A 55,241-nucleotide genomic window follows, 5' to 3' on the forward strand; every position below is an offset into this window, starting at 1 on the left:
CCAGCAACGCGTTGATGTCGCTCTCGTCCAGCTGCAGCATCCGCTCGATCATGCAGGCCGCGCGGTTGTGCGTGGCATGCGCGTCCTCGCCGGGCACGAACAGCTTGATCACGACGCGCCGGCCGTCCGGCGCCATGGTGATGTTGTGACGGGTGATGTCTTGAGCATTCACGGTTGCGGTCACGCTAGGCCGCCTGACGGTCGGGTCGCGCTCCGGTTCGCCAGCCTGCGGGCGTGCTGCAGCGTGGAGACGAGCGCGAGGGTGGATTCGGCTCCTTGGTTCAGATTAGGACCATCAACCGTCAATCCGTCATAACAACCATAAGTCTCGTTGTCCCGCATCACCGTTCCGGTGTCGTTGTCGCCGAGGAACCACGCGATCGACTGGAACAGCGGCGCGTCCCAGCGCTCGTCCCCGGTCACCGCCGCGGCGGTGGCGCAGGCGTCCGCCGTGGCCGCGGCCTCGACCGGTTGCTGGTCGAGCAGATCGGGCGCCAGGGCCGGGTCGGCGTCCCCGATCCGGTTCCGGCGCGCGCCGAGGCGCCAGCCGCAGACCGGGACGGTGGAGAGGTGCCCGTTGTGCTCCTGGGCCGCGCAGAGCCAGGCGAGCATCCGCAGCCCGTCGGTGAGCAACCCCTCGTCGCCGAGGAGGTCGCCGGCCGCGATGATCACTTCGGCGAGGGCCGGGTTCGCGTAGGTGAGCTCCCGCTCCGGCCAGACCCAGCCGGGGTCGGAGCCGGGCACGCCGATCACCGTGGCGGCGTCGCCGAGCAGCTGGGCCGCCTCCCGGTCGCGCGGATCGGCCCGGAGCACCTCGGCGGCGCCGAGCGCGGCGAACGCCATCGCTCTCGGCCAGGGAGATCTGCTGCGTACGCCGTGGCGGAACGCGGTCATGGCCTCCCGCCGCAGCCACGGGGTCTGCCCGCGAGCGGCGGCGGTGCCCAGTCCCCAGAGGCCGCGGCCCCACCAGTCGCCCAGCGAGGGCTCGTCCTGCCATCGCCGGTCGTAGCTCATCCGGTTCCGGAACCCGCCGGCGGCGCCCTGCGCGTGGGTGAGGAACGCCAGGTAGCGCTCGGCGTGCCGGATCAGCTCGGGGCTGGCCCGCGGTTCGCGCGCGGCCACGAGGAGGCCGCGCGCGACGTCGTCGACGCAGTATCCGTGCTCGCGCCGGACGATCGCGTTGCGGGCGTGCTCGAGCAGCCCGGTGTCGTCGGAGAGCCGGAAGACGTGATCCCAGCGTGGCTCGGGCGCATCGGTGAGCCGGACGGGCGGCGGCAGCAGCCGCAGGCCCGCGCTCATGCCGAGATCGTCTGCGCGGCGAGCGGGCGGCGGTCGGCGAGCAGGCGGTTGGCGAGCGACTGGTACCGCGCGGCCACGGCGGGCCAGCGCAGCGTCGGCCCGCCGGCCAGGCCGGTGAGGCGGCCGGCCAGCCCCGGCTCGGCGAGGCCGGGTTCGGCGAGGACCCGCCGGATCGCCATCGCCATCGCCTCCGGGTCCTGGTGGGGCACGAGCAGGCCGGGCCCGTCGGCGAGGAGCTCGACCGCGTGCGGGAACTCGGTCGCCACCACCGGGACGCCGGCCGCCACCGCCTCGATCAGCACGCCGGACGTGACCTGCTCGGTCGAGTCGTACGGCAGCACGACCGCGTCGGCCGAGCAGATCAGCCGGGACAGGTCGTCCGGGTCGAGGTAGACGTCCTCCCAGCGGACGCAGTCGGCGATCCCGGACTCCTCGGCGATCCTCTTCAGCGAGTCGCGGTAGACGTCGCCCTGCTGTTCGAGCACCTTCGGATGGGTGCGCCCGGCGACCGTGTAGATCGGCCGCGGGTCGATGTCGTCGAGCGAGGCGAGCGCCCGCAGCGCCCATTCGATGCCCTTGCCCGGCCCGAGCAGGCCCCAGGTCAGCAGGTGCGGCCGGCCGTGCCGCTCATCGGCGGTGAAGGAGCCGGCAGTGCCCGAGCCGCCGGTGCCCGAGCCGCCGGTGCCCGAGCCGGCGGTGCCAGGACGGGCGGTGACCGTGCCGGCGGTGAAGGAGCCGCCGGTGCCCGGGCCGGCGGTGACGGGGCCGGCGGTCACCGTGTGGCTGGCCGCTCCGTGCGGGATCACGGTGATCTTGCGTGGGTCCACGTCGTAGAACTCGGTGAGCCGGGTCCGCGCCGTGTCGGTCATCGTGACCACCGCGTCGGCGGTCGCCGCGATCTGCTCGAGGACGCTGCGCTGGAGCGGGTCGGGCTGGGTCAGCACGGTGTGCAGGACCACGATCGACGGCACCCGCAGCGCCCGCAGCACCGGCAGGACCTCCTCGCCGGCGTCGCCCGGGTAGATGCCGTACTCGTGCTGGACGACCGCCACGTCGAAGCGGTTCAGCGCGGTGGCGGCGGCGACCCAGCCGCCGGGCCGGTCGGTGTGCCAGGTGTGCACGACGCGCGGCGCGGACCGGTCGAGCGCGATCCCACCACTGGCGTTGTCACCGGCGAGCAGGCGTACGACACCCGAACCGGCCGAGCCCGTGACGAGATGGGTGGCGAGTGCCGCATTGAACGTCGCCAAACCGCATTGAGTGGGGGGATACGTGCTCAGAAACCCGTATGTCGCGGGCATGACAGGCCTTTCTCCTCGGGCCGGCTGCCTCCCCGCAGCACGGACTCACCGCACGCGGGCACGGCGCCGTACACCGCGGGAGAACTGCGCCGACGTAGATCGAGAAGTCAAAGGCGGGCCGTAAAAGGGCCCGTTTAACGCGCAATTCACAAAGCGACGTTAACAAGATCCAGCTATTCAACTGATGATTTTTCGGTAAATCGTCAGATACTCCTCCACCATGCGGTCGGCGGAGAACCGTTCCCGCGCTCGCGCCGAGCACGCGGCACGGTCGATCGCGCCGATCCGGTCCACGGCGGCCACCGCCGCGTCGGCCGAGTCCACCACGAATCCGGTGACGCCCTCGTCCACCACCTCGGGCATGGAGCCCTTGCGGAACGCGATGACGGGCGTGCCGCAGGCCATCGACTCGACGACGGAGAGGCCGAACGGCTCGGCGAACCGGATCGGATGCAGCAGCGCGGCGCCGGAGCCGAGGATCGTGCCGCGCTCGTCCGGGCCGACCGATCCGAGATAGACGACACGCTCCCCGTCGATCCGGGGTTCCACGATTTCGGTGAAGTATTCGCGGTCCTGGACGATTCCGCACATGATCAGGCGGCGGCCGGCCCGGCGGGCGATCTCGATGGCGATGTCGGTCCCTTTGTCCGGGTGGATCCGGCCGAACAGGATCAGGTCGTCGCCGCCGTCGGCGTGGAAAGGCAGACCGCTCAGATCCACGCCGTGGTGGACGGTCGCCAGATAGTCCAGATCCGGCGAGCGGTCGCTGTCGGAGATGGAGACGTAGTGCGAGCGCGACCGCACGTACGCGGGAAGGATGTTGGATCCGGAGAAGCCGTGGATCGTGGTGACCATCGGCGCCGCGCAGTGCGCCGAGAAGGCGAGCGGGAGCCAGTCGAGATGGTTGTGGACGAGGTCGAACTCGCCGGACCGGGCGAGCGCATGGCTCACGTGGATGGCCTCCCAGACCCGGCCGTCGATCGAGGCGTCCTCCTCGTATCCGGCCGGCACGACGCCGTCGAGGGCCGCCGCGGTGACCGAGTCGAGCGTGGCGAAGAGCGTGACGTCGACGCCCCGCGCGGCCAGGCCCTCGGTGAGCAGGCTGGTGATCAGCTCCCACGGGCCGTAGTGCCGCGGGGGAGTACGCCAGGCGATCGGCCCGAGCATGGCAATCTTCATGACAAATCGCTCTTTACGGTCATAACCACGTCGACAGTATGCCTGGCCGGTATCGGGCGCGTTCTCGTGTTAGAGAAGAGCCATGACGGATTCGTGGTGGAAGAAGGCGGTCGTCTACCAGATCTATCCGCGGAGCTTCGCGGATTCCGACGGCGACGGCATGGGCGACCTGCGCGGCATCATCAACCACCTCGACTACCTGGCCGAGCTCGGCGTCGACGTGCTCTGGCTCTCGCCGATCTACCCGTCGCCGCAGGACGACAACGGGTACGACATCAGCGACTACCAGGACATCGAGCCGCTCTTCGGCGACCTCGCGACCTTCGACGAGCTGCTGGCCGGGGCGCACGCCCGCGGCATCAAGCTGATCATGGACCTGGTGGTGAACCACAGCTCCGACGAGCACCGGTGGTTCCAGGAGAGCCGGTCGTCCAAGGACAACCCGAAGCGGGACTGGTACTGGTGGCGGCCGGCCCGCAAGGGCATGGAGCCGGGTACGCCGGGCGCCGAGCCGACCAACTGGGGATCGGTGTTCGGCGGACCGGCCTGGGAGTTCGACGAGAAGACCGGCGAGTACTACCTGCACCTGTTCTCGAGGAAGCAGCCCGACCTCAACTGGGAGAACCCCGAGGTCCGGCAGGCCGTCTACGCGATGATGCGCTGGTGGCTGGACCGGGGCGTGGACGGCTTCCGGATGGACGTCATCAACATGATCTCCAAGGTGATCGGCGAGGACGGAACACTGCCGGACGGGAAGCTGAGCGCCGGCAGCGCGTACGCCGACGGCTCCGACGCGTTCATCGGCGGCCCCCGCCTGCACGAGTTCCTGCAGGAGATGCACCGCGAGGTCTTCGCCGGGCGCGAGGGACTGCTCACCGTCGGCGAGACGCCGGGCGTCACCGTCGAGCAGGCCCGCCTGCACACCGACCCGGACCGGCACGAGGTCGACATGGTCTTCCAGTTCGACCACGTCTGGGTCGACCGGGGACCCGACCCGTGGCTGCTGGAGCCGTTGCAGCTCACCAAGCTCAAGGCGATCTTCGGCCGCTGGCAGGCCGGCCTCGCCGACCTCGGGTGGAACAGCCTCTACTGGAACAACCACGACCAGCCGCGCGCGGTCTCCCGCTACGGCGACGACAGCCCGCGGAACCGGGTGGCCTCGGCCAAGATGCTCGGCACCGTGCTGCACCTGCACCGCGGGACGCCCTACATCTACCAGGGCGAGGAACTCGGCATGACGAACTACCCGTTCGCCGGGATCGAGGACTTCCGGGACATCGAGGCGCTCGGGCAGTACCGCCAGGCGCTCGACATGGAGGGCCGGTCGCCCGAGGAGGTGCTGACGGTCCTGCGGGCCCGCGGGCGGGACAACGCGCGGACGCCGATGCAGTGGGACGACTCGGAGCACGCCGGGTTCACCACCGGCACCCCGTGGCTCAAGGTCAACCCGAACCACCGGGAGATCAACGCGGCGAAGCAGCAGGCCGATCCGGACTCGGTCTTCCACTGGTACCGCAGGCTCGTGGCGCTGCGGCACGCCGAGCCGGCGGTGGCCGACGGGGACTTCACCATGCTGCTGCCGCACGACGAGCGGCTCTACGCCTTCACCCGGCGGCTCGGCGGCACCGAGCTGCTGGTGATCGGCAACTTCACCGGGGAGGCGGTCCGGACCGATCTGGCCCTGGACGGCGAGCTGATCCTGAACAACCTGCCGGAGGCGCCCGCCGACTCGACGATCGCCCCCTGGCAGGCCGTGGTCTACAAACGCGCGGTCTAGCCGGCGGTGATGGTGTCCCAGGAGTAGCCGAGCAGGGCGAACGCCGCCCCGAGCAGGGCCAGGCTGATGCCGCGCGTGGAGATCGGCAGGGCCGCCAGGACCAGCAGGATCACGGCGATCAGGTAGAAGAGTCCGGGGATGGACATCTTTGCTCCTCGATGTGGGGGTATGGGGGCGGCGAACGCTTACCCCCACATCGGAGAGCGCTAAACAGCGGCCGCGTCGCGCCACTCGCCGTCGTGGAACCTGACCGGCTGGGCGGGCGCCTCGCCGCGCATGGTCCGCAGCGCCTGGCCGAACGTCTCGGCCCAGTTCGCGGCGAGCGTGCCCGGGCCGATCAGCAGCTCGATCGGCAGCCCCGTGGTGTGCCGCCGCCGGAACAGCTCGATCATCCGGGCGGCGGCGTCGTCGTGCCGGCCGGTCATCAGCGTGATCGGCACCGGGAGCAGGTCGCCGGCGCCGGCCGGGAGGCCCAGCGCCTCGCGGCGCAGCCGCCGCTGGAGGGTGAGCACCGCGTCCATGCCGGGCAGCGGGCCGGTGTCCGGGCCGAACCGGCTGAAGGTCAGGTAGCCGGGCGCGACCACGAACAGATCGCCGCCGAACCGGTCCCGCGCGCGGATCCGGGCGACCCGGGCCTCCACCGCCGCGACCTCCTCGCGCCAGCGGCCTCCCCGCACGACGGGGGCCCGGATCAGGACGACCGGGCGGGGTTCGGGGATCCTGACGGGCGAGGGCTGCGGGTGCATGGTCACCCTCCCTTTTTCGTACGGTGTACTGAAAAGCGTATCAGGAGGCTCCCCATGCCACGAGGCCGTCCGCCGGTGCACAACCGGGAGCAGGTCCTGTCGGCCGCGGTCCGGCTGGCCGACGCCGACGGGCTGGACGCCGTGACCATGCGGCGGGTCGCGTCCGAGATCGGGGCCGGCGCCATGTCGCTCTACACGTACGTGCCGGACCGGGAGCACCTGATCGACGAGATGGTGGACCGGGTGGCCGGCGAGTTGCCGCTGCCGGCGCTCACCGGCGACTGGCGGGCCGACGCGACCGCCCTGGTCGTGGCGCAGCGGGAGATGATGCTGCGGCACCCGTGGCTGCCCGGCGCGGTGACCCGCCGCCCGGTGGCCGGGGTCAACCTGCTCGGCTTCCTGGAGCACGGGCTCGGCGCGCTGGAGCCGTCCGGCCTGTCCGGCGGGACCCGGATGGCGCTGCTCGCGATGTTCACCGGGTTCGTGGCGTCCTACGTCGCGGCCGAGCACGCGGGCGACGTGACCGGCGAGGAGCAGGCCGCCCGGATCGGCGCGGCGGTGGCGAGCGGCGGGTTCCCCCGGCTCGCGGCGGCGCTCGCGGAGGGCGGTGGCACGGCCCCGGACTTCGCCCGGATCGCCGGCTGGGTGGTCAGCGGCCTGGTTCGTGAGGCCGCCGCAAATTCTTGACCATCGAGAGGTTCGTCCGTCCGGCGGCCGGGTATCTCACCGGGCATGACCAGTCATGTGATGCGCTCCGGACGGCACGTCTCACCCTGGCTCGCCCTGGCCGGCTTCGGCGCTGCCGCCGCGGCGGCAGCCCTGATCGGCGGGCTCGGCGTCTCCGGCACCGCGAGTGAGTACCAGAGCCTCGAGCAGCCGCCGTGGGCCCCGCCGTCCTGGCTGTTCGGGCCCGTCTGGACGGTCCTGTACGCGATGATCGCGGTGAGCGGCTGGCTGGTCTGGCGCCGGACCGGCTGGTCCGCGGCGCTGAACTGGTACGCCGCCCAGCTCGTGCTGAACGCGATCTGGACGCCGATCTTCTTCGGCGCCGGGCGGTACGGCCTCGCGCTGATCGACATCGTGGTGCTCTGGGTGCTGATCGGCGTGACGATCGTGAAGTTCCGGCCGGTGTCGAAGCTCGCGGCCGGCCTGCTGGTCCCGTACCTGCTGTGGGTCACCTACGCCACCGCGCTGAACGCAGCGATCTGGTCGGCGAACTGATCCGCTCACGAGGGATAAATCCGAACTTTTTTCACGAAACTCCCCACGCGTCACTCGGGGCACCGGCAAGGTGGCACATGGCCGCCGGTAAGCCCCGTACCGACTCCTTCCGCCGGTGGCCGGGGGAGTTTCCATGCGCCGTCTGCTCGCCGCCCTGGCGGCCGTCACTCCGGCGGCCGCGGTCGCCGTCGCGATCACCGATCCGGGCTCGGTCCGGACGTCCGGCCCGGTCCTGCAGACCTTCGCGTTCGCTCCGGCTCCGGCCGCGCCCCGGGACGGGATGAGGCTCGCCGCGGAGGAGACCCGTCAGGGCGAGACCCGTCATGGGTACGCGGAACTGCCGCGCCGCCGGACCGGCCCGTTCAGCATGGTCGGGGTGACGTGGCGGGACCCGGAGGCGCCGAGCGCGGGCCGGATCGAGGTGCGGACGCGGGCCGCGGCGACCGGCCGGTGGACGCCGTGGCAGCTGCTGGAGACCGACAACCCGGACGCGTCGGGCGGCGCCGAGGGGGCGCGGGGAGCCAGCGATCCGCTCTGGGTGGGACCCTCCGACGGGGTGCAGGCGCGAATGGCCGGGACGGCGCTGCCGGAGGGCCTGCGGGTCGACCTGATCAACCCGGACGGTTCGGATGACCTGGTCGACCCGGACGGTTCCGGCGATCGGATCGCACCCCGGATGGAGCCGGTGGCCGTGCAGCGGGCGCGCGGGGAGTCGGCGGCCGTGCCGAAGCGCAGCGCCAAGCTCCCGGCCCGGCCCGTACCGAGGATCGTGACCCGGGCCGGCTGGGGCGCCAACGAGAGGATCGTGAAGGAGGCCCCCTCCTACACCGGCCCGATCCAGGTCGTCTTCGTGCATCACACGGCGACCGGCAACGGCTACACCTGCGGGCAGTCCGCGAGCATCGTGCGCGGCATCGAGGCGTACCAGGTGAAGAGCAAGGGCTGGAACGACATCGGCTACAACTTCCTGGTCGACAAGTGCGGCAACGTCTTCGAGGGGCGCAAGGGCGGGGTTCACCGCTCGGTGCTCGGCGCGCACACCCTCGGGTTCAACGACAACGCCAGCGCCATCGCGGTGATCGGCGACTTCCGGTCGGTCCGGATCCCGGTGGCCGCGCGGGCGTCGGTCGCCCAGGTGGCGGCGTACAAGCTGGGCGCCTGGGGGAGCCCGCCGGCCGGGCGGGTCGCCTACGTCTCCGGCGGCAGCAACAAGTACCCGGCCGGCCGCACCGCGACCCTCAGCCGGATCTCCGGGCACCGGGACGCAGGATCCACCGAGTGCCCGGGCAACGCGCTCTATCTCCAGCTCCCGGCGATCCGGGCGATCGCGGGCGGCGCGCCGATCGGGTTGCGGTACCAGAAGCTGAGCGGCGCTGGCGCGTACGCCGGGAAGTTCTACACCCGGGGACTCCTGCAGCCGCTGTGGACGCTCTCCACCCCGACCCGGATGATGGACCGCTTCGAGGTGTGGCTCGACGGCCGGCTCTTCACCGCGGCGCCGGCCGGTCACCGGCTGGCCCGGCTCCAGCTGCCGGCCGGCGAGCACACGGTCGCCGTGAAGGCCGTGCACCTGTCCGGGCGTACCTCGATCACCAGCGCGCGGATCCTCGCCGACCCGGTGCCGCCGGAGTTCACCGCGGCCCCGCAGGTGGCGCTCCGCACCGGCTCGATGCAGTCGTCGATCCCGGTGCGGGTGAGCTGGCAGGCCGCCGACGGGAACGGCCTGCGGTCGGTGCGCGTCACCGGAACCGGGCGGGCCGTCCTCGGCGCGACAGCCCGGGCGTTCGACACGACCACGACACTGGGTGAGCCCGGCGCGTGGACGGTGACGGCCGCCGATCGTGCGGGCAACGTCCGCCACGCTTCGGTCACCCGTACCCCCGCTCTTGTCCCGGAAGCGGAAGCCCAGCGGACCGGAAGCTGGCGCACGCTGCGCAACCCCGGATTCGTCGGCAGCGAAGCGGCCGCGGCCTCGGCCCGCGGCGCGTCGCTGACCTGGACCGTCACCGGCCGCTCGGCCGCGCTCGTGGCCACCCGGACCGCCACCTCCGGACGGGTGCGGATCGTCCTGGACGGACGCGATCAGGGCGTCGTGGATCTCGCGTCGGCGTCCACGAAGTACCGGCAGGCGGTGTGGACGAGGATGTGGCCGGACAGCGGGACGCACACGATCCGGGTCCAGGTGGAGAGCGGGTCAGCGGTGCTGGACGGGCTCACCCACCTGCGGTGAACGGGTTGGCGACCGGCTGCATCGAACGGCCGGTGGGCAGGACGCGGCGCAGGCCCTGGTACCACTGGAACGCCATCTTCTGGTAGCCGGTGGTGTCCGGGTGCACGCCGTCCACGGTGTCCGACGCCGGGATCACCGACATGTCGACGAGCGTGACGTTGCGCGGGTGGCGGGCCGCGACCTTCGCCAGCTTCGCGTTGAACGAGCGGAACTCGCGGGCGTTGCGGTGCTTCACGACCAGCAGCTTCGCCAGCACGATCTCGACCTTGGGGTCGGCCGCGACGAGGCGGTCGATCAGCTGGGCGAGGCGCTGCGTGGAGCCGTTCGCCTGGTTGCGGATCAGGTCGTTGGTGCCGATGTCGAGGAGGACGACCTGCGGCTTGTAGGTCGCCATCCAGTGGTCGGCGTGCCGGGTCAGCCAGGCGATCCGCCAGCCCGGGTGTCCCTCGTGGCCGGTGTCGGCGCCGGTGCCGTCGGTCTGCGACCCGACGAAGTCGGCGTCCACCCCGGAGAGGGTGAGCCAGCTGTGCAGCCAGTTGCGGTAGCCGTTCGCGGCCCGGTCGCCCTTGCCGAAGGTGAGGCTGTCACCGAGCGGCATGATCCGGATCGCCTGCTGCTGCTGCTCCGCCGCGACCGCCGGCGTCGCGGGCAGGGCCGTCCCGCCGGTCAGGAGGACGGCGGCGAGCAGCGGGGCGGCGAGGCGGTTCAGCAGGCGCATGCCCGGCGATTCGTCCTCCGCGACCGGGCGCTGAGCGCATGATCCGGACCCGCAACCGGCCGCTACCGTGCTGCCACCTCAATCGATCGTCAGGACCACCTTGCCGCGCCCGTGCCGGGACTCCACGGCGGCGTGCGCGTCGGCCACCCGCTCCCAGGGGTAGGCCCGGATCGGCATCCGCAGGCCCGGGATCGCGATCACCTCGGCGAGCCGCTGCGGCGACCGTCCCGCGCGCACCACCCGGGCGCCGTGCTCGGCGGCCGCCTCGTCGTCGGCGATCGTGCCGATCCGCTCCGGCGCGACGCCGAGCTCCACCGACCGGGCGATCGCCTCGCCGCCTGCGGCGTCGAGGGCGACGGTGGGTTTCAGGCCGGTGGCACGCACCGCTTCGACCAGACCATCTCCGTACGCGACCGGCACCGCACCCAGCTCGCGCAGATATTCGTGGTTGCCCTCGGAGGCGGTGCCGACGACGGTGGCGCCGATCCGGCGGGCCAGCTGCGTGGCGATCGTGCCGACGCTGCCGGCCGCGGCGTGCAGCAGCAGGACGTCGTCCGGCCGGAGCTCCAGCTCGGCGAGGGCGCCGCTCGCCGTCTGCGAGGCGGCGACCAGCCCGGCGGCCGTGGCGAAGTCCAGGTGCTCCGGCTTCGCGACGACGTTCCCGGCCTCGGCGGTGAGGTATTCGGCGGTGGCGTCGAGCATGGTCGAGCCGAGGACGGGCGTGCCGGCCGGCAGATCACCGGCGACCACGACGCCGGCGTACTCCTGGCCGATCTGCTGCGGGAACCGCGCCCGCACCCACGGCATCCGCCCGGTCCGCACCGCGACGTCGAAGGGCTGCACCCCGGCGGCGTGCACCCGGACGAGGACCTCGCCCGGTCCGGGCTCGGGGTCGGGCAGATCGGCGATGCGCAGGACGCCGGGCGGGCCGTACCGGTCGAAGACGACAGCTCTCATGCGACCACCCTGCAAGCTGAACTCCAGTTGAGGTCAAGCGTTCTGCACGCGGCCTCGCCGAGGGTGTGTGCATGACTGCTGAAGCTCTGGGAGAGCGACTCTTCGGCGCCCTGATCGGCGCCCTGGAACTGTGCACCGTCGAGGTCGGCCGGGAGCTCGGCCTCTACGCCGCCCTGCGGGACGGCCCGCTCACCGCCGCCGAGCTGGCCAAGGCGGCCGGCATCGACGAACGCTACGCGCGGGAGTGGCTGGAACAGCAGGCCGCGGCCGGGTTCCTGACCGTCTCCGGGACGGCCTTCGCGCTCGTACCCGGCGCCTCCGACGTCCTGCTCGACGAGGGCGGCCCGGCGTACGCGGGTGCGGCCGGCCAGTTCGCCGTGGGCGTCGCCCTGCTCACCCCGCGCGTGATCGAGGCGTTCCGCACCGGCGAGGGCGTCCCGTACTCCGAATACGCCCACGTCCGCCACGGCATCGCCGGCTTCAACCGGCCGATGTTCGACCACCTGCTCACCACGACGTGGATCCCGGCCGTGCCCGCGATCGAGTCCGCGCTCCGCTCCGGCGGCGCCGTGCTCGACCTGGGATGCGGCATGGGCTACTCGTCGGTGGCGCTGGCTCTGGCCTATCCGGCGATCACCGTACGCGGGGCCGACCTCGACGAGCACTCGATCGTCGCGGCCCGCGAGGTGGCCGCCGCGGCCGGCGTCGCCGACCGGGTGAGCTTCACGGTGGCCGACGCCGCGTCGGTGGACGGTGATTACGACCTGATCACCGTCTTCGAGGCTCTGCACGACATGGGCGACCCGGTGGGGGTGCTGGCCAACGCGCGTACGCTGCTGCGCCCCGGCGGCAGCGTCCTCGTCGCCGACGAGCGGGTGTCCGACGAGTTCACCGCGCCGGCCGGGGAGGTGGAGCGCCTCCAGTACGCGTTCAGCGTCCTGCACTGCCTGCCGGCCACCAGGGCCGAGAACCCGGTGATCGCCAACGGCACGATCCTCCGCGCCCCGACGCTGCTCGGCTGGGCCCGCGACGCCGGCTTCCCGGCCCCCGAGGTGCTCGGCATCGACAACGAGTTCTGGCGTTTCTACCGGCTGCGGTGAGGTTCGGGGTTGCGCGGGGTGTGGTGGGGCGGCCTACCGTCGAGGCGTGTTGATCCGGGTGCTGGGCCCCTTCGAAGTGGAGGGTGCCGACGGGCCGGTCGTCCCGGCCGGCGCGTCGCAGCGTGCCGTGCTCGCGTTGCTGGCCCTGCGGGCGGGCCGCCCGGTCGGGGTGACCGAGCTGATCGACGCCCTCTGGCCGGACGACCCGCCGCCGTCCGCCCGCAACACGCTCCAGTCCCATGTGGCCCGTCTCCGCGCCCGGCTCGGCGTGCCCGGCCTGATCACCCACGAGCCGGCCGGCTACTGCCTCCACCTGCCCCGCGCCGCGGTCGACGCCCTCCACTTCGAATCCCTCCTCCGGCCTCTCCTCCGCGAACCGGCGGCCGTCTCGGTGGGGGACATTTCGGACACGGGTGTGGCGGAAGCCTTGGCGCTGTGGCGGGGGAGTCCATTGCCGGAGTTCCCCGGCGAGCCCTTCCGTGCCATGGCCGCCCGCCTGACCACCCTTCATCGCACCGCGCTGGTGCGGCACGCCCGCGCGCTCGACCCCATGGCCGCCGTCGATCTGCTGCGCGAACACGCCGGCGCCGACCCCTGCTGGGAGGAGGGAACCCTGTCCCTGGCCGGCGCCCTGGCCGCCGCCGGATGCCGCGCCGAGGCCCTCGAAGCCCTCCGCCACCACGCCGAAGCCATGGTCGATCGGCTGGGCCTGGACCCGTCCCCTCGGGTCCGCGACCTGCAGCAGTCCCTCCTCCGGTCCACGAGCGCCCCCGCCCCACCCGATATTTCTGATTCATCGGATAAGGGAAGCGATGGGGCGAGGGTCGTCGCATGGGCGCCCCGTGGTTGGGGTGAGGGGGCCGGCCGCGGGACGGACGGCGTACCGATGAGGTTCTCGTCCTTTCTGGGCAGGGAGAGTGAGCGGCGGCAGCTGGAAGGACTTCTCGCCGAGCCGGGCCTCACCACCGTCGTGGGACCCGGTGGGGTGGGGAAGACGCGGCTCGTGGCCGAGACGGTGCGGGCGGCGGCAGCGGGCGGGGTGGCCTGGATCGACGCCGCCGATGTGCGGGAAGGGGACTTCCTCGAAGCGGTGGCGGTCGGGGTGGGGGCCCGGATGGCGCCGCACGACGACCGGATGCGGGTGATCGCCTCGGCGGCGGCCCGGTATCCGATCGTGGTGCTCGACAACTGTGAGCATCTGATCGAGACGGCTACGGCGCTGGTCGGGGCGTTGCGCGGGATCCGGGTGGTGGTCACCAGCCAGGAGAGTCTGCGGGCTGACGGGGAGCGGATCCTGCGGCTCGGGCCGCTGAGCGCGGAGGCGGCGGCGCGGCTGTTCTGCGAGCGGGCGCGGGTGGGGCCGTCGCCGGTGGTCGGGGAGATCGTCGAGCGGCTGGATCTGCTGCCCCTCGCGATCGAACTGGCGGCGGTGCAGGCGGGCGCTCTCGGCGTGGAGGAACTGGCGGTACGGCTCGACGACCGGCTCGACCTGCTCGATCGCGGGGAGCGCGGCGCGGATCCGCGGCACCGGACGCTGCGGGCCGTCGTGGAGTGGTCGTTCGGGCTGCTCGATCCGGCGTCCGGCCGGCTGCTGCGGCGGCTCGCCGTGTTCGCCGGCGGGTTCACGGTGGCGGCCGCCGAGGCGGTGGCGGCCGACGAGTGGCTGCCCCGGTCGCGGGTGGCCGGGCTGCTCGCCGGGCTGGTGGACCGTTCGCTGGTGGTCCGGCACGGCCGGGGGCGGTTCCGGCTGCTGGAGACGGTTCGGGCATACGCGCTGGAACAGCCGGCCGGCGGCCGGCACGCGGCCTCCGAGGTGGCCGAGGCGGAACGGCGGCACGCGGCGGCCATGGCCGCCGCGGCCGAGGAGCTCGCCCTGCGCATGCGGGGGCCGGATCAGGCTTCTTCGGTACGGGAGACCGACGCCCTCCTGCCCGATCTCCGCCTCGCGTGGCAACGGGGTGATGCGGCCGTCCGCACCCGGCTGGCCGCGGCGATGTACCGCTACGGGTATCGGTGTCAGCAGTACGAGGTCTTGGCGTGGGGGCAGTTCGTTCCGGATATTTCCGAAATATACCCCGGGCGATCGGATGCCCTCGCCGCCGCCGCCACCCACGCCTGGGGCCGCGGCGATCTCGCCGAGGCCCGCGCCCTGGCCGGCTTGGCCGACCCGCCCGGCGCACCCGCCCACGAGGTCCTCGGCGACGTGGCCCTGGTCGAGTGCGACGCCGAGACCGCGCTGGAGCACTACCGCGCCATGACCGGCGACCCGGTGACCCGCGTCTCCGGGCTGGTCGGCGAGGCCCTGGTGCTGGCGTGGTCGGGCCGGGCGGCCGCCGGCGTGGAGGCGGCCACGGCGGCCGTCGCCCTCGCCGACAGCACCGGCAACCCGGGCGCGATGGCCGAGGCCCGGTACGGCCTGGGCGAGGCTCTCGGCGACGTCGACCCGCCGCGGGCCCTCGACCTGCTGGCCGAGGCGGCGCGGCTGGCCGCCTCGGTCGACGACCGGCTCTTCCAGGCCGCGTCCGGCTCGGCGGCGGTGGCGATCCGCAGCCGGCACGGCGATCCGGCCCTCGCGCTGGCGTCGTTCCGGGACGTGCTGCGGCTCTGGCGCCGGGCCGGCAACGACACCCTGCAGGCCGCCGCGCTGCGCAACCTCATGGTGCTGCTGGTCCGCGTCGGGCAGGACGAGGCGGCGATGCTGCTCGACGCGGCGCTGCCGGAGGCGACCGTCTACCCGGCCGAGCAGGCGCGGCTCGACCGGGCCCGCACGGCCGCCCGGGAACGGCTCGGCCCGCGGCGATCCGGTGAGATCGCCGAGCGTGGCGCCCTGATCGGCACGGCCCGCGCGACCGGGGAGGCGGCGACCGCCATCGAAGCGGCGCTGACCAAGGGCCGTGGTTGACAGACCGCCGGGCGCCGGCTCGATACGGTTATCGCGTGTCTCAGATCCCTTGGTGGGGACTCCCCCTGGTGGCCGTCGTGTTCGCCCTTGCCGGGGCCGCGGCCGCGCACCTCGCCGCCTCCCGGAACAACGCATCCCTGAGCCGGCGACGCCGGACCCGGCAGTGGTACGACGAGCGCAAGGCGGCGTACGTCCAGCTGCTCTCGGCGTTCGAGCGGGCCACCTATCGGCTGCGCGCCGCGTACGACTCGGGTGACAAGCCGCCGAGCGCGCTCACGTACATGGACGAGATCGGGCCGGCGCTCATGCCGGTCCGGCTGCTCGCGTCCGGGCCGGTCCGCTCGGCCGCGCTCGCCGTCCACCTCCAGCTGGAACGCCTGCACGGCGAGATGAACCCGGCCGCGGTGGTCGGCGTCGAGCCGCGCACCCACTTCCGGGAGCTGCTCGCCCAGGTGCCGCTCGTGATGCAGCAGTTCGAGGCGGCGATCCGGGAGGAGCTGGAGATCAAGGATGCGCCGCCGGCGGACGTGCCCGCCCTGAACGGGGTGCGGCGCAAGCAATCTTCAAGCTGAGCCCGCCGTTTGGCAGGATCGGGGGGTGACCGATCAACGCGCACCCCTCGATCCCGTGTCCGCCTCCATCGCCGACGCCGGCCTCGTCGCCATCCTGCGCGCGCCCACCGCCGCGAGCTTCGCCGCGGTGGCCGACGTGCTGGTCGCGGCGGGCGTCACCGCTCTCGAGATCACGCTCACCTCGCAGGGCGCGCTCGAGGCGATCGCCGGCCTGTGCCGCCAGCTGCCGGATACCGTACGCGTCGGCGCCGGCACGGTCCTCACCGACGACGACGCGAAGGCGGCCGTCGACGCCGGGGCCTCGTTCCTCGTCTCGCCGGCCTCGGTCCCGATCACGGCCGGCGTCCCGTTCTATCCGGGCACGTTCAGCCCGACCGAGGTCCTCACGGCGCACCGGGCCGGAGCGCCGCTGATCAAGCTGTTCCCGGCCGGCGGGCTCGGGCCCGGCTATCTGAAGGACCTGCGGGGACCGCTCCCCGGCGTCCGCATCCTCCCGACCGGCGGCATCGGCCTCGACGACATCGCGAAGTGGCTGGAGGCCGGCGCCGTGGCGGTCGGCGTCGGCGGCCCGCTGATCGGCGACGCCGCGACCGGTGGCAGCCTCACGGCGCTCGCCGCCCGCGCCCGGCACGCCGTCGACGCCGTGAAGTACGCCCGCTCATGACCGCCTCCCTGCTGACCTTCGGCGAGTCGATGGGCATCTTCGTGGCGGACGGGATCGGCACCCTCGACGCGGCCCGCGGCTTCACCCTCGGGGTGGCCGGCGCGGAGAGCAACGTGGCGATCGGCGTGGCGCGTCTCGGCGGCGACGCCACCTGGCTGGGACGCCTCGGCCAGGATGCGACGGGGTCGCTCATCGCGACCCGCTTGCGCTCCTTCGGCGTACGGGTGGTGGCCGTGCCGGACGAGTCGTTCACCGGCTTGATGATCCGTTTCCAGCGGTCCACCCAGTTCATCCACGCCGACTACCACCGGGCCGGCAGCGCGGGTTCCCGCCTCACGCCCGCCGACGTGCCGGAGGCGGAGATCCGCGCGGCCGGGGTCCTGCACGTCACCGGGATCACGCCGGCCCTGAGCGACTCCTGCCGGGCGGCCGTCTTCGCCGCCGTGGAGACGGCCCGGTCGGCCGGGGTGACCGTGTCGGTGGACGTCAACTACCGGAGCAAGCTGTGGTCCCGCTTCGACGCGGCGCCGGTGCTGCGCGACCTGGTGAGCCGGGCCGACGTGGTGTTCGCCGGCCCGGACGAGGCGGCCCTCTTCGTGGACGACACCGACCCGGTGGACGGTCTGTCCAAACTGGGCCCGGGCGAGGTCGTCGTGAAGGACGGGGCGCGCGGATGCGCCGCCCTGATCGAAGGCGCCCGCCACGCGGTGCCGGCCCTGTCCGTCACGGCCATCGACCCGGTCGGGGCCGGCGACGCGTTCGTGGCCGGCTACCTCGCGGACCGGCTGGCCGGGGCGGCCCCGCTGGACCGGCTGCGCACCGCGATCGAGGCGGGCGCGTTCGCGGTCACCGTCCCCGGCGACTGCGAGGGCCTGCCCACCCGGGCCGACCTGACGTCGCTGTCCGGAAACGACATCAACCGGTAGAGGTGTTTCGGCGGCCGGAGGCCCGGGTACCGACATGTGCAGCGGCAAATTCATCTATGTGAGGAGGCCGTGATGCAACCGACGCCGTTCACCCCGTGGACCTGGCGCGAACCGGAACCGGCGGGCAGCACCACCGACCCGGCCGTGGTGGAGAGCGCCGAAGATTTCGGGTCGGCCGGCGTGGACCTGGTCGGGTTCAAGGTCGAGGCGACCGACGGTCACATCGGCTCCATCGATCAGGCCAGCTATGACGTCGGCAGCGCGTACCTCGTGGTCGACACCGGACCGTGGATCTTCGGACGGAAGGTGCTCCTCCCGGCCGGCACGGTGCAGACCGTCGACCGCAACGAGCGGAAGGTGTACGTCGACCGTACGAAGGAGCAGATCAAGGACTCTCCGGAGTACGACAAGGACACCTTCGAGACGCCGGAGTACCGGGAGCAGGTCGGTGACTACTACACCGGCAGCTACCGCGACTACCCGCGCTGACCGCCATTGACCGCCGCCCCGCCCGTAACCCCCACGGGCGGGGCGGCGTACATCTGTGCCCCCCCTTTTCCGCCCCCTCACCTCCCGCCCCCTCCCACTCCCCGATCTTGTTGATCGGGGCGGGCCCGTTCCCGCGCAGATCATCAAGATCGCGGGAGAGCAGGGGTAGGGGGCGAGGCAGCGTTCGTCCGGCGCCCTCTCCCTCCCGATCTTGTTGATCGGGGCAGGGCCGCTCCTGTGCGGATCATCAAGATCGCGGGAAAGAGGGGGCGTCCAGGTAGTCGGCCAGGCGGGCCGCACCGGTGAGCATCAGGCGCGCCCGCTCGTTCAGGCGCTGCTGCCACTCGGCCAGCGAGGACGCCAGCGGCTCGGGACCGCCCGCCGAGCGCACCTGCCGGACCACCGCGGCTATGTGGCTGAGCGGGTAGCCGCCCCGGCGCAGCAGATGGGCCAGCTCGGCGTCGCGCACGTCGGACGGTGAGTAGACCCGGGCCGTACGGTCGCGGGCCGGCGCGAGGATCCCGACGCTCTCCCATTTGCGCAGCGTGGCCGGGGTGACCCCGAGCCGGTGGGCCAGCAGCCCGACGGTGACCGGGCCGCGGCCGGGATCGGTCGGTTCCGGTGGCGCGGCGGTCAGCATCCCGACGGCCGACGCCACCGAGGCCAGCGTCGAGCGGTCGCGGTGAAGCTGCACATGTGCTTCGTCGATCAGCACGAGCGCTGCCGGGATCTCGCCGGCGTTCACCGATCTCATGACCCCGCCGGCCGTGCGGTAGCCGTACCCCTGGACAAGCGCGACATAAGCGCCCAGCGCGCCCACATGATGGTCGGTGTAGCGCCGATAGCCGGTGGCCGAGCGCGCGGCGGGCGGCAGGAAACCGTCGCGCTCGTAGTTGCGCACCGCCTGCGCGGAGAGGCCGTGGGCCTTACCCAGATCTGCCGGCCTGTAGACCCGCGTTTGAGACTTCACCCGGACCTCCTCGGCTCAACTCTCCCAAGGTGATTCAACGATACGGTTGAAGTCATGGATGTGCTCACCCTCCTCGCGTCGCGGACGCCGCGGCTGCTGGCGCTGGGCGAACCCGCCCACGTCGAGCCCGCGTTCCCGCGCCTGCGCAACGAGATCTTCGACGTCCTGGCCGGCCACGGATTCCGCTCCATCGCGATCGAGTCGGACCGGGTGGCCGGTCTGGCGGTCGACGACTACGTGCGGGGGCGCACCGACGAGGTCGACTTCGCGACCGGTTTCAGCCATGGCCTGGGATACCTCGCCGGCAACCGGGAGCTGGTCGCGTGGATGCGCGCCCGCGGCGATCTCGCCTTCCACGGCTTCGACGCGCCGATCGAGATGATCTCGGCGGCGAGCCCCGGCCCCTATCTGCGGCAGGTCCGCGACTACCTCGGTGTTCCCGCCGATGACCTGGACCGGCTGGTGGGTGACGACGCCCGCTGGAGCGACACGGCGTCCATCATGGACCCGGCGCGATCGCCCGGCCGGTCACCCTCGGCTGCCGCGCTGCGAGCGCTTGCCGACGATTTCAACACCGCCCTGTACGCCGGCGCGCCCGAGTTGATCGCGCACACGTCGACGACCGATTGGTATCAGGCCAGGACTCGGCTTGTGGCCGCCCTGGGCCTGCTGCGGTACCACGCGGCGGCCGCCGATCCACTGCCCGAGGAGCAGCGGGTCGCCCGCCTCCTCGGCGTCCGTGATGCGCTCATGGCCCAGAACCTCCTGGAGATCGTCGAGCAGAGTCCCGGCCCGGTGCTCGTCTTCGCCCACAACCGTCACCTGCAACGTCATCCGAGCCGCTGGCGGCTGGCCGGCATGGACCTCGAGTGGCGCAGCGCCGGCTCGATCGTGGATTCGCTGCTCGGGGACGGCTACCTCTTCGTGGCCGGCAGCCTCGGCGAGAGCCCGGCCCTCGGCCTCGCCCGTCCGGAACCGGGCTCGTTCGAGGAGTCCCTGCCCGGCGGCCTGGCCTCTCCTTGCGGCGTGCGTGGCAGCGAGAGGGTGACGGACGAGCCGCGGTACTTCCCGCTCGACGCCGGTACGGTCGCCGGCGCCGACGCGATCCTGCACGTCGCGGTCGGCGACGACCCGGCCGGAGAACTCGCGGCGCGGATCCTCGCACTGCCGGGCGTCGCCATGACCCGGATCGAGCCGGACTCCGGGATGCCCGACTACACCTGGGGCGACCGGTTCTTCTTCGCCGGGGAGGACCGGATGCGGCCGTTCGCCACGATCGTCGGCCACGACGTGCCCGGCTTCGACGAGGAGTCGCGGCTCGATCGGCCCTACGCCTATCGTCTCAACGTCGAGCTGGGCCGCTCGGAATTCCGGCGGATGTTCGGCTACGGCCCGGAAGGCCTGGCCGAGCGGCGTTCCGGCATCGACTTCACCGCGAGCGACACGTTCATGCCGCACCCGGCCTACGGCGTCCAGGGCTGGGGTTGCGTCGTCAACCCCGGCCCCGCCACGGCCCCGGAGATCGAGCGCCTCCTGGCCCACGCCCGAGCCCGTTCAGCCGCCCGCGCGCGCTGACCCCTCATCCCCTTCTCGATCTTGTTGATGCGGCCCGCCCTGTTCCCGCACGAATCAACAAGATCGAGCTGCTCGCCCTCCCCCTCGCTCTTCCTCCCCGCGATCTTGTGGATGTGGCCGGCTCCGTTCCCGCACGAATCAACAAGATCGAGCTGTTCGCCCTCCCCTCGCTCGCCCTCCCCGCGATCTTGTGAATGTGGCCGGGCCCGTTCCTGCGCGGATCAACAAGATCGAGGAGGCGGAGGGAGCGAGGTCAAGGGTGGGCGTGACCGGATCGGTCCGGGGTGGGGCTTGATGGTGTCTTCTCGCGCGGCGTGGAGCGGCGTTGGATTGGGGCATGACCAAGGCGCTCATCGTGATCGACGTGCAGGAATCGTTCCGGGCTCGGCCGCTGTGGCGGACCACCGACAACCAGGATGTGGCGGAGCAGGCCGGCCGTCTGGTGGACCACGCGCGGGCCGCCGGTGACCTGGTGATCTGGGTGGTGCACGAGGAGCCGGGCACCGGCAACACCTTCGACCCGGTGAACGGATTCGTCCGGGTGATGGACGAGCTGAAGCCGGCCGCCGACGAGCCGTTGCTGGTGAAGAGGGTGCACAACGCGTTCACCGGCACCGATCTGCAGCACCGTCTCACGGTCGCCGGTGTTCGCTCGGTGACCGTGTGCGGCCTGCGCACCGAGCAGTGCGTGGAGACGACCGCGCGGGTGGCGTCCGACCTCGGCTACGACGTCACGTTCGCGATCGACGCGACCGCTACCAACCCGATCCCGCACCCGGACGCCCCGGCCGGCCAGACCGTCGAGGAGTTGCTGGCCGACCCGCGTACGCTGTCCGCAGCGGACGTGTCGGCCCGGACCGTGTACGCGCTGGCGGGCCGGTTCGCCACCGTCAAGACCGTCGCGGAGATCATCGGTGAGTGACCGGATCGTGAGCCCAAAAGAGTGAGCCCAAAAGAGTGATCCCAAATTAGTGAGCTCAAAAAAGTGAGCCCAGAGAAGTGAGCAGAGTGGTTTTCGTGCTCACCCCTCAGGTGCACCTGCTCGACCTGGCGGGCCCGGCGCAGGTCTTCTCGACCACGCCGGGCTACGAGCTGTTCTACGTGGCCGAGGCGTCGCCGGTGCCGACCTGGCAGGGGGTCGCGCTGCACGCCGCGACGGAGTGGCCCAACCTGGGCCCCGACGATCTCGTTCTGGTGCCGGGCTGGCGGGACGGATACGGATATTTCAGCGAAAATGCCCTCAAGAAGATAAGCGCCCACCACGCCGACGGCGGAACCGTCGCCAGCGTCTGCTCCGGCGCTGACGCCCTCGGCCGCGCCGGACTCCTAACCGGCCGCCGCTGCACCACCCACCACGATCTCCAGGAGAGGCTGGCCGCCGCCTACCCGCGGGCGACCGTGCTGCGGGACGTCCTCTACGTCGCCGACGACCGCGTGGTCACCTCGGCCGGCATCGCGAGCGGCATCGACCTGGCGCTGCACCTGGTGGCGCTGCGGCACGGCCCGGCCGTCGCGGCCCGGACCGCCCGGGAGATGGTCGTCTATGCCCGGCGCAACGGCGACGACCAGCAGGAGAGCGCGATGCTGCGGCACCGGGCGCACCTGAGTGACGTGGTGCACCGGGTGCAGGACCGGATCGACGGCGCGTTCGCCGAGCCGTTGCCGCTCGGCGACCTCGCCGCCGCGGCCGGGGTGAGCGAGCGGACGCTGACCCGGCTCTTCACGGCGGCGACCGGGCAGACCCCGCTGCGCTACCAGCAGCAACTCCGGCTGGAGCGGGCCGAGCATCTCATCGGCCACGGGTCCACCGTGGAGTCGGCGGCCCGCGCCGTGGGATTCGGCGACGCCCGGATGTTGCGCAGGCTGCGCTCCCGTACCGTGGCCGGGTGATCTTGCAAAAAGGGCAGAGGGGCGTCCTCTTCGATCTCGACGGCACGCTCGGCGACCACGACGGCTCGGTCGCGGCGGCGCTGAACGGCTGGCTGCCGTCGATCGGGGCGGCCTACACGCCGGAGATCCACGCGCTCTGGGACGAGATCGCCGAGCGCCACCTCGCCACCTGGCGGCGCCGCGAGATCGACTTCAGTGAGCAGCGCCGGCGGCGGCTCGCCGACTTCCTGCCGCACGTGGGGGTGGCGTACGAGGACGGCCTCTTCGCCGGCTATCTGACGCACTACGACGCCGGCTACCGGGCCTTCGACGACGCGGCCGCTGCGGTGGCCGCGGTTGCCGGGGCCGGCCTGGCGGTCGCGGTGCTGACCAACGGCAGCACGCGTCAGCAGCGCGGCAAGCTGGATCGGATGGGGCTGGGCCACATCGCAAACGTCTTCACTCCCGACGATCTCGGGGTCGCCAAGCCCGACCCGGACGCGTTCCGCCTCGCCTGCGAGCGGTGGGGGTTCGCGCCGGGTTCGGTGCTCAGCGTGGGCGACAATCACGCGTTCGACGTGCTGGCGGCGCGGGCCGCCGGTCTGCGGGCGGTGCACCTCGACCGGCCCGGGACGGGACCGGCCGGGGAGCAGCACCGCATCGGCACACTGAAAGAGATCAGCGCCTACTTGTAGGTGACGTTCGCGGTCGTGTACTTGCAGAAGGTGCCGTCCGGGCCGCTGCCGGTCTTGGTCGGCTCCTTGCCGGTCTTGTTGCCGGTGAAGCGGTCGCAGATCGAGATCTTCTTCTTGCTGTCGCCGACGACCGTGATGCCGGAGAGCGTGGCGGTGTCGCCGAAGTTGGTGTTGATGCCGACGATGCTCTTGCCGGGCGCGGTGACCGTCACGTTCTTCACGACGACGGTGCGCTTGTACTGGGTCGAGCAGTTGCCGCACGAGCGGTACAGCTTGCCGAAGTCCTCGACCTGGAAGCCGCTGATCGTCACGGTGCCGCCGCCGTTGTGCTGGAACACCTTGTCGTCGGCCGACTTGGCGCCGCCGCCGGTCACCGTGTACTTGGCGCTCGAGCCGCCCTTGAACGTGGCGGCGTCCTCGCCGACGTTCTCCCACCACACGTTCTGCAGCGTGCAGGAGCCCTTGCAGTGCACGCCGTCGGCGGCCGGGGCACCGATGATCACGTTTTTCAGCACGGCGCCGTCGGCGAGCACGAACAGCGGGTCCTGGCCCTCGTCCTGGGAGTCGCTGCCGAGGGCGCCGCTGCCGACGTACCGCTTGAGGCCGCCGTCGAGGGTGCCGGAGACCGCCTTGCTCGCGGTCAGCTTGACCGTGCCGGTGGCGCTCGGCCACGACGCGGCCGAGGCGCCCTGGGTGTAGACCACCGCGCCGAGTCCCAGTCCGGCCGCGGCCACCGCCACGATGCCGGCCCGCCACCGCTTCCGCAGATTGTTCAACACGATCAAGCCTTCCTTCGACGATGTTGTCGAAGGCTTAGTGATCGTCCACGGCCGAAAGGTTGCCCGGCACATCACGATCTTCGTCATCGGCCACGTCGCCGACTTCGACGATCAAGACCTCATGGGTACGGAGATAGTCCCGCGCGCCCCGGTCACCCACGGCGGTGGCGGCGACCCCGGCCCAGTGCTCGCGGCCGAGCAGCACCGGATGCCCGCGCCGCTCCCGGTATCCGCCCATGACCAGCGCCGCCGGTGACGCGTGAGCGGTGATCCGCCGGACCGCCTCGGCCGTGACCCCCGGCATGTCGACGAGCAGCACCACCGCGGCGGTGGCATCGGTCTCCTCCAGAGCCGTGAGACCGGTGCGCAGCGACGAACCCATGCCGGTCTGCCAATCCGGGTTGACCACTGTGTCCGGCAGATCGGCCGCCTTCGCCAGCACCTCGTCGGCGGCCGCGCCGAGGACCACGAGGACCCGGTCGCAGCCGGCGTCCCGCAGCGTCGCGGCGGCGTGGTCGGCGAGCAGGCGCCCCTCGTGCTCGACGAGCGCCTTCGGCATCCCGTACCGGCGTCCGGCGCCGGCGGCCAGCACCAGCCCCGCGACGCTCATCGCGGGACCGGCCCGCGGACGGCGGCCAGCACCGGCCCCGCGACGCTCATCGCCGGAGCAGCCCGCGGACGGCGGCCAGGGGCAGGGCCGTGCGCGGGTGGTAGGCGGCCCGCCACAGGCCACCGTGGGCGGCGCCCGCCGCCTCGTCCTTCCAGGCGGCGGTGTCGGCGGGCCGGGGGCGGCGGATCTGGTGCACCATCAATGCGGCCATGAGGCGGCTCGCGGTGGCCGGCTCGAAGATCTCGACGTCGAAGAGGTGCGCACCGGCGTAGGCCGCGGCGAGCAGCCGGTTGCTGATCACCGATCGGGTACGCGTCGGCGGCGCCACCGAGAAGCTGACCGTCCCGTCGCGCCGGGCCACGGTGGCCCGCCAGCGGTGGATGCGCTTCGCGAGGGCGTAGTTGGGGCCCTGCTGGGGCACGAGGCTGTCGTTGACGCCGGGCGCCACGTCGCAGGGGTAGTTCGGCCGCAGCAGCCGGCCGCCGGAGAGCGCCGCGCCGGCCCGGGCGCGGGCGGACCGGGCCGCGTATCGCTCCCGGCCCTGCGCCACGGCCTCGGCCGGTACGGCGTAGACGTCGGTCGGCGTGGCGAGGAAGGCGAGCGCCGTCTCCGGCCGCTGCTGGCGGACGTGCACCGAGAGCGCGTCGAGGGCGGCGGCGAGCCGGGGATAGGTGCCGCCCGGCGCGTAGACGTAGTTGCCGAGGATGAGCCGCTCGTCGAAGGAGAGCAGCCACTGCGCCACCGCCCCGAGGTCGCTGAGCAGGTCGGCGCCGGGCACCCCGGCGACCGGCTGCGGGATCGCCCCGGCGTCGGCGGCGTCCACCGGGTCGGCGACCGGGCCGGTCGTGGCGCCGAGCGGGGCGAGCAGCCGGCCGGCCGACTTCGAGGCCAGCGCGGCGGTCCGCTCCCACATGTCCGGGCGGGGCAGGTCGACGGCGAGGACCGTGCCGCCCCAGTGCAGGACGGACGCGAGCGGGCCCATCTCGGAGCCGGCGCCGAACGCGACGAGCCGCTGGTCGCTGAGGTCCAGCCAGTCCGGGTTGGCGATCACCTCGTGGACGGCGGTGGCGGCCGACTGCTCGATGGACCCGGCCGCCACCCACGCGTCGAGCTGCCGCTTCAGGGCGTCGCCGCTGAGGATCGAGCCCCGGAACGGCAGGGTCAGCTCCTTGGCCGCCACCCCGGTGCCGACCACCGAGACGGTCTCCAGCGGCCGGTCCGGCGCGGCCATCAGCGCCTGCGCCAGGGTGAACTCGCCGTCGTCGCGGCGGAACCGCATCCGCGCCTGCACCGAGGCCAGTCCGGCTTCGGCGATCTCGTACGCCTCGGCCCCGTCGCCGGAGAGCCCCGCCTCGACGAGCGCCCGGAAGTGCCGCAGGTAGCCGCGCCGCCAGTCGCTCTCCCGTTCGGCCGCGGCCGCGGCGGCCGGGTCGGCGGAGCGGAGCGCGTCGGCGACCACGGAGCGGCCGAAGGAGTTGCTGCTGCGCCGGCCTGACTCGTCGGCGGGGAAGTCGGTGCTGGGGGTCACCGCGCCAGTATGCGGCCTGGCGCCAAGGCCTCCTACCTGAGGAGGAGACGGTCTCCGACCACCGGCCGGAACTGCGGCCGCCGGTCGGGCGATCGGCGGCCGCCGCGGCGGGACGCTGCTCGCATGACAGCCATCGATCTGCCCGTTCGCAGCACCCCGGTGCGGTGGAACCGCGCGCTGCTCGTGCTCACCGCGGCGTCCGTCGTGCTCACCCTCGTGGCCGCCGTCGGGATCTTCGCCGACCCACGGATCCTGACCGGCGTCCCGATCTGGCTGAAGCCGTTCAAGTTCGCCGTCTCGTTCGTCGTCTACGGCTGGACGCTCGCCTGGATGCTGGCGATCCTGCCGCGCCGCAGCCGCCCCGCCGAGTGGGCCGGCTTCGTGATCCTCGGGGTCGCGGTGATCGAGCTGACCATCATCGTGACCCAGGTGATCCGGGGGCGGACCAGCCACTACAACGTCGCCACGCCGTTCGACGCGATCCTCTGGTCGGCCATGGGAACATCCATCATGGTCCTCTTCTTCGCGCACGTGGTGATCGCCGTGGTCGCCCTGCGGCAGCGGATCCCGGACCGGGCGGTGGCCTGGGCGATCCGGCTCGGCCTGCTGGTCTCGCTGCTCGGCATGGCGCTCGGCTTCCTGATGACCTCGCAGGGCGGTACGCCGGAGGCGATCGGCGCGCACTCGGTCGGCGTGCCGGACGGCGGGCCGGGCATGCCGGTCACCGGGTGGAGCACCACCGGCGGCGACCTGCGGATCGGCCACTTCGTCGGGTTGCACGCCCTGCAGGCGCTGCCGATCCTGGCCTTCCTGCTGAGCCGCTCGCGGCTGGCCGAGAGCGTGCGGAGGAACCTCGTGCTGATCGGGGGCGGTGCTTACGCCGTACTCGTGCTGCTCCTGACCTGGCAGGCCCTGCGTGCGCAACCGCTGCTGAAGCCGGACGCCACCACCCTGATCGCGTTCGCGGCCCTGGCCGCGGTGACGGCGGGAGCGAGCGCCCTGGTCGTCCGCCGATGACCGCCCTGCTCTTCGGCCTGACGTTCGCGCTGGCCGCGCCGTTCTGGGCGCTGATGATCCTGCTGCCGCGGTGGTCCTGGACGACCCGGATCGTCGGCTCCCCGCTGATCGTCCTGCCGATCGTGGCGATCTACGCGCTGCTGGTGATCCCGGCGTTCGGCGAGGTGCTGCCGGCCGTGGCGAACCCGACCCTGGACGGGGTGACCGCGCTGCTCGGCACCCCGGCCGGGGCGGCGGCCGGCTGGGCGCACATGATCGCCTTCGACCTCTTCGTCGGCCGATGGTGCTATCTGGACGGTCGCGAGCGCGGCATCTCGCCGTTCGTCATGGCGCCGATCCTGCTGCTCACGATCCTGCTCGGCCCGCTCGGCCTGGCCGCGTACCTCGGCGTCCGGAAAGCCCTAGGCTGACCGGCCATGGGCCGCCTCTTCGACGTGCGGGACACGTTCACCAGGATGCTGCTGCTGAACACGTCCGGCATCCTCTACCTGCTGCTGGCGCCCCGGCAGACCGGCGTCCCGGTGAGCGGCCTCCAGTGGGCGCTCGCCGTCGCGGCGTTCGCCTCCGGCCTGCTGCTGCACCGCCGCCCGCCGGTCAACCTGCTGGTGCAGACCACGCTCTTCGCGGTGGCGCTGCGGACCCTGGACGACGTCACGATCAACCAGGTGGGCACGGCGTGGACGCTCGGCGAGATGGCCGTCTGGGCGCCGCGCCGCCGCTGGCTGTGGGGGAGCGTCGGCATGGTCGCGGCCGTCTACCTGGTCTTCCACCGGTCCGGCTCGCTCACCGAGAACGTGGTCGGGCTCTGCATCAACCTCGGGCTGCCGGTGCTCATCGGCACTGTCGTCCGGACCACCCACGAGCTGGGCGTGCAGGCCGAGCGGCGGCTGGTGTCCGAGCAGCGGGCCGCGCGGGCCGACGAGCGCAGCGCCATCGCCCGGGAGCTGCACGACGTGGTCGCCCACCACGTCGCGTCGATGGTGCTGCGGGTGGGTGTGGCGCAACATGTCCTGCCGGGTCTCGACCCCAAGGTGGCCGCCGTCTTCGACGACGTCCACCGGACCGGCACCGCGGCCTTGGCGGATCTGCGGCGGCTGGTTGCCGTCCTGCGCGACCCCGAGGGCGTACGGGGTGACGCCGCCCTCACCGCGATCGACCCGTCGGCGCTGCCCGCGGCGCTGGACGGCGCCGTGGAGACGGCCCGGCGGGCCGGCGTGATCGTGGAGGCCGAGATCGATCCGGCGGTCGGCACGCTCGACGCGGTCCGCGGGCTGGCCGTGCTGCGGCTGACCCAGGAGGCGCTCACGAACGTGGCGAAGCACGCCGGCCCGGCCGCCCGCGCCCGCCTCACGATCACCCTGGACGGCGGCGATCTGAAATGGGAGGTCGTCGACGACGGCGGCGGTCAGGTGCGGGCCACGCCACCCGGTGGCGGGCACGGCCTGACCGGCATGAGAGAAAGGGTGGAGGTGCTCGGCGGCGTGCTGAGCGCCGGCCCGCACGGGAACGGCTGGCGGGTCGCGACGCGGTTGCCGGGGGAGACCAAGTGATCCGAGTGCTGCTCGTCGACGATCAGCAGCTGGTCCGGGCCGGTCTGCGGATGCTCTGCGACGCCGAGCCGGGCCTCGAGGTGGTCGGCGAGGCCGGCGACGGCCGGGCCGCGGTCGAGCTCGCCGCCCGCCTGACCCCGGACGTCATCGTGATGGACCTGCGGATGCCCGGCGTCGACGGGATCACCGCGACCAGCCGGATCGTCGGCGAGCGGCCGTCCGCGCGGGTCCTCGTGCTGACCACGTTCGGCGACGACGACCACCTCTACCCGGCGTTGCAGGCCGGGGCGTGCGGGTTCCTGCTCAAGGACGCGCCGCCGGCCGAGCTGCTCAACGGGATCCGGCAGGCCGCCGCCGGGGAGAGCCCGTACAGCCAGGAGGTGCTGCGCCGGCTCGTGCGCCGGGCCGTCGACACGAAGCCGGACCGCCCGCGCCGGGTGGACGGGCTGACCGGCCGGGAGCAGGAGGTGCTCGAGCTGGTCGGCGAGGGGCTGAGCAACGCCGAGATCGCCGAGCGGATGCACATCGGCGTGACCACCGTGAAGACGCACATCACCGCGCTGATGACGAAGACCGGCAGCCCGAACCGGGTACGGCTCGCCCTGCTCGCGGTCCGCACCTGAACCGCGCTCCGCGGGGCCCGGCCGGGCGGCGATGCCGGCCACGGTCTCCTGGACTCCCGTCTCACCAGTCGAGTGCGGCCGCGTACTTCTCCGCGATCGCGCCCGGCTCGGCCAGGTCGGCCTCGACCACCGGCAGGCCCGGCCGGACCGTGATGGCGCCGAGCTCGACGAGCAGCTGCCGCAGCAGGGCCTCGGCCGCGATGGCCTGCGGCGCCACCCCGGCGGTCACCACCGGCACCGCCAGCTTGCCGGCGAGGGCCCGGGCCGGAAGCTGGTCGAGCAGCACCTTGAGCACGCCGGTGTAGCTGCCCTTGTAGGTGGGCGTCGCGACCACCAGCAGGTTCGCCCCGGTGATCGCGGCGAGCGCGGCTTTCGTCGCGTCGTCGCCCGGGGTGAGCAGGCCGGCGCCGAGGCTGCCCACCTCGACGACTTCCGGTGGGGGTGCGCCGATCTCCTTCGCGATCGCCTCGCCGGCGGCCGTGGCCAGGGTGGAGGTCCGCGAGCCGGGACGGGGGTTGCCGGAGATCACGACGATTGCCGTCACGGGGTAGTCCTTTCGGCCGGATGAGATGCCCGCCACTCGAAGTGGTTGCCTATCTAACAGATAGGAAATGTATCCTTGGTGGGCGGCGAACCGCAATCGCCGCCCTGTCGCCGCCTCTGGAGGTTTCCGAGATGACCGCTCTCGCCGTCGCCCATCCGCACGCCACCTACCCCCGCCCGGTCCTGCTGCGGTCGGTGCCGCCGGCCCCCGTGGAGGCGGGGGAGGAGGAGCCGCCGGTCACCGTGACGATCAGCATCGGCGGCGGCGCGAGTGGCCGGGAGCGCGTGCTCGCCGCCCTGCGGGAGCTCGTCGACGCGGCCGGCCCGTCGGCGGCCGTCGAGCTGGACCCGGCCGCGGCCGCGCCGCGCGCCGACGGGGAGATCCGGCTCGACCCGCGGGCGCGCACCGCGTTCCGGGACGGCCGGCTGCTCGAGCTCAGCCGCCTCGAGTACGACCTGCTGCTCTTCCTGGCCCGCCACCCGCGTCAGGTGTTCAGCCGGGCGCAGCTGCTCACCCACGTGTGGGGTCACCGGCACACCACGAACCGGACCGTCGACGTGCACGTGAGCCGGCTGCGGACCAAGCTCGACGATCCCGAGCTGATCACCACGGTCTACGGGCTCGGCTACCGGCTCGCCGACGAGGCGCCCATCACCGTGGCCGACCGCTGATGCCGCCGGTTTCATTTTGTTCATAGCTCATTCATCCCGAAAGGGTCATAGGTTGGCGATATGCCTCGTTGTTTCCGCTGGCCGGGGACGTGTTGATCGCCGTTTCCAGATCAACTTCGAACCTTGCCTAAGCATTGATCACTTTAAATACTTGCGAGCACGGGTACGCCTGACCGGCGTGCCACCCCCTACCCGTCCCCCTGGGAGGAACCGTGCTCAACCCGAAGCTGCGCCGGCCGATCGTCGGCCTGGCCGTGGGCGTGCTCGTCGGCAGCGGGCTGGCCGCCATGCCCGGCACCGCCTCTGCCGCCCCCGCCGCGGGTGACTCGCTCTACGCGAAGTCCACGCTGGCCTCATCCCTCGACACCCGGCTCGGCACCCGTGACGCCGGGTCCTACCTCGACTCCGCCGGCAAGCTGGTCGTCAACGTGACCGACGCCGCGACCGCCGCCGAGGTGACCGCCGCCGGCGCCACCGCGCGGTACGTGACCCGCAGCGGCGCCACCCTGGCCGCGGCCGACTCCACCCTGAAGGCCGGCCTGAAGACCCCCGGCACGGCGTTCGCCGTCGACCCGGTCACCAACCAGGTCGTGGTCAGCGTCGACGAGTCGGTCACCGGCGCGAAGCTCGCCGCCGTGAAGGCGACCGTCGCGAAGCTCGGCGACACCGCCCGCTTGGAGACCGTCGCCGGCACGTTCAGCCTGCGGATCTCCGGCGGCGACGCCATCTACTCCGGCGGCGGCCGCTGCTCGCTCGGCTTCAACGTCCGCAACAGCGCCGGCACCAACTACTTCCTGACCGCCGGCCACTGCACGCGCGGCTCCTCGAGCTGGAACAACGGCTCGGTCACCCTCGGCACCACGGCCGGCAGCAGCTTCCCCGGCAACGACTACGGCATCGTCCGCTACACCAACACGAGCATCACGAAGACCGGTGGCGTCGGCACCTCGGTCGACATCACCTCGGCAGCCACCCCGGCCGTCGGCGCCACGGTCTACCGCCGCGGCTCCACCACCGGCACCCGCTCCGGCCGCGTCACCGCCCTCAACAGCACGGTGAACTACGCCGAGGGCTCGGTCTCCGGCCTCATCCGCACCACCGTCTGCGCCCAGCCGGGCGACAGCGGCGGCCCGCTCTACGCGGGCAGCACCGCGCTCGGCCTCACCTCGGGCGGCTCGGGCAACTGCACCTCGGGCGGAACCACGTACTTCCAGCCCGTGACCGAGGCCCTCAACGCCTACGGCGTGTCGGTCTTCTGATCGCAGGTCTCTCCGGCCCGGCGTCCGTTCACACGGACGCCGGGCTTTCCTCACGACTCGTTGACCCGCTCCTCGCCGCGGCGGCGGAGCATCTTCAGGCCCGGCAGGCCGGCGATCGCGAGGTGCAGGTCCTCGGTGACCTCGAGGAGCTTGTGCAGGTCGGGCCCGACCTGGTCGAGCTTGCTCAGCAGCGGCATCACGTCGTTGATCAGGTGCTGCTGCAGCTCGGGCAGCTGGTCGACCATCCGGATCGCGGCGGTCACCTCGTCCGGCGTCAGCTCGGAGACGAACCGGGCGGCGAGCGGGGCGGCCTGCCGCAGCGTCGGCGAGAACTCGCCGAGCAGCCCGTCGACCTCGCCGGCCACGCCGTCGGCGCGGGCCACCACGGCCCGGGCCCGCTCGGCCACCCCGGACGCCGTCGTCACGATCTCCCGCGCCTCACCGGTCAGCCCGGCGACCTCGCCGATGGCGTCCCGCGCGCCCGCGGTGATCGACGACACCTCGCCGATCGTGGCCCGGGCCTCGCCGGTGATCGACGAGACCTCGGTGATCGCGGTGGAGGCGGTGGCGGTGATGGACGAGACCTCGCCGACCGCCGTGGCCGCGTCGCCGACGATCACGCCGGCCGCCTCGGCGGTGACCGAGGCGCGGCGCACCACGTCGCCGGCCAGGGCCGAGATGGTCGTCGCCTCCTCGACCGTGAGGGCGGCCGCCGTCGCGATGGCCCGGGCCTCGGCGACCGTCGACTCGGCCGAGGAGGCGATCGCCGAGACGCGGGTGATCAGGTCTTCGGCCTGCGAGACGGCCAGGTTCACCCGGTTGACCAGGAGCTCGGCCTGGCTGATCAGGCCGACCGCGCGGACCGGGATGGTCGCCGCGGTCGCCGCCGTCTCGATCACCTGGCCGATCGCGGACCGGGTGAGGTCGGCGGCGGCCGCGGGTGCCGCGAACGCGGCGCGGGTCAGTGACGCGAGAAAGGCCATACCACCCATCATGCGCCAGGCACGCATCCGAGATCGGTGACGCACGGTGCGGGCGTCCTGGCGTACGGTCGAAAGTCGGGCACTCTTACGGATTCCACAGCCTTACGGGCGGCATCGGGGGCCCCGGACACGGCAGTATGCATGGGTGCGACGTACCCGGAATCTCGTTCTGATGATCGCGGCCGTCGGCGTCCTGGGCGGCGGAGTGCTGGTCGCCAGGGGCATGACCGGCGACGACCCGGCCTCCAGCGCGCTCGCCGCCTTCCAGCAGGCGCCGGCCGCGACGAGCCCCTCGCCGTCGGCGAGCCCGACGCCGACCGGGCCCAGCCCGGAGGAGCTGGCCGCGCAGGAGCGGAAGAAGCGGGTCAAGGCGCTCGACGCGGCGCTGAAGAAGTACGCCGCCACCGTCCCCGAGTTCTCGATCGCGGTCTACGACAGGAAGACAGGCGAGACGTACGCCTACCGGGGTGACGAGAAGTACGAGACCGCCAGCGTCGTGAAGGTGCAGGTGCTCGCGTGCCTGCTGCTCACCGCGCAGGACCGCGGCCGCAAGGTCACCTCGAGCGAGGACGCGCTCGCGAAGCGGATGATCCGCAACAGCGACAACGCCGCCACCACCTCGCTCTACAGCAAGCTGGGCCGGTCGAGCGCGATCAGCGCCTGCAACAAGCGGCTCGGGCTCACCCAGACCAAGGTGAGCAGCTCCTGGGGCCTCACCAAGACCACCGTGAAGGACCAGGTGAAGCTGTTGAACGCCCTGGTCGACACGAAGGGTGAGCTCACCGCGTCGTCGCGGAAGTACGCCCACACGCTGATGAGCACGGTCGCCGAGGACCAGGACTGGGGCGTCCCCGCGGTCGCGAAGGCGGGCGAGGAGGCGACCGTGAAGAACGGCTGGCTCTCCCGGTCCACCGAGAGCGGGCTCTGGATCATCAACTCGGTCGGCCGGGTCACCGACGAGGACACCGACGTGTCGATCGCGGTGCTGTCCCACCTCAACAAGACGATGCCGGGCGGGATCAAGGTGGTCGAGAAGGCCGCGAAGCTCACCCGGACGCACTTGAAGTACTAGGACGAGGACGAGCCCGCCACTTCGCGATCCAGGTCATCGACTGGTTGACCACGAGGATCAGCACGACCGCGGCGACGACGCCCTGCCACGGCTCCGGGAAGATCGAGCCGCCGGCCAGGCCGATCGTGGCGTAGACGACCGACCAGAGCGCGCAGGCCGGCAGGTTGGCGACCACGAACGTGCGCCAGGAGAGGCCGACGAACGCGGCGGCGAGCAGGACCGGCACCCGGCCGCCCGGGATCAGCCGGGACACCAGCAGCACCGGGACCTGCTTCTCCTCGAGCCGGTGCTTCACCGAGGAGAGCCGCTCCTCGTCGCGCAGCCAGCGCAGCCGCCGGGCCAGGCTCTCCCCGCCGAGCCGGCACATCGCGTACATCACCAGGTCACCGGCGTAGGCGCCGGCCGCCCCGGCGATCAGGACCAGCACGATCGTGAACGGCTGGGTGTGGAACGCCAGGGCCGCCGCGCCGCTCACCGCCGCGCCGGTCGGGACGATCGGGATGATCGCGCCGAAGGCGACGACCCCGAAGAGCCCGGCGAGGGTGCCCAGTTCCTCGATCACGCGGGGGTGTCCACGGTCAGCGTCTCGCCGTGCGCCAGCACCCGGACCCGGGTGTCCGGGGAGGTCCGGGCCGCGTGCTCGGCGAACCGGGCGCCCGGGTCGTCGAACATGTGCCGCCGCACCCGGCCCATCCCGACCGGCCAGAACGTGCCGTAGTGCACCGGCACGGCCCAGGTCGCCTTGACCCGGCGCAGCGCCTCGGCGCCGTCGGCCGCGTCCAGGTGGCCGTGCGAGCCGAGCGTCGGCCCCCAGCCGCCGACCGGGACGAGCGCGAGGTCGAGCGGACCGATTCCGGTCATCTCGTCGAAGAGCCCGGTGTCGCCGGCGAACCACGTGCGGGCGGTGCCCTCCACGACGAAGCCGACGGCCACGGCGCGCTCCCGGGACCACGGGCCCCGGCCGCCGTCGTGGCGGGCCGGGACGGCTCTCACCCGTACCCCCGAAACAGCTGTCTCCTCACCCGGCGCAAGCTCGACGACGCGCTGGGCCGCCTCGCGGCCCAGCGCCTTCGCGGCGAAGGAACCGGCGCCGCGCGGGACGATGAGGGCGGGCGAACCCGGCACCGCCTTGAGCGAGGCCACGTGGAAGTGGTCGGCGTGCAGGTGCGACAGCAGCACGGCGTCCGGCGCGCCGGGCAGCACCGGCTCGGGGCCGGCCATCCGGCGCAGGTGGGCGAGGCGGCCGGTCAGCAGCGGGTCGGTGAGCAGCGTGACGCCGGAGTCGGCGAGCCAGACGGTGCTGTGCCCCCACCAGGTGACCGATGTCGTGCTCACCGCTTCACCGTAACCAAGCGCCGCAGGGCCCGGCCGCAGAGGCGCGCGTAGAGATGCTGGAAGAGCACGCCGACCGGGCCGGCGGCGCGCATCAGGGCCCCGGCCGGGCGGCTGAACGCGGTCACCGTGAACCAGACCTGGCCGGCGTCGTCGAGCTCGACCCGGAAGGCCTCCTCGCCGCTCGCGGGATGTCCCTCTTTGGTCCCATAGGCGAAGCCGTGCGGAGAGGCCCAGACCACCTCGCAGGGCGCCCGCAGCGGGCCGATGCCCACGGTGAGATCGACTCCGGGCGCCGCACGGTCACCCGACGTGATGATCCGGGTGCCGATGGCGCGGTGCATCCGGAAAGTGAGGATCGCCTCGGCCGCCCTCCCGAGCACCGCCTCCCCGACCCCGATCCGGACGCGATAGCGCAGGTGGCGGTAACCGTCCGGCAGGGAACCGTCACGGGTAGCCCCTACGTGTGAATAGGTCAGAGAAGTCACCCCTGCAGTCTGCCCGGCGGTCCGGCAGACTGAGGAACGTGACTGGACCCCGTTCCGCCGTCGTGGTGAACCCCGTCAAGGTGGCCGATCTCGATCAGCTGCGCCGCGTCGTCGGCGAGGCGCTCGCCAAGGCCGGCTGGCCGGCGCCCCAGTGGTACGAGACGACGCCCGAGGACCCCGGCCGCGGCCAGGCCAAACGGGCCGTCGCGGACGGCGCCGAGCTGGTCTTCGCCTGCGGTGGCGACGGCACCGTGACCGCCGTCGTGACGGCGCTGGCCGGCTCGAAGACCGCCCTCGCGGTCCTCCCGGCCGGCACCGGCAACCTGCTCGCCGCGAACCTCGGCCTCGGCACCGACCCGGAGACCGGGCTGCAGGTGGCCCTCGAGGGCGGCCGGCGGCGCATCGACGTCGGGGTGATCGACGACCGCTGCTTCGTGGTGATGGCCGGCATGGGGTTCGACGCCCAGATGCTGGAGGGCACCTCGGAGACGGCGAAGAAGCACATCGGCTGGCTGGCCTACCTCGGCGGCGGCGCGAAGCACCTGCTGGACCGCCCGATGCGGGTCCGGATCCGGCTGGACGGCGGCCCGCCGATGCCGCGCCGCCCGCGCGCCGTGATCGTCGGCAACGTGGGCCGGCTGCAGGGCGGCGTCCGGCTGCTGAGCAAGGCCGAGCCGGACGACGGCAAGCTGAACGTGGCGATCCTCAGCCCGGCGAACCTGGCGCACTGGGCGGCGCTCGCGTTCGCGGTGCTGCGCCGCCGTGACCGGGTGCCGCTCATGGAGACGTACACCGCTTCGCGTGTGGAGATCTACAGCAACCGGGCACAGGCACGTCAGCTCGACGGAGACCTGATCGCACCGGGGAAGGCCATGAAGATCCACGTACGTCACCGGGCCCTGCTCCTCTGCGTCCCGCAGCCGGACGCCGATCCCGACCTGGCCTACGACGCCGGCGCGGTCAAGGATCGGGCGGAGCAGCAGCTTTGAGCAGTACCGAACCCGTCCCCGAGACCAGGACCATGTCCGGGGACGAGCTGTCCGCGGACGACGCGTTCCTGGCCCTGCGGCACTACGGGCGCTGGCCGCTGCTGCGGGACGCGTTCATCCGGTTCCGCTACGGCGACGGCTTCAGCCACTCCCGGGCGTTCGCGCTGCAGCTCTGCCTCGCGATCGTGCCGTTCCTCATCGCGCTCTCCGGCCTCGCCACCGACCTGGGCGTCGAGTCCGGCGGCCAGGTGGTCGCCGACACGGTGATCGCGCTGACCCCGGGCGCCAGCGAGGACGTCGTCCGCCAGCTCCTGGACGACGGGGAGCGCACCGAGGACGCCGGTGAGCTGGCCCTCACCCTCGGTATGATCACCGGCCTGGTCGCGCTCACCACGGCGATGGCGCAGGTCGAGCGGGGCGCCAACCGGATCTACGGCGTGGAGCGGGACCGGCCGGCCCTGTTCAAGTACGTGCGCGCGGCGATCCTGGCGGTCTGCGCCGGGCTGCCCGCCCTCTTCGGCTTCCTGCTGCTGGTGGCGGGCCGGGCCTCCGGCAACTCGGCGGAGCAGAACCTCGACCTGTCCCACGACCTGCGGGTCGCCTGGGACGTCATCCGCTGGCCGGTCAGCCTCGTACTCATCGTCTTCGCGGTCGGCGCCCTGTTCCGGCACTCGCCGCGGCGCAAGCAGCCGGCCCTGTCCTGGCTGCTCTTCGGCGCCGTGCTGGCGACGGTCCTGTGGTGGCTGGCCAGCCTGCTGCTCGCCGGGTACGTCCGGGTCAGCGACAGCTTCGGCGCCACCTACGGCCCGCTCACCGCGATGATGGCGCTGCTGCTCTGGGCCAACCTCACCGGCGTCGCGTTCTTCCTGGGGCTGGCGTTCGCGGCCCAGCTGGAGGCGAGCCGGGTGGGGGCGAAGCCGGCGCAGCCCGACCAGTGGGAGCCGGAGGACACCGGTCGGATCCCGCGTCAGATGAACCCCGGTGTATCGACGGAGCCCACCGGGTAAATGACCGCGCGTGGCAGCGACTGAAGACAACCGGCGCACCCGCTGGACCCCGATTCTGCACTTCGCCGAGCGCAGCGTCCTCGGCCTGATCGCCGTCCTGGCGGTGGGCCTCGGCTTCGGCGTGCTCCTGCTCCTGGTCCGGTTCCACTGGGGACCGTTGCAGACGCTCGACACCGACGTCGCGAACGGCCTGAACGGCTGGGCGTCCGGTTCGGAGACCACCGTGAAGGTCCTCCAGCAGATCTCCTCGGCCGGCGGCCGGGGATTCATGATCCCGCTGGTGGCGCTGCTGGTCCTGCTGCTGATCATCCGGAAGCAGCCGCGTCCGGCCCTCTACATGGTCGTCGCCGGGGCCGGCGCGCTGATCCTCGACCCGTCGCTGAAGGCCCTGATCGGCCGGCTGCGCCCGGTCGTCGAGGTGCCGGTCGCGCAGGCGCCCGGCAACAGCTTCCCGAGCGGCCACGCGCTCGGCTCGATGGTGGTCTACGGGATGATCGTGCTGGTTTTCCTGCCCGCCGTCCGGCGGCGCTGGCGCCCGGTCCTCATCGGGGCGGCGGCCGTGCTGGTCGCGGCGATCGGCTTCACCCGGATCGCGCTGGGCGTGCACTTCCTCTCCGACGTGCTGGGCGGCTGGCTGCTCGGCATCGCGTGGATCGGCGTGACGGCGTACGTCTTCCAGCTCTGGCGCCAGGAGATCGGCAAGCCCGATGCTCCGGTCATCGAAGGCCTGGAGCCCGAGGCCGGCCCGGACCTGCGGATCGCGCCCGCCGAGAAGGCCGTCCTGCCGCACCCGTTCGCCAAGGCCGCCGAGATCCTGGTCGGCTGGGTGTTCGTCTTCGGCCTGCTCTACCTGGTCGGCTACACGGTGACCCGCTGGACGCCCGGCTTCGACGAGGCGTTCCCGGCCTGGCTGCAGAGCTTCCGCACCGAGCGGCTCGACGAGCTGAGCTGGGCCTGGAGCAAGGCCGGCGACACGCACGCGATCCTCTTCATCTCGCTCATCTTCTGCCCGATCGCGCTGGCCCTCTGGCGGCAGTGGCGCCCGGTCCTGTTCCTGGTGCTCACCATGGTCGGCGAGCTGACGCTCTTCCTCTGCGCGGCGGCCGCGGTGGACCGTCCCCGCCCGCCGATCGAGCAGCTCGACGGCCCGATGCCGACGTCGTCGTTCCCGTCCGGCCACATCGCCGCGACCATGTGCCTCTGGGCCGCCATCGCGGTCATCACGATGGCCCGGTTCCGCCAGCCGTGGCGCTGGATCTTCCCGGCCCTCGCGGTGATCATGCCGCTCGGCGTGGCGCTCTCCCGGATGTACCGCGGCATGCACCACCCGACCGACATGATGGGCGCCGCGATCCTGACGGCCTCCTGGATCGCCGTCCTCTGGTTCACGGTCCGGCCGAACGAGCACGCGGTGACCGCCACCGAGGCCGGCCGGGAGGCCGTGCCGCAGCGCTCGCTGGAGAACGTCGCTTGAGGCTGATGACCTGGAACATCCTCAACGGTGGAGGCGATCGCCTTCCGGCGATCGTCGAGGTGGTCCGGGAGGTGCGCCCCGACATCCTGGCGGTGCAAGAGCTGCGCGACTTCCATCGGTACGAGGGAAGCAGGCTCGGCGCCTTCGCGGAGGCGATCGGGATGACCGCCCACCTGGCCCGGCCGGTGGTCTTCGGTCAGCCGGTCGCCGTCCTGGTCCGCCCGCCGCTGACCGTCGCGCGCCGGACGAGCGTCCGCTGGCGGCTGCACCACGCCGCCGCGACGGTGGTGGTGCCCACGCCGGCGGGCCCGCTCACCGTGGTGAGCACCCACCTCACGCCGTACTCGCCGTACCGCCGGATGCGCGAGGCGATCTGGCTGGCCGCCCGGCACGCCTCGGCCGGCGGCCTGGTGGCGCTGGCCGGCGACCTGAACGGGCTGGCACCGGGGGAGGACCACACCGGGGCGCTGGCCTCGCTGCCGGACGTCTACCGGCGCCGCCACGTCTCCCCGTCCGGTGCGGCCGACACCCGGGCCGTCGCGGCGTTCCTGCGAGCGGGCTTCGCGGATCTCGGCCGGGGCGCCGGCCCGACCGTGCCGACGGCCGGCCTGCGCGGCGCGGAGTTCGCCGAGACCCGCCTCGACTACGTGCTGGCGAGCCCGGCGCTGGCCCGGCGCGCCCACGACCTGCGGGTGGTCCGGACGTCCACTGCCGACCACGCCTCAGACCACTACCCGGTCGTCGTCGAGCTGGACCTCTAGAACCAGCTCGTCGTGCAGCGGTATCCCGTAGTCGCCGGTCTCCGGAATACCCGGTTTGATCCGCCGCGCCTCGTCCACGGCGCCCGGCGAGACGCCGACGATCCGCAGCCCGCGCCGCTGATAGAACCGCAGAGCGTCCAGATTGTCGTTCGTGGTGATCAGCCAGACCCGGCGCAGCCCCCGCCGCCGGGCGAGGCCGACCGCCGCGCCGAGCAGGGCCGTCCCCACGCCCGACCGCCGCGTCACGGCGTCGATGCTCACGATCTCCATGGCGTCCCCGCCGACGTGATAGGTGAGCACCCCGGTGATCGCCTCCGCGGTCCCGGTGATCAGGGCGGGCAGCAGCGCGGCGTCGTAGGCGGTCCCGTGCGCCACCACGACGGTCCCGCCCCACGACGCCCGCAGCACCCGCGCGACGCCCTCCCGGTCGTCCTCGCCGGCCGGCCGCACCCGAATATCGCTCATACCTGACCATAATCGTCGGGGTGAGCATCGAGTTCCCCGCGCCGACCGTCCCCGCCGCCGACCGCGCCGACGTCTTCCTCGACTACCTCGGCTACTTCCGGGAGACCGTGATCGCCAAGGTCGCCGCCCTCCCCGAAGCCGACCGGCGGACGAGCCGCCTGCCCTCCGGCTGGACCCCGCTCGAACTGGTCAAACACCTGCGCCACATGGAACGCCGCTGGATCGAGTGGGGCTTCCAGGGCGCCCCGATCCCCGACCCCTGGGCCGACCGCGAGAACGCCCGCCTGGACGCCCGGTGGCATGTGGACCCCACCGAGACCGCCGAGTCCCTGATCGCCGGCCTGCGCGCCCAGGCCCGCCACACCGACGAGGTCGTCCGCACCACCGACCTCGCCACGGTGGGCCGGCCGGGCCCACGCTGGGACGGCGCCCCGCCCGCCACCCTCGAACGCATCCTCTTCCACATGTTCCAGGAGTACGCCCGCCACGCGGGCCACCTCGACATCGTCGCGGAGCTGGCCGGCGGCGCGACCGGCGAGTGACCGGGCCCCGGCCTGGCGGTGTCCCGCCGGCCCGCTCGCGGTTCTCGCGGTGCTGAACCTCCGGCCGCCCGCGGCAGGCGAGTCAGAAGAAGAGGTTCACGGCCACGGTGCAGAAGAAAGTCAGCAGGACGCCGACGAGGAGTAGCCCGGTGGTGTGGCGCGCTTGCATGACTGCCGCTCTACCCGCTCACCATGGGCGAGATGCGCGGATATGACATTCGCGGCACGGCGGCCCGACGTCGTCATCACGTTGTGTGCCGCGCCCGGGATGGTCACCGCGACGCCGCCGGTCCGGGTGGCCACGCTCGCCCGCCAGCGGAGCGGGGCGATCGGGTCGAGGGAGCCGCCGAGGACGAGGGGGCGGACCGGGAGGTGCGGCAGGTCGTCCTCGATGGCGTTGCGGACCGAGTGGCCGACGGTCGCGAGGACGCGCCAGGGGCGGGCCACCGCCACGTCCCAGGCGATCATCGGGGCCTGGCCCGGTGCTTCGACGAGCATGTCGATCAGGAAGCGGCGGGCGAGGCCGGTGCGGGACCGGGCCACCGGGTCGGATGTGGGCGCGGCCAGGACCAGGGCGGCGGCGAGGGCGGGGCGGCGTATCGCGAGGCGGGCCACCACCTCGGCCCCGAACGAGTGACCGGCCAGGCAGGCCCGGTCCACGCCCAGGGCGTCCAGCCAGCGGCCGAGGTGACGGGCGTGCCGTTCCACGTCCCAGGCGTCGCCGGGTTTGCCGCTCCGCCCGAAACCGGGCAGGTCCGGCACCAGCACCGGATGGCCGAGCCGGGCCAGGGCGGTGGCGGCCGGCATGAGGTAGCGGTGCGACACGGCCAGGCCGTGCACCAGGACGATCGGCAGGCCGGGGGCGTCGTGATGCCGGTCGTGGGTGCGGACGCCGGAGACGCCGGTGAACCGGCTCATGAAGATTACCACGGGTACGGGGTTACCCCGCCGCGCCGGACACCACCCGATCGCGGCCGCCCCGTTTGGCGGCGTACAGATTGCGGTCTGCCTGGGAGAGCAGCGCCGAGAACGTGGCCTGGCCGTCCGGCGCCGTCGTCACCCCGACGCTCGTGGTGACCTGCAGCGTCCCGGTGATCGGCTCCCAGCCGTGCGCCCGGATCCGCAGCCGCAGCCGCTCGCAGCGCTGGGCCGCCTCGGCGGCGTCCACGCCCGGGAAGACGAGCAGGAACTCCTCGCCGCCCATCCGCGCGGCGATGGCCGGACCGGCGGCGGCCTCCTCCAGCAACTCGGCGACGTGCTGCAGGACCATGTCGCCGGTGGCGTGCGAGAGCGTGTCGTTGACCCGCTTGAAGTGGTCGAGATCGATGATCGCGAGGGAGAGCGGACGGCGGGCCGCGGCCGCCTCGACGAGCAGGGCCGGCACCCGCTCGTTGATGTGGCGGCGGTTGTAGAGCCCGGTCAGCGCGTCCCGGTGGGCCATCTCGCGGAAGTGCTCGCTGGCCCGGCGCGCCTCGTTCGCCTCGAAGACGGCCTGCAGCGCCCGGGCCCGGGCGTCGCGCTGGGCCGAGTGCAGCGCCGTCGACTCGGCGTGGAAGGCGCGGTGCTCCTCGTACGCCTCGGCGTAGCGCCCGGTCGCCGCGAAGAGGGCGGCCTGCTCCTCGCGCACCCGCGCGCTCACGGCCGCGAGCTCCCGTTCGGCGCAGAGCTTGCGGGCGGCGTCGAGCGCCTCCTGGCAGCCGTCGAACCGGCCGTTCTGCCGGCGCGCCAGGGCCAGGGTGAGCAGGCACTCGGCGACGGCGTCGCTCTCGTTCGCCAGGACCTGGTCGGCGAGGACCGGCCGGAGCAGGTCCTCGACGGCCTCGAACCGGCCGCCCATCAGCTCGACCCGGGCCATCGTGTCGACCTCGTTGGCGCCGAACCGGTGGCCGGTCCGCGCCTGGATCTCGCGCATCTGCTCGACGAGCCGGCGGGCGGCCGGCTCGTCGCCCAGCTCGAAGGCGCTGTACGCCATGTTGTTGAGCACGAGCATCGTCATCTCGGTGTCGCCGGCCGTGGCGGCGAGGGTGAGCGCCTCCCGGGCCCGGCGCTCGCCGTCGGCGTAGGAGCCGCCCTCCTCGAGCGCGACGGAGAGTGACAGCAGGTGCCGGGCGCGCACGCTGCCGGGGGCGTCCTCGGGCAGCACGGCGACGGCCTGCACGGCGTGGGTGAGGCCTTCGGAGGAGTCGCCGACGGCCCGGTAGAAGATGGAGAGCTCCCGGTGGGCCCGGGCCTGCACGGTCGGCGCGTCGTGCCGTTCCGCCCACGCGCACACCTGGTGGGCGATCTGGCCGCCCTCACCGGTGCGGCCCTCGCGGAGCATGACCCCGGCGCACAGCAGCAGGGCGCGCTGCGCCAGTTCCTCGGCGCCCCGCTCACGGGCCTGGCGCTCCAGCTCGGCGGCGGGTTCGCGGACGGTGCGGAACTGCGACATGGGACGGCTCTCGAGTTCCTCGACGGCTCTTTCGAGATCGTCGAGGGCGGGGACACAGCCAACCGTCTCCGTCGTCACTGCCCCTACTCTCCTGTGGTCGCCGTGACGTTCAACACTGGGCCGTCCCGGTCGCAGATCGGGTCGTTCCGGGTTGCGAATAGGTTGCGCCTGCTGCGGGGGCTGATCAGTGGCGGTCACCGGCGCGTGCACACCGGCGCCGAGCCGGCGATCCGGCCGGAGCCGTAGTCCACGGCGACCCGGAAGCAGTAGTCAGCCGTCTCGCTGAGGCTGTAGACCACGTAGTCGGACGCGCCGGCCGCGAGCTCCTGGAACTTCCTCGGCTCCGCGCCGTCCTTGCCGGCCAGCAGGTGCACCGGCCCGTCCGCGCCGTCCGGATATGCCCACTGGAGGGACACGCTGTCGCCGTCGTCGCGCAGCCGCACGTTCTGGGGCGCTCCGCGATCACCCGCTTCCGGGCTGGGCGCGCTCTCCGTGCTGGGCGCGAGTGCCGGCGACGCCGGTGGTGGCGGTGGCGCTGTCGCCTCGGTCGCGCCGTCGGCGTCCGGCAGGGTGAGGATCACGACGGCCGCCGCTGCCGCGACGCCGCCTGCCAGGACGGCGGCGAGCAGCAGTGGTTGCGCTGAGCGGTTCCGCTGCGGCTTCCTTCCGGGTACGAGGGGAGCCGCCGTCCCCACCGGCAGCGGCTTGCCGTCGTCGCCGTAGTCCGGCGCCTTCCGCCCGGGCAGCGGCGGAGGGGTGTCGGCGCGCGCGTGCCGCCCGGTCAGGTCACCGGGCAGCCGGTGCACATCGCTGAGATAGAGCGGTTGCTGGTAGAGCCCGCCGTTCGGATCGGTGGGCCGGTTGTCCGGTTCCGGCATGCCGTCGAACGGATAGACGGACCCCTTCGGGTCGGTGGGGCGGTCGTCGGCGGCCGGCATCCCGGGGGCGTCGGCCGGGTAGGGCGCCGGCCCGGACGGCCCCGGGTCGGTGACGGTGGGGCGGCGCGGAAAGGGGCGGAACGGGGTCCCGCCGGTCTGCTCCCGGTGGCCGCAGGTGTGCCGGCCGGTCGGTTTCGCGGCGGCGAGCCGGGCCGCCTGCTTCGCGAGGGGGTGGTCGGCCGGCAGGTGGCGCGCGCTCAGCTCCTGCGCGAGCCGGAGGTGCTCGGCGGCCTCGGCGTCCCGGCCGCACTCGCGTTCCATCGCCCCGAGCCGGGCCAGCATCTTGATCCCGGCGGGATCCGCGTCCCCGTACGTCTCCCGGTGGTGCCGCCACGCCCGCGCGAGCCGCGCCCGGGCGGTGCCGCAGTGCCCGGCCGCGTGCTCGGCGATCGCGAGGTCGGCTTCGGCCGCGAGCACCCGCGGCGCCTCCGGGCCGTCCAGCCTCGCCAGCGCGCCGACCAGATCGTGGTAGACCAGCGCGGCCCGGCCGTGCTGGCCGATCCGCTGCAGGACGGCCGCGTGGGTGGCGGCGGCCGCGATGGTCCGCTCGTCGCGCGGGCCGTGCAGGCGCTCCTCGGCGGCGTGCGCGAACGCGGCCCAGAGCCGGGCGGCCTGGGGGTCGCCGAGGGCGATCAGCACCCGGGCGTAGAGGGCCGCCGCGATGGCCAGATCGGCGGTGGCGCGGCGGGGATCGGCGTTGGCGTCGCGCAGCACCCGGTCCAGCAGAGCCTGGGCGCCCGTGAGGTCGCCGGCGGACGAGAGCGTCTGCGCCTGGGCGGTGAGTTCAGCGAGCGGAGGGGCCATGTATCACATAGTGCTCGGTTGAATACCGTAGGTACAAGTTTCGGGTTGCTCTGTGGACAGGGTAGAAACGCGGTATGTCCGCCATCGCGACCGTGAAACGTGAGCTCCTCGTCCGCCACCTGGAAGCCTGGTCGGCCGGCGCGCTGCACCGGTCCCGCCGGGCGACCTATGTGCACGGCTACGCCGACGCCGACGCCGGGGATGCGGCCGAGGCTGCCGTCCGGGTCCTCGCCGACCTGCCCGACCTGGCCCGGGGCCGGGAACTGTCCATGGTGGCGGTCGGCGACGACGTCGCGAGGACCGGGGAGCGGCTCACCGCCGCGCAGCGCGAGGCCGGCGCGGGAGCGGGGCTGTCGGTGCTGCCCGTGGGTGGTGGCACGGACGCTCGCCTGCCGGTCGCGATCAAAGCCGCGGGAGCCTCGCGCGTACCCCTGCTCGCTTATCTGGACGCGGCAAGCGCAAGCGCGCCGCCCAGCGTGACCACCGTCGGCGCCGTCGCGGCGGGGAAACCGGCCGAGGTCCTGCTCGTGCTGGCGCCCGGAGTGTCCGCCGACCCCTATCGGGACTGTGGATTCCCGCTGGTCACGGCCGCGGAACTGGCGACCGGGGAGGAGCCCGGCGAGGTGGTGGCGTTCGCCACCACCTCCGCGAAGAGCCTGGAGAGCTTCAAGGAGGCGCTGTGGGCGGTCGACGAGTTCGCGGGGGTACGCCTGCGCGATCCCGCCGACCCGGAACGGCACCTCATCGACATCTCGCTGACGCCGCACCCCGGTCCGCTGCGCCGCGAGCTGATGGCGCACCTGTCCGTCGTGGGTTCGGCGTCGGTGACCGAACTGCGCACGTTCACGCTGACCGAGACGGTCTACCGCGCGGCGGACGCCGTCCGGGTGCTGCACTCGATGATCGACGCGGGGGCCGTCACCCGGCGGCCGGAACACGGCCGCCTGGGCGGGGACGTCGTCATCTCGTCACCGTCACCGGCTGCGTGACTTGTCCTGCTTCCAGGACAGCGGGCCCGGGAGGTCGTAGCGGTGGGCGCGGGTCCTGGAGTTCCAGGACCAACGGCCGATCTTGAGGCTCCAGGACGAGTAGCCGTTCTCGGTGAAGTTCAGGATCAGCGGACCGAACTTCTTGCGGCTGCGGAACACGAGTCCCATCGGATCCATCTCCCATCTCGTGGTGGATGATCAGACGATTCCCGATGGGCTCGATTCACAAACGTCAGCGCGGCTGCCAGGCGTCCGGCCTGGTCGTGAGCTTCCGGACGTGCGCCGGCATCCGCCCGCTGAGCAGCTCGGCGAGGCTCACCTCGTCGAGGACCTCGCGGACCGCCGCGCGCACCGCCACCCAGAGGTTCGGCAGGTTCTCGGCGGCGCCGGTGTACTGCGTCTCCTCCGGGCGGAGGCCGCGCACGCCGGCGAGCGGGCCGTCGACGGCCCGGATGATCTGGCCGACCGCGACGTCGCGCGGTGGGTGCGACAGCGTGTAGCCACCCTCGGCGCCACGCTGGGCACGCACCACACCCGCACGGCGGAGGTCGGCGAGCACGGCCTCGAGGAACTTCCGAGGCATCTCTTGTTCTTGGGCAATGGCCTGGGCGGACATCAGGGCGGGGTAGGCCTGCGCCAAACTGAGGGCGGCCCGGACCGCGTAGTCACCGCGAGCGGAGATCTGCACCTGACTATCATGCCCCGCCCGCGCCACCTGGACGCATATACCCCAGGGGTTTATGGGAATTACGGACCGGTGAACTACCGTCAGTCAGAGGGCGGTCGCTGACCGGGTATCCCGCCCGGGTGATCCTCCACGAAGTTTCCGCGGAACTGGCCCGGGCTCAGACCCGTCTCCCGGTGGAAGAAGCGCCCGAAGTTGGTCGGCTCGGCGAACCCGAGGCTGCGCCCCACCTCGGCGACGCTCAGCCCGGTCGCCGCGAGCAGCCGCCGGGCCTGGAGCGCGACCCGGTCGTCGACCACCTGCTTCGCGGTCCGGCCGGTGATCGCGAGGCTCGCGCGGGTGAGGGTACGGACCGAGCAGCCCAGCTCGCCGGCGTAGTCCTCGACCCGCCGGCTGTTCGGGTAGCCCTCCTCGAGGCGGGCGCGGAACCGCTCGAACGTCCGGGTCTCGACGTGGCCCGGCGCCTCCGGTCCCGGATCGAGCAGCAGCAGGCGCAGCAGCAGGGCGGCGAGCTGGTGCCGGAGCAGGGCCGCGGCGGCGTCGCCGGGCGGGCCGGCGGCGTCCTGCCGGATCCGGGCGAGGGCCGCCCCGGTCTCCCGGGCGACCTCGCCGAGCGGAACCGGCGTCCGGGCCGGTCCGCCCGGATGATCCGGTTCCAGGCCGGGCAGCTCGTCCTGCCGGAACAGCCCGGGGCGGAAGACGGCGGTGGCCGTCTCGTGGTCACCGGGCTCGATCCTGACCGCCTGGCCGGGCCGGATCCAGAGCAGGGTGCCCGGCTCGCACCGGTGGACGGTGAAGTCCACCTCGGCGATCACCGGACCGCTAACGGTCAGCAGGAGAGCGTGGTGGGTGAGGAGTCCGGTGACGGCGCCGGCGGTCACCGGAAGGGCGCAGCCGCTGATCCCCGCCCAGTCGGGCAGGGTGTACGCGGGCGCCGTATCGGCGGAAGTGATTGCGGGCATCGCGCCGACGGTAACTGTCGATGACCGTCTACGCACTCACTAGTGATCAGAGTGAGGCTTTTGTCCGTTTCCAGCTCGGTATTCGCTATATGTTCGATTCCGATTTCTTTTCGGAGATCGCACGATTTATCTTGATAAAGAGCGACCCGCACGGACCGGCAGTGTCCGTACGGGTCGCCCTTCGGCCTTCGTGCTGCTTTGCTCTTTATCGACCCGCCAGAAGACGGTTCACCGCCGCGTCGACGTCCAGGTGGTCGGACTCCCGGCCCCGCGGCACCACCACATAGGTGCGCCGGAGGAACCGGACCAGGACGCTGCGCGGCACCTCGAACAAGGCGTTGCCGTCCGGAGACGACAGCGCCAGGGCGACGAAATCGCCCCGCGGCGTGGCCCACGGCCACACCCGGACGTCGCCGATCCCGGCGGGCTCATCGAGCCCTGTCACGAGCAGCTCCCGCGCGAAGGACCAGCTCACGGCTTCCCCACCGGCTGATTCTGCGTGGAACAACACGTGGACCGCATACGGGTCGGCTGGGTCGTACCGCAGACTGGCGCGCACGGGCAGTGCCGTCGCGTCAGGCGCTACGAGCCGCAGCGAGGTTTCGACCTCGACGGTCGTTGGACGAATGGTACTCATGGACGAACTCCCCCCGGCACCGCTGCGAGGCTGGTGAACCCCGCGTTTCCCATACTCAGGTGATCCCTGTCATTACGCTCCGCCATACGCTGATCTCACCCAGTAGTGGGAAGACGGTTCCGAAAACGCCACCGCGCAGGACGCAAAGCGATATCTTGTCCTGTTCTGCCCAGGTACTCGGTTCCGCCCGGCGTCGGGTGGTCCAGCAGTTGACTTACTCCGGTAACGTCCATTTCTCCCGGGTGGTGACGGGGCTCCGGGACACTGGGGGATGAAATGGGTCCAAAAACGGACGACGGAGTCTCAGACGTGCGTGTGCTCGACCGTATCCGGTCCAACCCGACCGGGCGGCTCGCTCTCAAGATCGGTGTCGGCGTCCTGGGTGGCCTCGTGGTCGCCATAGGCATCGTGCTCATCCCGTTCCCGGGTCCGGGATGGGCCATCGTGATCCTCGGCCTGGCGATCCTGGCCCTCGAATTCCACTGGGCCAAGGGGCTGCTCGCCTTCACGAAGAAGCACGTGCAGAGCTGGACCCACTGGATCGGCCGGCAGTCCCTGCCGGTGCGCGCCCTGGTCGGCCTCGTCGGCTTCCTCTTCATCAGCGCCGTCGTCTGGACCAGCGTGAAGCTCAGCTTCGGCGTCGACCTCTACCAGGAGGCGATGGACTGGCTCGCGGCGCGCTGACCCCCTGGTTAGCGTCGCCCCGCCACCGTCTAGTACAGTTCCATCTCGTTGAGGGCGATTAGCTCAGCGGGAGAGCGCTCCGTTCACACCGGAGAGGTCACTGGTTCGATCCCAGTATCGCCCACGCGTTTTCGGCAGGTCAGCGGTGTGATCGCTGGCCTCGCTCACAGGCTCCCACCTTTTGGCGGGAGCCTTTTTGCTCCCTGGGTTGTGCGGCTTGGCGAGAGAACAACAGCCGGGCCAGGACCATGAAGGTCGCGGCCCGGCTGTCGGTGTTCACCCCGGTGGGGGCGGGTTCGGCTACTTCAGGTTGACGGTGACACCGCCGGAGAACATCGAGTCGTGCAGCTCGACCGAGGTCAGCTTCGTGCCCTTCGGAACGTCGAAGACGAGGGTGCCCTTGACGGTGTTGCCCGGGTTGATCTTCGTGAAGAGGACCTTGTTGTCCTCGAGGTAGATCGCGGCGCCGGAGTCGACGGCGTACTCGACCTCGTCGGCGTCGAAGGCCTTCTGGACCGAGTCGGCGAAGTCCTGTGCCTCCTTGCCGATGTTCTTCACCGACACGTTGATCAGGCAGTACTGGCCCTGGGCCTTCTGGTTCAGGAAGTCCGAGCCGATCTGCTTCACACCGCACTTGACGCCGGCGACCTTGAACTCGAACTTGCCGTCACGGGCGGCGTCCTTGAGCCCGGGTGTCTCGTCCTTCGCCGGTTCCTCGGCCTTCTCGGTCTCCTCAGCCTTGGTCTCCTCGGCCTTGACCTCGTCGGCGGCGGGCGCGTCGCCCTTACCCGCGTCCGCGGCCGCGGTCGTCTTCTCCGGCGCGGCGCTGTCGTCACCGCCGCCGGTGATCGCGGTGCCGAGACAAGCGAGCAGGACGACGCCGGCGATTCCGCCGATGATCAGCTTCTTCTTGCTCTTCTTCGCCGGCGGCTGCGGCTGCGGCGGGTATGGCTGGCCGGCGACTGCACCCGGGTACGGCGGCTGGCCGGGGTATGGCTGGCCGGGGTACGGCTGGCCGGGTGCAGCGCCGGGGTACGGCTGGCCGGGTGCGGCGCCCGGGTACGGCGGCGGAACCTGAGCTCCGGGCTGGTTGGGGTCGAAGGGCGGCTGCTGCGTCAAAGTGTCGCTCCGGTTCCAAGATCAACTTGTTGCAAGTTGATCAAAACATCGGCGTCGACCCTGGTCAACGCGATCAAACCGGACCGCGACGTACTCCAACCGTACGTACCAACCGGTGCAGGTCACCGCATGTCGACAACGCGCATACAGCACGCGAATACGGCAGGTCACACCTGTTCTCGGTGAACATTCGCGACAGAGAGCACGTGAAGCCTGTCCATGGCGTCGGGATCGCCTATCCGGACCCGCTCGTCGCGCACCGGGTCGGTAGTGGCCGCTCAGGTGGAGCCGCGGAGGATCAGCGTGGTGGGCAGCGTGGTCGGTGCGGGTGGGGTCGCCGTGCCGGCGAGCATCGCCATGAGGGACTCCGCGGCCGCCGTACCGAAACCGATCTTGTCCTGCGTGACGGTGGTCAGCCCGGGCGGGATCAGCGCCGCCACCTCGATGTCGTCGAAGCCGATGACGGCGACGTCGTCGGGAACGCGCAGACCGGCCTCGTGGATCGCCTTGATCGCGCCGACCGCCATCTCGTCTCCGGCGGCGAACACGGCGGTCGGGCGGGGGTCGCGGGCGAGCAGCCGGGTCATGGCGGCGTGCCCGCTGTCCAGATAGAAGTCGCCGGCCACCACGTCGTCATCGGCCAGGGTGATCCCTGCCTCGGCGAGCGTCTCCCGGAAGCCGGCCAGGCGTTGCGCGGCCGGCCAGTTGCGAGCCGGTCCGGTGATGGTGGCGATGCGCCGGTGACCGCGTTCGATCAGATGTGCCGCGGCCAGCCGGCCGCCCCCGGCGTTGTCGGAGGCGATGTAGGTGCAGGTCGGTCCGGTGAACTGCAGGTCCAGGGCGACACAGGGCACCGCGGCGTCGACGAGGGCCAGCACCGCGGGATCCCGGCTGCCGTTGTCGATGATGACCACGCCGTCGACGTCGTGGCGCTGGACGGTGCGCAGGAAACGCTGCGGGTCGGCCGGACCGGCGCCCGGGTCGGGCGCCAGCATGAGCAGGTGCAGGCCGTGCGCGCTGAGCGCGCTCTTCAGCGCCACCAGGATGTCCTGCAGGAACGGATGACGCCAGCCGGGGCGGCGGTGGTCGGTGTCCCACACCAGGCCGACCATGTTGGACTTCTTGGTCGCGAGGGTGCGGGCCGACTCGTTCGGCAGGTAACCGATCTCGGCGGCCACGCCGAGAACGAGCTGACGCGTCTGCCGGCTGACCACCTCCGGGGTGTTGAAGACGCGGGACACGGTGGCGACGGATACGCCGCTACGACGTGCCACTTCTCTGATGCTGGACACGCGAGACATCCTTATGTAACCGGTTTCAAAACCGTAACAGCGCCGTGTCGCCCGAGTCAACACAGTGGATCCCGTTACCCTTTCGTGACTTGACGGGAGTGGCATCGATCGATGCAGACTCTTGGCTCGAGGGGCCACACCCACCCCGTCGCAACGATTCTCCGGCCGCATCCACGCCGGCCTCTGTGTCGACCCAAGTCGTTCGAAGCTCCGGTTCAGCAGCGTGTAACCGGTTTCATGTAACCGATTACATCCGATGAAATAGGGGAAAACTGTCATGCTCTTGTCTCGATCCTTGCGGGCCTTGACCGCGGCGACGGCCGCCGCGGTGATGCTGACCGCGTGCGGCTCCGGCGGCGACGACGGTACGGGCAGCGGCGGCGACGTCACGCTGAACGTCAACCTGTTCGGCAACTTCGGCTACGAGGAGCTGTACCGGGAGTACGAGAAGGCGAACCCCAACGTCAAGATCAAGCAGAACACGGCCGCCTACAACGATCACCACCGTAATCTCGCCACGCACATCGCCACCGGGTCGGGCGCCGGCGACATCGAGGGCGTCGACACCGGCTTCATCGCGCAGATGCGCGAGGTCGGCAAGAAGTTCACCGACCTGGGCACCGAGCGCCAGGCGGACTACCTGCCCTGGAAGTGGCAGGCGTCGCTGACCAAGGACGGTCAGCAGATCGGGTACGGCACCGACGTCGGCGGCCTGGCCATCTGCTACCGGCGCGACCTGTTCCAGGAGGCCGGCCTGCCCACCGACCGCGACGAGGTCTCCGCGTCGTGGGCGAGCGGCTGGGACAAGTACATCGAGCAGGGGCAGAAGTACACCCAGAAGGCGCCGGCCGGCACGGCGTTCTTCGACGGCGCGGGCGCTCTGTACAACGCCGTCATCGGACAGGCGCCCGTCGGCTTCTACAGCGAGGACAACACCGTCGTCGTGGGCAGCAACCCCGAGGTGCGGGAGGCCTGGGACCTGGTCGTCCGGGCGGTGCAGAGCAACCTGTCGGCCAAGCTGCTCGAAAGCTCCCCGGAGTGGAACAACGGCTTCGCCAAGGGCCAGTTCGCGACCATCGCCTGCCCCGCCTGGATGATGGCCAAGATCAAGGACCAGTCCAAGGACGCGGCCGGCAAGTGGGACGTGGCGGCCGTGCCCGGCGGCGGCGGCAACTGGGGCGGCTCGTACTTGACCGTTCCCCAGCAGGGCAAGCACGTCGAGGAGGCGAAGAAGCTCGCCGACTGGCTGACCAGGCCCGAGCAGCAGGCCAGGGTCTTCACCTCGAAGGGGCTGCTGCCCTCCATCCCGGCGCTGTACGACAAGCCGGAGATCGCCGAGTACAAGGACCCGTTCTTCAACGACGCGCCGGTCGGCAAGATCTTTACGACGGCCGCCAAGGAGTTGAAGCCGCAGTACCAGGGCCCGCGCACCGGTGACATCCAGACCACCATCCGCGACGGCCTGGTGCGCGTCGAGCAGGGCAAGCAGAGCTCCGACGAGTCCTGGCAGCAGACCGTCAGCGACGTCGAGCGCCTCGCCAAGTAGCCCACCCGTACGGCCGGCGGTCCACGGATCGCCGGCCGCCCCGGCGACGAAGGAACGACCATGGCCATCCCCGCGCTGACCACCAGTCGGGCGAGATTGACCCGGCTGGACACCAAGGGTTCGCCGTACCTGTACGTACTCCCGTTCTTCCTGCTCTTCGGCGCGTTCGGACTCTTCCCGCTGATCTACACCGGGTACGTCTCGTTCAACGACTGGGACCTTCTCGATTCCGGCTCGCACGAGTGGGTCGGCTTGGCGAACTACCGCGAGCTGCTGCAGGACGCCTACTTCTGGAACGCCCTCGGCAACACGCTCAGCATCTGGCTGCTGTCGACGGTTCCACAGTTGCTCGCCGCTCTCTGGATCGCGCATCTGCTGAACCACAGGCTGCGGGCCCGCACGAGCCTGCGCATGGGCGTGCTGCTGCCGAACATCACGTCCATCGTGGCGGTGACGATCGTCTTCACCCAGATGTTCGGCCGCGACTTCGGCATGGTGAACTGGCTGCTCGGCGTCGTCGGCGTCGGCCCGATCGACTGGCAGGCCGACACGTGGAGCTCCCACCTGGCCATCTCGATCATCGTGGCGTGGCGCTGGACCGGCTACAACGCGCTCATCTACCTCGCCTCCATGCAGGCCGTTCCCCATGACCTGTACGAGGCCGCGGAGCTCGACGGCGCGTCCTCGGCGCAGCAGTTCTGGCGGATCACCGTGCCCATGCTGCGCCCGACGATCATCTTCACCGCGGTGATCTCGACGATCGGCGGCCTGCAGGTCATGGCCGAGCCGCTGCTGTTCGCCGGCAGCTCGACGCCCACGGGCGGCTCCGACCGGCAGTTCCAGACGGCCGCGCTGTTCATGTACGAGCAGGGTTTCCGTGAGTTCCGGTTCGGCTACGCCTCCGCGATCGCCTGGACGCTCTGCCTCGTCATCGCCGTCTTCGCGGTCGCCAACTACCTGATCACCCGGCGCATCGCCAACGACGAGGAGTAGTCGTGACCGTTCTCGCCGACCCACCGTCCACCCGCACCGAGACACCGGCGCCGCGAAGCCGGGCACGTCGCCGTGCTCTCGGTCATCCGCGCAAGGCCTCGGTCTGGACCTACGCCGCCCTGCTCGCGGTCGTGGCCGGATCGGTCTTTCCGCTCTACTGGTCGCTGGTCGTGTCGTCGCAGACCAGTGACGCCGTCGCCGCGGTGCCACCGGTCCTGATCCCGGGCGGGCACCTGTTCGACAACATCGCGCGGGTCTTCGACTCCACCGACTTCGCCGAGGCGCTGCTCAACTCGTTCATCGTCAGCGGCTCGGTGACGATCTCCGTGGTCTTCTTCTCGACGCTGGCCGGTTTCTCCTTCGCCAAGCTGCGCTTCCGCGGACGCAAGATACTGCTCGTCGTCGCCATCGGCACGTCGGTGGTGCCGCAGCAGCTCGGCATCATCCCGCTCTACCTGCTGATGGCCGAATTCGGCTGGACCGACCGGCTCGCCGCCGTGATCGTCCCCGGCCTGGTCACCGCGTTCGGCGTCTTCTTCATGACGCAGTACCTGGGCCGGGCCGTGCCCGACGAGCTGCTGGAGGCCGGCCGGATCGACGGCTGCAGCACGTTCGGCCTCTTCTGGCACGTCGTGCTGCCGGCGGCGCGCCCCGCGGCGGCGGTGCTCGGCCTGTTCACCTTCATGCAGGCGTGGAACGACTTCTTCTGGCCGTTGGTCGTGCTGCAGGACAACGCCACGGTCCAGGTCGCGCTCTCCGCGCTGGCCAGCGGCTACACCACCGACTACACCCTCACCCTCACCGGCACGCTGCTGGCCACCGTGCCGATCCTGGTGATCTTCATGGTCCTCGGCCGGCAGATCGTCGGCGGCATCATGCAGGGAGCGATCAAAGGATGACGGACTCGGAACTGCCGCGGATGCCCGCCGGTTTTCTCTGGGGCGCCGCCACCGCGGCCTATCAGATCGAGGGCGCGGTGGCCGAGGACGGCCGTGGCGACTCGATCTGGGACACGTTCAGCCGGCGGCCGGGTACCGTCGCCGACGCCACCTCGGGGGCGGTGGCGTGCGACAGCTATCACCGGTGGCGCGACGACGTGGACCTGCTCGACGGTCTGGGCGCGAGCGCCTACCGATTCTCGATCGCCTGGCCGCGGATCGTGCCGTCGGGCGAGGGCGAGGTGAACAAGCCGGGCCTGGACTACTACGACCGGCTCGTCGACGCCCTGTGCGAGCGCGGTATCCGGCCGTTCGTCACGCTCTACCACTGGGACCTGC

General features: G+C 72.1%; 59 protein-coding genes and 1 tRNA gene (2 of these 60 cut by a window edge). 33 read left to right on the forward strand and 27 right to left on the reverse strand.

The window, feature by feature from the left end; genetic code table 11:
• The 4 genes from AB0G10_RS05465 to AB0G10_RS05480 all read right to left on the reverse strand — a co-directional run.
• Positions 1–136: the 5' portion of a glycoside hydrolase family 130 protein gene (locus AB0G10_RS05465; protein ID WP_360917967.1), read on the reverse strand. It extends 1,301 nt beyond the left edge of the window; only the first 136 of its 1,437 coding nucleotides appear in the window; it begins with the start codon at positions 134–136; its stop codon lies beyond the left edge, outside the window.
• A gap of 44 nt (positions 137–180) precedes the next feature.
• Positions 181–1,299 carry a glycosyltransferase gene (locus AB0G10_RS05470; RefSeq protein ID WP_360916860.1) on the reverse strand — a complete coding sequence of 373 codons (1,119 nt, stop codon included), beginning with the start codon at positions 1,297–1,299 and terminating at the stop codon, positions 181–183.
• Entirely contained in the window at positions 1,296–2,600 is a 1,305-nt protein-coding gene (locus AB0G10_RS05475) for a glycosyltransferase (protein WP_360916863.1), read from the reverse strand. Before AB0G10_RS05475 ends, AB0G10_RS05470 begins: the two co-directional genes overlap by 4 nt.
• A 177-nt stretch (positions 2,601–2,777) precedes the next feature.
• Positions 2,778–3,779, reverse strand: coding sequence for a glycosyltransferase family 4 protein (locus AB0G10_RS05480; RefSeq protein ID WP_360916866.1), 1,002 nt, complete (start codon positions 3,777–3,779; stop codon positions 2,778–2,780).
• Between the two features lie 82 nt (positions 3,780–3,861).
• Here AB0G10_RS05480 and AB0G10_RS05485 point away from each other — a divergent pair, with 82 nt between their 5' ends.
• Complete coding sequence (locus AB0G10_RS05485; RefSeq protein ID WP_360916869.1) at positions 3,862–5,556, forward strand: alpha-glucosidase; 1,695 nt, start codon at positions 3,862–3,864, stop codon at positions 5,554–5,556.
• On the opposite strand, the gene AB0G10_RS05490 is transcribed toward AB0G10_RS05485, so the two are convergent.
• Together AB0G10_RS05490 and AB0G10_RS05495 are read right to left on the reverse strand one after the other, a co-directional pair.
• A complete protein-coding gene (locus tag AB0G10_RS05490; RefSeq protein WP_174262334.1) occupies positions 5,553–5,702 on the reverse strand; it encodes a hypothetical protein in 150 nt (49 codons plus the stop codon). The two genes, AB0G10_RS05485 and AB0G10_RS05490, sit on opposite strands and share 4 nt — an antisense overlap.
• 60 nt (positions 5,703–5,762) lie before the next feature.
• Entirely contained in the window at positions 5,763–6,302 is a 540-nt protein-coding gene (locus AB0G10_RS05495) for a hypothetical protein (RefSeq protein WP_360916872.1), read from the reverse strand.
• Positions 6,303–6,356: 54 nt separating this feature from the next.
• Between AB0G10_RS05495 and AB0G10_RS05500 the strand changes: the two genes are divergently transcribed.
• The 3 genes from AB0G10_RS05500 (at position 6,357) to AB0G10_RS05510 (ending at position 9,753) form a co-directional block, all read left to right on the forward strand.
• On the forward strand, positions 6,357–6,989 hold the full coding sequence (locus AB0G10_RS05500) for a TetR/AcrR family transcriptional regulator (protein ID WP_360916875.1): 633 nt from the start codon (positions 6,357–6,359) through the stop codon (positions 6,987–6,989).
• Positions 6,990–7,034: 45 nt separating this feature from the next.
• Positions 7,035–7,523 carry a TspO/MBR family protein gene (locus AB0G10_RS05505; RefSeq protein WP_360916878.1) on the forward strand — a complete coding sequence of 163 codons (489 nt, stop codon included), beginning with the start codon at positions 7,035–7,037 and terminating at the stop codon, positions 7,521–7,523.
• A gap of 133 nt (positions 7,524–7,656) precedes the next feature.
• On the forward strand, positions 7,657–9,753 hold the full coding sequence (locus tag AB0G10_RS05510) for an N-acetylmuramoyl-L-alanine amidase (RefSeq protein WP_360916881.1): 2,097 nt from the start codon (positions 7,657–7,659) through the stop codon (positions 9,751–9,753).
• On the opposite strand, the gene AB0G10_RS05515 is transcribed toward AB0G10_RS05510, so the two are convergent.
• Both AB0G10_RS05515 and AB0G10_RS05520 read right to left on the reverse strand, forming a co-directional pair.
• Positions 9,737–10,471, reverse strand: coding sequence for an SGNH/GDSL hydrolase family protein (locus tag AB0G10_RS05515; RefSeq protein ID WP_360916884.1), 735 nt, complete (start codon positions 10,469–10,471; stop codon positions 9,737–9,739). The two genes, AB0G10_RS05510 and AB0G10_RS05515, sit on opposite strands and share 17 nt — an antisense overlap.
• 78 nt (positions 10,472–10,549) lie before the next feature.
• Positions 10,550–11,428, reverse strand: a complete 879-nt coding sequence (locus AB0G10_RS05520; protein WP_360916887.1) for an NADP-dependent oxidoreductase — start codon at positions 11,426–11,428, stop codon at positions 10,550–10,552.
• 71 nt (positions 11,429–11,499) lie between these two features.
• Here AB0G10_RS05520 and AB0G10_RS05525 point away from each other — a divergent pair, with 71 nt between their 5' ends.
• The 6 genes from AB0G10_RS05525 to AB0G10_RS05550 all read left to right on the forward strand — a co-directional run bounded on the left by AB0G10_RS05525 (position 11,500) and on the right by AB0G10_RS05550 (position 18,081).
• Positions 11,500–12,528: a class I SAM-dependent methyltransferase gene (locus AB0G10_RS05525; protein ID WP_360916890.1), complete on the forward strand. Its 1,029-nt coding sequence runs from the start codon at positions 11,500–11,502 to the stop codon at positions 12,526–12,528.
• A gap of 46 nt (positions 12,529–12,574) precedes the next feature.
• Entirely contained in the window at positions 12,575–15,430 is a 2,856-nt protein-coding gene (locus AB0G10_RS05530) for a BTAD domain-containing putative transcriptional regulator (protein ID WP_360916893.1), read from the forward strand.
• 35 nt (positions 15,431–15,465) lie between these two features.
• Positions 15,466–16,002 (forward strand): hypothetical protein, encoded by a 537-nt coding sequence (locus AB0G10_RS05535; RefSeq protein WP_360916896.1) that lies wholly within the window; start codon positions 15,466–15,468, stop codon positions 16,000–16,002.
• A gap of 25 nt (positions 16,003–16,027) precedes the next feature.
• Entirely contained in the window at positions 16,028–16,666 is a 639-nt protein-coding gene (locus AB0G10_RS05540) for a bifunctional 4-hydroxy-2-oxoglutarate aldolase/2-dehydro-3-deoxy-phosphogluconate aldolase (RefSeq protein WP_360916899.1), read from the forward strand.
• Positions 16,663–17,592, forward strand: a complete 930-nt coding sequence (locus AB0G10_RS05545) for a sugar kinase (RefSeq protein ID WP_360916902.1) — start codon at positions 16,663–16,665, stop codon at positions 17,590–17,592. Before AB0G10_RS05540 ends, AB0G10_RS05545 begins: the two co-directional genes overlap by 4 nt.
• 72 nt (positions 17,593–17,664) lie before the next feature.
• Positions 17,665–18,081 (forward strand): PRC-barrel domain-containing protein, encoded by a 417-nt coding sequence (locus AB0G10_RS05550; RefSeq protein WP_360916905.1) that lies wholly within the window; start codon positions 17,665–17,667, stop codon positions 18,079–18,081.
• Between the two features lie 247 nt (positions 18,082–18,328).
• Here AB0G10_RS05550 and AB0G10_RS05555 read toward each other — a convergent pair whose 3' ends face one another.
• Positions 18,329–19,051 (reverse strand): MerR family transcriptional regulator, encoded by a 723-nt coding sequence (locus AB0G10_RS05555; RefSeq protein WP_360916908.1) that lies wholly within the window; start codon positions 19,049–19,051, stop codon positions 18,329–18,331.
• A gap of 54 nt (positions 19,052–19,105) precedes the next feature.
• Here AB0G10_RS05555 and AB0G10_RS05560 point away from each other — a divergent pair, with 54 nt between their 5' ends.
• The 4 genes from AB0G10_RS05560 (at position 19,106) to AB0G10_RS05575 (ending at position 23,190) form a co-directional block, all read left to right on the forward strand.
• Positions 19,106–20,626 carry a DUF6194 family protein gene (locus AB0G10_RS05560; RefSeq protein ID WP_360916911.1) on the forward strand — a complete coding sequence of 507 codons (1,521 nt, stop codon included), beginning with the start codon at positions 19,106–19,108 and terminating at the stop codon, positions 20,624–20,626.
• A 337-nt stretch (positions 20,627–20,963) separates the two neighbouring features.
• The gene (locus tag AB0G10_RS05565; protein ID WP_360916914.1) at positions 20,964–21,548 is read left to right on the forward strand and encodes an isochorismatase family protein; all 585 of its coding nucleotides are present in this window, start codon (positions 20,964–20,966) and stop codon (positions 21,546–21,548) included.
• A gap of 77 nt (positions 21,549–21,625) precedes the next feature.
• The gene (locus AB0G10_RS05570; RefSeq protein ID WP_360916917.1) at positions 21,626–22,516 is read left to right on the forward strand and encodes a DJ-1/PfpI family protein; all 891 of its coding nucleotides are present in this window, start codon (positions 21,626–21,628) and stop codon (positions 22,514–22,516) included.
• Complete coding sequence (locus AB0G10_RS05575) at positions 22,513–23,190, forward strand: HAD family hydrolase (protein ID WP_360916920.1); 678 nt, start codon at positions 22,513–22,515, stop codon at positions 23,188–23,190. Before AB0G10_RS05570 ends, AB0G10_RS05575 begins: the two co-directional genes overlap by 4 nt.
• On the opposite strand, the gene AB0G10_RS05580 is transcribed toward AB0G10_RS05575, so the two are convergent.
• The 3 genes from AB0G10_RS05580 to AB0G10_RS05590 are packed head-to-tail and all read right to left on the reverse strand — an operon-like array spanning position 23,181 to position 26,107.
• Complete coding sequence (locus tag AB0G10_RS05580; protein ID WP_360916923.1) at positions 23,181–23,969, reverse strand: pectate lyase; 789 nt, start codon at positions 23,967–23,969, stop codon at positions 23,181–23,183. The genes AB0G10_RS05575 and AB0G10_RS05580 overlap by 10 nt on opposite strands.
• Before the next feature lie 34 nt (positions 23,970–24,003).
• On the reverse strand, positions 24,004–24,579 hold the full coding sequence (locus tag AB0G10_RS05585; RefSeq protein ID WP_360916925.1) for a nucleotidyltransferase family protein: 576 nt from the start codon (positions 24,577–24,579) through the stop codon (positions 24,004–24,006).
• Between the two features lie 46 nt (positions 24,580–24,625).
• Positions 24,626–26,107, reverse strand: a complete 1,482-nt coding sequence (locus AB0G10_RS05590; RefSeq protein ID WP_360916928.1) for a hypothetical protein — start codon at positions 26,105–26,107, stop codon at positions 24,626–24,628.
• A gap of 123 nt (positions 26,108–26,230) precedes the next feature.
• Here AB0G10_RS05590 and AB0G10_RS05595 point away from each other — a divergent pair, with 123 nt between their 5' ends.
• From AB0G10_RS05595 to AB0G10_RS05610, 4 genes are read left to right on the forward strand one after another with little or no spacing between them, the layout of a single operon-like run.
• Positions 26,231–27,124 (forward strand): hypothetical protein, encoded by an 894-nt coding sequence (locus AB0G10_RS05595; protein ID WP_360916931.1) that lies wholly within the window; start codon positions 26,231–26,233, stop codon positions 27,122–27,124.
• A complete protein-coding gene (locus AB0G10_RS05600; protein ID WP_360916934.1) occupies positions 27,121–27,534 on the forward strand; it encodes an ABA4-like family protein in 414 nt (137 codons plus the stop codon). Before AB0G10_RS05595 ends, AB0G10_RS05600 begins: the two co-directional genes overlap by 4 nt.
• A gap of 6 nt (positions 27,535–27,540) precedes the next feature.
• Positions 27,541–28,674, forward strand: coding sequence for a histidine kinase (locus AB0G10_RS05605; RefSeq protein WP_360916937.1), 1,134 nt, complete (start codon positions 27,541–27,543; stop codon positions 28,672–28,674).
• The gene (locus tag AB0G10_RS05610) at positions 28,671–29,297 is read left to right on the forward strand and encodes a response regulator transcription factor (RefSeq protein WP_360916940.1); all 627 of its coding nucleotides are present in this window, start codon (positions 28,671–28,673) and stop codon (positions 29,295–29,297) included. The genes AB0G10_RS05605 and AB0G10_RS05610 overlap by 4 nt, the downstream gene beginning before the upstream one ends.
• Positions 29,298–29,358: 61 nt before the next feature.
• On the opposite strand, the gene AB0G10_RS05615 is transcribed toward AB0G10_RS05610, so the two are convergent.
• A complete protein-coding gene (locus AB0G10_RS05615; protein ID WP_360916943.1) occupies positions 29,359–29,841 on the reverse strand; it encodes an NAD(P)H-dependent oxidoreductase in 483 nt (160 codons plus the stop codon).
• 131 nt (positions 29,842–29,972) lie between these two features.
• On the opposite strand from AB0G10_RS05615, the gene AB0G10_RS05620 reads away from it, so the two are divergent.
• On the forward strand, positions 29,973–30,512 hold the full coding sequence (locus tag AB0G10_RS05620) for a winged helix-turn-helix domain-containing protein (RefSeq protein WP_360916946.1): 540 nt from the start codon (positions 29,973–29,975) through the stop codon (positions 30,510–30,512).
• A 212-nt stretch (positions 30,513–30,724) separates the two neighbouring features.
• On the forward strand, positions 30,725–31,771 hold the full coding sequence (locus AB0G10_RS05625; RefSeq protein ID WP_360916949.1) for a S1 family peptidase: 1,047 nt from the start codon (positions 30,725–30,727) through the stop codon (positions 31,769–31,771).
• A gap of 50 nt (positions 31,772–31,821) precedes the next feature.
• Here the strand turns inward: AB0G10_RS05625 and AB0G10_RS05630 are convergent, their stop codons facing one another.
• Positions 31,822–32,754: a hypothetical protein gene (locus AB0G10_RS05630; RefSeq protein ID WP_360916952.1), complete on the reverse strand. Its 933-nt coding sequence runs from the start codon at positions 32,752–32,754 to the stop codon at positions 31,822–31,824.
• Positions 32,755–32,899: 145 nt separating this feature from the next.
• Between AB0G10_RS05630 and AB0G10_RS05635 the strand changes: the two genes are divergently transcribed.
• On the forward strand, positions 32,900–33,826 hold the full coding sequence (locus AB0G10_RS05635; RefSeq protein ID WP_360916955.1) for a serine hydrolase: 927 nt from the start codon (positions 32,900–32,902) through the stop codon (positions 33,824–33,826).
• Here the strand turns inward: AB0G10_RS05635 and AB0G10_RS05640 are convergent.
• Genes AB0G10_RS05640 through AB0G10_RS05650 form a run of 3 tightly spaced genes read right to left on the reverse strand, consistent with a single transcriptional unit; the run spans position 33,801 to position 35,646 of the window.
• Complete coding sequence (locus AB0G10_RS05640) at positions 33,801–34,388, reverse strand: VTT domain-containing protein (protein ID WP_360916959.1); 588 nt, start codon at positions 34,386–34,388, stop codon at positions 33,801–33,803. The genes AB0G10_RS05635 and AB0G10_RS05640 overlap by 26 nt on opposite strands.
• Positions 34,385–35,161 (reverse strand): MBL fold metallo-hydrolase, encoded by a 777-nt coding sequence (locus tag AB0G10_RS05645; RefSeq protein ID WP_360916962.1) that lies wholly within the window; start codon positions 35,159–35,161, stop codon positions 34,385–34,387. The genes AB0G10_RS05640 and AB0G10_RS05645 overlap by 4 nt, the downstream gene beginning before the upstream one ends.
• Positions 35,158–35,646 (reverse strand): DUF1990 domain-containing protein, encoded by a 489-nt coding sequence (locus tag AB0G10_RS05650; RefSeq protein WP_360916965.1) that lies wholly within the window; start codon positions 35,644–35,646, stop codon positions 35,158–35,160. Before AB0G10_RS05650 ends, AB0G10_RS05645 begins: the two co-directional genes overlap by 4 nt.
• Positions 35,647–35,684: 38 nt before the next feature.
• Here AB0G10_RS05650 and AB0G10_RS05655 point away from each other — a divergent pair, with 38 nt between their 5' ends.
• Genes AB0G10_RS05655 through AB0G10_RS05670 form a run of 4 tightly spaced genes read left to right on the forward strand, consistent with a single transcriptional unit; the run spans position 35,685 to position 39,877 of the window.
• Positions 35,685–36,635, forward strand: a complete 951-nt coding sequence (locus tag AB0G10_RS05655; RefSeq protein ID WP_360916968.1) for a diacylglycerol kinase family protein — start codon at positions 35,685–35,687, stop codon at positions 36,633–36,635.
• A complete protein-coding gene (locus AB0G10_RS05660; protein ID WP_360916971.1) occupies positions 36,632–37,642 on the forward strand; it encodes a YihY/virulence factor BrkB family protein in 1,011 nt (336 codons plus the stop codon). The genes AB0G10_RS05655 and AB0G10_RS05660 overlap by 4 nt, the downstream gene beginning before the upstream one ends.
• Positions 37,643–37,652: 10 nt before the next feature.
• Entirely contained in the window at positions 37,653–39,116 is a 1,464-nt protein-coding gene (locus AB0G10_RS05665) for a phosphatase PAP2 family protein (RefSeq protein WP_360916974.1), read from the forward strand.
• 5 nt (positions 39,117–39,121) lie between these two features.
• Positions 39,122–39,877 (forward strand): endonuclease/exonuclease/phosphatase family protein, encoded by a 756-nt coding sequence (locus AB0G10_RS05670; protein WP_360916977.1) that lies wholly within the window; start codon positions 39,122–39,124, stop codon positions 39,875–39,877.
• Here the strand turns inward: AB0G10_RS05670 and AB0G10_RS05675 are convergent.
• Positions 39,839–40,342, reverse strand: a complete 504-nt coding sequence (locus tag AB0G10_RS05675) for a GNAT family N-acetyltransferase (RefSeq protein WP_360916980.1) — start codon at positions 40,340–40,342, stop codon at positions 39,839–39,841. The genes AB0G10_RS05670 and AB0G10_RS05675 overlap by 39 nt on opposite strands.
• A gap of 20 nt (positions 40,343–40,362) precedes the next feature.
• On the opposite strand from AB0G10_RS05675, the gene AB0G10_RS05680 reads away from it, so the two are divergent.
• A complete protein-coding gene (locus tag AB0G10_RS05680) occupies positions 40,363–40,884 on the forward strand; it encodes a DinB family protein (protein ID WP_360916983.1) in 522 nt (173 codons plus the stop codon).
• A 120-nt stretch (positions 40,885–41,004) separates the two neighbouring features.
• Here the strand turns inward: AB0G10_RS05680 and AB0G10_RS05685 are convergent, their stop codons facing one another.
• From AB0G10_RS05685 to AB0G10_RS05695, 3 genes are all read right to left on the reverse strand, one after another.
• Positions 41,005–41,802: an alpha/beta hydrolase gene (locus AB0G10_RS05685; protein WP_360916986.1), complete on the reverse strand. Its 798-nt coding sequence runs from the start codon at positions 41,800–41,802 to the stop codon at positions 41,005–41,007.
• Positions 41,803–41,824: 22 nt separating this feature from the next.
• A complete protein-coding gene (locus AB0G10_RS05690) occupies positions 41,825–43,393 on the reverse strand; it encodes a GGDEF domain-containing protein (RefSeq protein WP_360916989.1) in 1,569 nt (522 codons plus the stop codon).
• Positions 43,394–43,509: 116 nt separating this feature from the next.
• Complete coding sequence (locus AB0G10_RS05695; RefSeq protein WP_360916991.1) at positions 43,510–45,057, reverse strand: fibronectin type III domain-containing protein; 1,548 nt, start codon at positions 45,055–45,057, stop codon at positions 43,510–43,512.
• A 74-nt stretch (positions 45,058–45,131) separates the two neighbouring features.
• On the opposite strand from AB0G10_RS05695, the gene AB0G10_RS05700 reads away from it, so the two are divergent.
• Positions 45,132–46,046 carry a hypothetical protein gene (locus AB0G10_RS05700; protein ID WP_360916994.1) on the forward strand — a complete coding sequence of 305 codons (915 nt, stop codon included), beginning with the start codon at positions 45,132–45,134 and terminating at the stop codon, positions 46,044–46,046.
• On the opposite strand, the gene AB0G10_RS05705 is transcribed toward AB0G10_RS05700, so the two are convergent.
• The 4 genes from AB0G10_RS05705 to AB0G10_RS05720 all read right to left on the reverse strand — a co-directional run bounded on the left by AB0G10_RS05705 (position 46,032) and on the right by AB0G10_RS05720 (position 48,330).
• Positions 46,032–46,214, reverse strand: a complete 183-nt coding sequence (locus AB0G10_RS05705; RefSeq protein ID WP_360916997.1) for a DUF4236 domain-containing protein — start codon at positions 46,212–46,214, stop codon at positions 46,032–46,034. The two genes, AB0G10_RS05700 and AB0G10_RS05705, sit on opposite strands and share 15 nt — an antisense overlap.
• Positions 46,215–46,278: 64 nt before the next feature.
• Entirely contained in the window at positions 46,279–46,761 is a 483-nt protein-coding gene (locus tag AB0G10_RS05710) for an Rrf2 family transcriptional regulator (protein ID WP_360917000.1), read from the reverse strand.
• Between the two features lie 53 nt (positions 46,762–46,814).
• Positions 46,815–47,693 (reverse strand): AraC family transcriptional regulator, encoded by an 879-nt coding sequence (locus AB0G10_RS05715; RefSeq protein ID WP_360917002.1) that lies wholly within the window; start codon positions 47,691–47,693, stop codon positions 46,815–46,817.
• A gap of 205 nt (positions 47,694–47,898) precedes the next feature.
• Positions 47,899–48,330, reverse strand: coding sequence for an SsgA family sporulation/cell division regulator (locus tag AB0G10_RS05720; RefSeq protein WP_014446635.1), 432 nt, complete (start codon positions 48,328–48,330; stop codon positions 47,899–47,901).
• A gap of 276 nt (positions 48,331–48,606) precedes the next feature.
• Here AB0G10_RS05720 and AB0G10_RS05725 point away from each other — a divergent pair, with 276 nt between their 5' ends.
• Together AB0G10_RS05725 and AB0G10_RS05730 are read left to right on the forward strand one after the other, a co-directional pair.
• Complete coding sequence (locus AB0G10_RS05725) at positions 48,607–49,014, forward strand: TIGR02611 family protein (RefSeq protein ID WP_360917005.1); 408 nt, start codon at positions 48,607–48,609, stop codon at positions 49,012–49,014.
• Positions 49,015–49,066: 52 nt separating this feature from the next.
• Positions 49,067–49,138 (forward strand) — tRNA-Val (locus AB0G10_RS05730).
• 176 nt (positions 49,139–49,314) lie between these two features.
• Here the strand turns inward: AB0G10_RS05730 and AB0G10_RS05735 are convergent.
• Complete coding sequence (locus AB0G10_RS05735; protein ID WP_360917007.1) at positions 49,315–50,133, reverse strand: DUF4352 domain-containing protein; 819 nt, start codon at positions 50,131–50,133, stop codon at positions 49,315–49,317.
• 278 nt (positions 50,134–50,411) lie between these two features.
• Entirely contained in the window at positions 50,412–51,407 is a 996-nt protein-coding gene (locus tag AB0G10_RS05740) for a LacI family DNA-binding transcriptional regulator (RefSeq protein ID WP_360917009.1), read from the reverse strand.
• Between the two features lie 322 nt (positions 51,408–51,729).
• On the opposite strand from AB0G10_RS05740, the gene AB0G10_RS05745 reads away from it, so the two are divergent.
• From AB0G10_RS05745 to AB0G10_RS05760, 4 genes are all read left to right on the forward strand, one after another.
• Positions 51,730–52,971, forward strand: coding sequence for an extracellular solute-binding protein (locus AB0G10_RS05745; RefSeq protein WP_360917011.1), 1,242 nt, complete (start codon positions 51,730–51,732; stop codon positions 52,969–52,971).
• A gap of 60 nt (positions 52,972–53,031) precedes the next feature.
• Positions 53,032–53,964 carry a sugar ABC transporter permease gene (locus AB0G10_RS05750; protein ID WP_360917014.1) on the forward strand — a complete coding sequence of 311 codons (933 nt, stop codon included), beginning with the start codon at positions 53,032–53,034 and terminating at the stop codon, positions 53,962–53,964.
• Positions 53,965–54,083: 119 nt separating this feature from the next.
• The gene (locus AB0G10_RS05755) at positions 54,084–54,863 is read left to right on the forward strand and encodes a carbohydrate ABC transporter permease (protein WP_360917968.1); all 780 of its coding nucleotides are present in this window, start codon (positions 54,084–54,086) and stop codon (positions 54,861–54,863) included.
• On the forward strand, positions 54,860–55,241 hold the 5' portion of the coding sequence (locus tag AB0G10_RS05760) for a GH1 family beta-glucosidase (protein ID WP_360917017.1). 986 nt of this gene lie beyond the right edge of the window; only the first 382 of its 1,368 coding nucleotides appear in the window; the start codon lies at positions 54,860–54,862; its stop codon lies off the right edge, out of view. Before AB0G10_RS05755 ends, AB0G10_RS05760 begins: the two co-directional genes overlap by 4 nt.

Origin of the sequence: Actinoplanes sp. NPDC023714, assembly GCF_040639855.1 — a bacterium.
Lineage (GTDB): Bacteria > Actinomycetota > Actinomycetes > Mycobacteriales > Micromonosporaceae > Actinoplanes.

Bases quoted from the DNA above. Each gene is read 5' to 3' on its own strand.
- AB0G10_RS05705 (WP_360916997.1), bottom strand. From the start codon at position 46,214: ATGGGACTCGTGTTCCGCAGCCGCAAGAAGTTCGGTCCGCTGATCCTG.
- AB0G10_RS05475 (WP_360916863.1), bottom strand. From the start codon at position 2,600: ATGCCCGCGACATACGGGTTTCTGAGCACGTATCCCCCCACTCAATGC.
- AB0G10_RS05480 (WP_360916866.1), bottom strand. From the start codon at position 3,779: ATGAAGATTGCCATGCTCGGGCCGATCGCCTGGCGTACTCCCCCGCGG.
- AB0G10_RS05720 (WP_014446635.1), bottom strand. From the start codon at position 48,330: ATGAGTACCATTCGTCCAACGACCGTCGAGGTCGAAACCTCGCTGCGG.
- AB0G10_RS05515 (WP_360916884.1), bottom strand. From the start codon at position 10,471: ATGCGCCTGCTGAACCGCCTCGCCGCCCCGCTGCTCGCCGCCGTCCTC.
- AB0G10_RS05630 (WP_360916952.1), bottom strand. From the start codon at position 32,754: ATGGCCTTTCTCGCGTCACTGACCCGCGCCGCGTTCGCGGCACCCGCG.
- AB0G10_RS05470 (WP_360916860.1), bottom strand. From the start codon at position 1,299: ATGAGCGCGGGCCTGCGGCTGCTGCCGCCGCCCGTCCGGCTCACCGAT.
- AB0G10_RS05685 (WP_360916986.1), bottom strand. From the start codon at position 41,802: ATGAGCCGGTTCACCGGCGTCTCCGGCGTCCGCACCCACGACCGGCAT.
- AB0G10_RS05520 (WP_360916887.1), bottom strand. From the start codon at position 11,428: ATGAGAGCTGTCGTCTTCGACCGGTACGGCCCGCCCGGCGTCCTGCGC.
- AB0G10_RS05525 (WP_360916890.1), top strand. From the start codon at position 11,500: ATGACTGCTGAAGCTCTGGGAGAGCGACTCTTCGGCGCCCTGATCGGC.
- AB0G10_RS05510 (WP_360916881.1), top strand. From the start codon at position 7,657: ATGCGCCGTCTGCTCGCCGCCCTGGCGGCCGTCACTCCGGCGGCCGCG.
- AB0G10_RS05560 (WP_360916911.1), top strand. From the start codon at position 19,106: ATGGATGTGCTCACCCTCCTCGCGTCGCGGACGCCGCGGCTGCTGGCG.
- AB0G10_RS05585 (WP_360916925.1), bottom strand. From the start codon at position 24,579: ATGAGCGTCGCGGGGCTGGTGCTGGCCGCCGGCGCCGGACGCCGGTAC.
- AB0G10_RS05595 (WP_360916931.1), top strand. From the start codon at position 26,231: ATGACAGCCATCGATCTGCCCGTTCGCAGCACCCCGGTGCGGTGGAAC.
- AB0G10_RS05550 (WP_360916905.1), top strand. From the start codon at position 17,665: ATGCAACCGACGCCGTTCACCCCGTGGACCTGGCGCGAACCGGAACCG.
- AB0G10_RS05500 (WP_360916875.1), top strand. From the start codon at position 6,357: ATGCCACGAGGCCGTCCGCCGGTGCACAACCGGGAGCAGGTCCTGTCG.
- AB0G10_RS05495 (WP_360916872.1), bottom strand. From the start codon at position 6,302: ATGCACCCGCAGCCCTCGCCCGTCAGGATCCCCGAACCCCGCCCGGTC.
- AB0G10_RS05675 (WP_360916980.1), bottom strand. From the start codon at position 40,342: ATGAGCGATATTCGGGTGCGGCCGGCCGGCGAGGACGACCGGGAGGGC.
- AB0G10_RS05700 (WP_360916994.1), top strand. From the start codon at position 45,132: ATGTCCGCCATCGCGACCGTGAAACGTGAGCTCCTCGTCCGCCACCTG.
- AB0G10_RS05600 (WP_360916934.1), top strand. From the start codon at position 27,121: ATGACCGCCCTGCTCTTCGGCCTGACGTTCGCGCTGGCCGCGCCGTTC.
- AB0G10_RS05490 (WP_174262334.1), bottom strand. From the start codon at position 5,702: ATGTCCATCCCCGGACTCTTCTACCTGATCGCCGTGATCCTGCTGGTC.
- AB0G10_RS05485 (WP_360916869.1), top strand. From the start codon at position 3,862: ATGACGGATTCGTGGTGGAAGAAGGCGGTCGTCTACCAGATCTATCCG.
- AB0G10_RS05545 (WP_360916902.1), top strand. From the start codon at position 16,663: ATGACCGCCTCCCTGCTGACCTTCGGCGAGTCGATGGGCATCTTCGTG.
- AB0G10_RS05620 (WP_360916946.1), top strand. From the start codon at position 29,973: ATGACCGCTCTCGCCGTCGCCCATCCGCACGCCACCTACCCCCGCCCG.
- AB0G10_RS05605 (WP_360916937.1), top strand. From the start codon at position 27,541: ATGGGCCGCCTCTTCGACGTGCGGGACACGTTCACCAGGATGCTGCTG.
- AB0G10_RS05715 (WP_360917002.1), bottom strand. From the start codon at position 47,693: ATGCCCGCAATCACTTCCGCCGATACGGCGCCCGCGTACACCCTGCCC.
- AB0G10_RS05725 (WP_360917005.1), top strand. From the start codon at position 48,607: ATGGGTCCAAAAACGGACGACGGAGTCTCAGACGTGCGTGTGCTCGAC.
- AB0G10_RS05565 (WP_360916914.1), top strand. From the start codon at position 20,964: ATGACCAAGGCGCTCATCGTGATCGACGTGCAGGAATCGTTCCGGGCT.
- AB0G10_RS05750 (WP_360917014.1), top strand. From the start codon at position 53,032: ATGGCCATCCCCGCGCTGACCACCAGTCGGGCGAGATTGACCCGGCTG.
- AB0G10_RS05505 (WP_360916878.1), top strand. From the start codon at position 7,035: ATGACCAGTCATGTGATGCGCTCCGGACGGCACGTCTCACCCTGGCTC.
- AB0G10_RS05695 (WP_360916991.1), bottom strand. From the start codon at position 45,057: ATGGCCCCTCCGCTCGCTGAACTCACCGCCCAGGCGCAGACGCTCTCG.
- AB0G10_RS05670 (WP_360916977.1), top strand. From the start codon at position 39,122: ATGACCTGGAACATCCTCAACGGTGGAGGCGATCGCCTTCCGGCGATC.